At 75.6% G+C, this 48,841-nt stretch carries 30 protein-coding genes, 2 rRNA genes and 1 pseudogene; 18 read left to right on the top strand and 15 right to left on the bottom strand.

Features of this window, described 5'->3' with window-relative positions; all coding sequences use genetic code 11:
• From GA0070558_RS26415 to GA0070558_RS26405, 3 genes are all read left to right on the top strand, one after another.
• Positions 1-166, top strand: a 23S ribosomal RNA gene (locus GA0070558_RS26415); the annotation flags it as partial.
• Between the two features lie 88 nt (positions 167-254).
• A 5S ribosomal RNA gene (rrf, locus tag GA0070558_RS26410) occupies positions 255-371 on the top strand.
• Between the two features lie 292 nt (positions 372-663).
• Positions 664-1,479, top strand: coding sequence for a neocarzinostatin apoprotein domain-containing protein (locus GA0070558_RS26405; protein ID WP_091284548.1), 816 nt, complete (start codon positions 664-666; stop codon positions 1,477-1,479).
• A gap of 9 nt (positions 1,480-1,488) precedes the next feature.
• Here the strand turns inward: GA0070558_RS26405 and GA0070558_RS26400 are convergent, their stop codons facing one another.
• Positions 1,489-2,907 (bottom strand): WD40 repeat domain-containing protein, encoded by a 1,419-nt coding sequence (locus GA0070558_RS26400; RefSeq protein WP_091284546.1) that lies wholly within the window; start codon positions 2,905-2,907, stop codon positions 1,489-1,491.
• A gap of 104 nt (positions 2,908-3,011) precedes the next feature.
• On the bottom strand, positions 3,012-3,632 hold the full coding sequence (locus GA0070558_RS26395) for an L-threonylcarbamoyladenylate synthase (RefSeq protein WP_043969213.1): 621 nt from the start codon (positions 3,630-3,632) through the stop codon (positions 3,012-3,014).
• A gap of 85 nt (positions 3,633-3,717) precedes the next feature.
• Between GA0070558_RS26395 and GA0070558_RS26390 the strand changes: the two genes are divergently transcribed.
• Complete coding sequence (locus GA0070558_RS26390) at positions 3,718-4,119, top strand: hypothetical protein (protein ID WP_077940402.1); 402 nt, start codon at positions 3,718-3,720, stop codon at positions 4,117-4,119.
• A 56-nt stretch (positions 4,120-4,175) separates the two neighbouring features.
• Here the strand turns inward: GA0070558_RS26390 and GA0070558_RS26385 are convergent, their stop codons facing one another.
• From GA0070558_RS26385 to GA0070558_RS26370, 4 genes are read right to left on the bottom strand one after another with little or no spacing between them, the layout of a single operon-like run.
• Positions 4,176-4,418: an acyl carrier protein gene (locus GA0070558_RS26385; protein ID WP_077940401.1), complete on the bottom strand. Its 243-nt coding sequence runs from the start codon at positions 4,416-4,418 to the stop codon at positions 4,176-4,178.
• A complete protein-coding gene (locus tag GA0070558_RS26380; RefSeq protein WP_091284544.1) occupies positions 4,418-7,528 on the bottom strand; it encodes a non-ribosomal peptide synthetase in 3,111 nt (1,036 codons plus the stop codon). Before GA0070558_RS26380 ends, GA0070558_RS26385 begins: the two co-directional genes overlap by 1 nt.
• A gap of 19 nt (positions 7,529-7,547) precedes the next feature.
• A complete protein-coding gene (locus GA0070558_RS26375) occupies positions 7,548-9,053 on the bottom strand; it encodes a class I adenylate-forming enzyme family protein (protein WP_091284542.1) in 1,506 nt (501 codons plus the stop codon).
• Positions 9,050-14,701, bottom strand: a complete 5,652-nt coding sequence (locus tag GA0070558_RS26370; protein ID WP_218107107.1) for a non-ribosomal peptide synthetase/MFS transporter — start codon at positions 14,699-14,701, stop codon at positions 9,050-9,052. Before GA0070558_RS26370 ends, GA0070558_RS26375 begins: the two co-directional genes overlap by 4 nt.
• A 144-nt stretch (positions 14,702-14,845) precedes the next feature.
• Between GA0070558_RS26370 and GA0070558_RS26365 the strand changes: the two genes are divergently transcribed.
• Both GA0070558_RS26365 and GA0070558_RS26360 read left to right on the top strand, forming a co-directional pair.
• Positions 14,846-17,683 (top strand): condensation domain-containing protein, encoded by a 2,838-nt coding sequence (locus GA0070558_RS26365; protein ID WP_091284540.1) that lies wholly within the window; start codon positions 14,846-14,848, stop codon positions 17,681-17,683.
• Positions 17,684-17,843: 160 nt separating this feature from the next.
• Positions 17,844-23,297 carry an ATP-binding protein gene (locus GA0070558_RS26360; RefSeq protein ID WP_091284538.1) on the top strand — a complete coding sequence of 1,818 codons (5,454 nt, stop codon included), beginning with the start codon at positions 17,844-17,846 and terminating at the stop codon, positions 23,295-23,297.
• Positions 23,298-23,421: 124 nt separating this feature from the next.
• On the opposite strand, the gene GA0070558_RS26355 is transcribed toward GA0070558_RS26360, so the two are convergent.
• Genes GA0070558_RS26355 through GA0070558_RS26345 form a run of 3 tightly spaced genes read right to left on the bottom strand, consistent with a single transcriptional unit; the run spans position 23,422 to position 25,832 of the window.
• Positions 23,422-23,886, bottom strand: a complete 465-nt coding sequence (locus tag GA0070558_RS26355) for a hypothetical protein (protein ID WP_052504067.1) — start codon at positions 23,884-23,886, stop codon at positions 23,422-23,424.
• Positions 23,861-24,493, bottom strand: a complete 633-nt coding sequence (locus GA0070558_RS26350; protein WP_091284536.1) for an RNA polymerase sigma factor — start codon at positions 24,491-24,493, stop codon at positions 23,861-23,863. The genes GA0070558_RS26355 and GA0070558_RS26350 overlap by 26 nt, the downstream gene beginning before the upstream one ends.
• A 28-nt stretch (positions 24,494-24,521) precedes the next feature.
• Positions 24,522-25,832, bottom strand: a complete 1,311-nt coding sequence (locus GA0070558_RS26345; RefSeq protein WP_091284534.1) for a S8 family peptidase — start codon at positions 25,830-25,832, stop codon at positions 24,522-24,524.
• Between the two features lie 187 nt (positions 25,833-26,019).
• Between GA0070558_RS26345 and GA0070558_RS26340 the strand changes: the two genes are divergently transcribed.
• Together GA0070558_RS26340 and GA0070558_RS26335 are read left to right on the top strand one after the other, a co-directional pair.
• Positions 26,020-28,629, top strand: a complete 2,610-nt coding sequence (locus GA0070558_RS26340) for a CHAT domain-containing protein (protein WP_091284532.1) — start codon at positions 26,020-26,022, stop codon at positions 28,627-28,629.
• Positions 28,630-28,755: 126 nt separating this feature from the next.
• Complete coding sequence (locus tag GA0070558_RS26335; protein ID WP_091284530.1) at positions 28,756-29,553, top strand: S1 family peptidase; 798 nt, start codon at positions 28,756-28,758, stop codon at positions 29,551-29,553.
• Between the two features lie 61 nt (positions 29,554-29,614).
• Here GA0070558_RS26335 and GA0070558_RS26330 read toward each other — a convergent pair whose 3' ends face one another.
• The gene (locus tag GA0070558_RS26330) at positions 29,615-30,901 is read right to left on the bottom strand and encodes a YncE family protein (RefSeq protein WP_091284528.1); all 1,287 of its coding nucleotides are present in this window, start codon (positions 30,899-30,901) and stop codon (positions 29,615-29,617) included.
• A 180-nt stretch (positions 30,902-31,081) separates the two neighbouring features.
• On the opposite strand from GA0070558_RS26330, the gene GA0070558_RS26325 reads away from it, so the two are divergent.
• Positions 31,082-32,326, top strand: coding sequence for a PucR family transcriptional regulator (locus GA0070558_RS26325; RefSeq protein ID WP_218107106.1), 1,245 nt, complete (start codon positions 31,082-31,084; stop codon positions 32,324-32,326).
• 238 nt (positions 32,327-32,564) lie between these two features.
• Here the strand turns inward: GA0070558_RS26325 and GA0070558_RS26320 are convergent.
• Positions 32,565-33,120: pseudogene (locus GA0070558_RS26320) on the bottom strand (GNAT family N-acetyltransferase).
• Positions 33,117-35,243, bottom strand: a complete 2,127-nt coding sequence (locus GA0070558_RS26315; RefSeq protein WP_091284524.1) for a penicillin acylase family protein — start codon at positions 35,241-35,243, stop codon at positions 33,117-33,119. Before GA0070558_RS26315 ends, GA0070558_RS26320 begins: the two are co-directional and overlap by 4 nt.
• 46 nt (positions 35,244-35,289) lie before the next feature.
• On the opposite strand from GA0070558_RS26315, the gene GA0070558_RS26310 reads away from it, so the two are divergent.
• The 5 genes from GA0070558_RS26310 to GA0070558_RS26290 all read left to right on the top strand — a co-directional run bounded on the left by GA0070558_RS26310 (position 35,290) and on the right by GA0070558_RS26290 (position 41,815).
• On the top strand, positions 35,290-36,000 hold the full coding sequence (locus GA0070558_RS26310; protein ID WP_077940386.1) for a siderophore-interacting protein: 711 nt from the start codon (positions 35,290-35,292) through the stop codon (positions 35,998-36,000).
• Positions 35,997-37,478 carry an MFS transporter gene (locus tag GA0070558_RS26305; RefSeq protein WP_256092135.1) on the top strand — a complete coding sequence of 494 codons (1,482 nt, stop codon included), beginning with the start codon at positions 35,997-35,999 and terminating at the stop codon, positions 37,476-37,478. The genes GA0070558_RS26310 and GA0070558_RS26305 overlap by 4 nt, the downstream gene beginning before the upstream one ends.
• 332 nt (positions 37,479-37,810) lie before the next feature.
• The gene (locus GA0070558_RS26300; protein WP_091284522.1) at positions 37,811-40,024 is read left to right on the top strand and encodes a carbohydrate-binding module family 20 domain-containing protein; all 2,214 of its coding nucleotides are present in this window, start codon (positions 37,811-37,813) and stop codon (positions 40,022-40,024) included.
• A gap of 176 nt (positions 40,025-40,200) precedes the next feature.
• Positions 40,201-40,779 (top strand): GNAT family N-acetyltransferase, encoded by a 579-nt coding sequence (locus GA0070558_RS26295; protein ID WP_091284521.1) that lies wholly within the window; start codon positions 40,201-40,203, stop codon positions 40,777-40,779.
• A 139-nt stretch (positions 40,780-40,918) separates the two neighbouring features.
• Positions 40,919-41,815, top strand: coding sequence for a siderophore-interacting protein (locus GA0070558_RS26290; RefSeq protein ID WP_091284519.1), 897 nt, complete (start codon positions 40,919-40,921; stop codon positions 41,813-41,815).
• 51 nt (positions 41,816-41,866) lie between these two features.
• On the opposite strand, the gene GA0070558_RS26285 is transcribed toward GA0070558_RS26290, so the two are convergent.
• Complete coding sequence (locus GA0070558_RS26285; protein ID WP_256092134.1) at positions 41,867-43,120, bottom strand: hypothetical protein; 1,254 nt, start codon at positions 43,118-43,120, stop codon at positions 41,867-41,869.
• 173 nt (positions 43,121-43,293) lie between these two features.
• A complete protein-coding gene (locus GA0070558_RS26280) occupies positions 43,294-43,743 on the bottom strand; it encodes a septum formation initiator (protein WP_091284517.1) in 450 nt (149 codons plus the stop codon).
• A 101-nt stretch (positions 43,744-43,844) separates the two neighbouring features.
• On the opposite strand from GA0070558_RS26280, the gene GA0070558_RS26275 reads away from it, so the two are divergent.
• The 4 genes from GA0070558_RS26275 (at position 43,845) to GA0070558_RS26260 (ending at position 47,459) form a co-directional block, all read left to right on the top strand.
• Positions 43,845-44,537 (top strand): response regulator transcription factor, encoded by a 693-nt coding sequence (locus GA0070558_RS26275; protein WP_091284516.1) that lies wholly within the window; start codon positions 43,845-43,847, stop codon positions 44,535-44,537.
• The gene (locus tag GA0070558_RS26270; RefSeq protein ID WP_091284514.1) at positions 44,534-45,817 is read left to right on the top strand and encodes a sensor histidine kinase; all 1,284 of its coding nucleotides are present in this window, start codon (positions 44,534-44,536) and stop codon (positions 45,815-45,817) included. The genes GA0070558_RS26275 and GA0070558_RS26270 overlap by 4 nt, the downstream gene beginning before the upstream one ends.
• 100 nt (positions 45,818-45,917) lie before the next feature.
• A complete protein-coding gene (locus tag GA0070558_RS26265) occupies positions 45,918-46,418 on the top strand; it encodes a PepSY domain-containing protein (protein WP_043969191.1) in 501 nt (166 codons plus the stop codon).
• A 432-nt stretch (positions 46,419-46,850) separates the two neighbouring features.
• Positions 46,851-47,459 carry a sigma-70 family RNA polymerase sigma factor gene (locus GA0070558_RS26260; protein ID WP_091284510.1) on the top strand — a complete coding sequence of 203 codons (609 nt, stop codon included), beginning with the start codon at positions 46,851-46,853 and terminating at the stop codon, positions 47,457-47,459.
• 87 nt (positions 47,460-47,546) lie between these two features.
• On the opposite strand, the gene GA0070558_RS26255 is transcribed toward GA0070558_RS26260, so the two are convergent.
• The gene (locus GA0070558_RS26255) at positions 47,547-48,344 is read right to left on the bottom strand and encodes a zf-HC2 domain-containing protein (RefSeq protein ID WP_091284508.1); all 798 of its coding nucleotides are present in this window, start codon (positions 48,342-48,344) and stop codon (positions 47,547-47,549) included.
• Positions 48,345-48,841 lie beyond the last annotated feature (497 nt).

The following is a 48,841-nucleotide window of genomic DNA, read 5'->3' as shown; positions in this document are numbered from 1 at the left end:
ATAACCGCTGAAAGCATCTAAGCGGGAAGCCTGCTTCAAGATGAGGTATCCCACCCTACTTTGTGGGGGTAAGGCCCCCAGCTAGACGACTGGGTTGATAGGCCGGAGATGTAAGCTCGGTAACGGGTTGAGTTGACCGGTACTAATAGGCCGAGGACTTGACTACGAAGCTGCTACGCGTCCACTGTGCAACTCTGAACAAACAGGCACCCATCCCGGTTGGGGTTGTGGGTTGTTTGATATGTTCATAGAGTTACGGCGGTCATGGCGGAGGGGAAACGCCCGGTTACATTCCGAACCCGGAAGCTAAGCCCTCCAGCGCCGATGGTACTGCACTCGGGAGGGTGTGGGAGAGTAGGACGCCGCCGGACATTCTTTCGTTTCAGGGCCACCCCTAACCGGGGTGGCCCTGAAACGCGTCCAGCCCCGGCTGCGAAAGCCTCCGGTGATCAAGAGAAGAGCGTCGGGCAGAAGATCTGCTCTGACACTTTCCTCTTGATCACCGGAGGTGCTGGCGGGGCGTCGCGTCCAGGGCGGCGAGCCGCGGTGCGGCGCTGTCTGACAGCCGACAGCGGCCGGTCCCGTCTCCGGGACTCTCCTCGACTAGGGTCGATTCTGCAACGACGAGTGTCGATAGCCGGCTTGTTGTGGAAGGGGCGCCGCATGAGGTTCCGGTCATGGTTGTCCGCAGTGGTCCTGGCGGTGGGCGTGGTGGCCGTGAGCCCGTCCGCCCCTGCGGCGTCGGCCCAGCTCGACCGCGCGCCGTCGGTCACGGCGCGCCCGTCGACCGGGTTGTCGGCCTCGTCGGTCGTCAGGGTCACGGCGACCGGCCTGCCCAAGAGGACCGAGGTCTCCATCGTCCAGTGCGACAAGGAAACCTACGACTACGACGGCAGCCGCCTCGGCTGCGCGGTCGTGCACACGACGACCACCAGCCGGCTGGGGCGGATCTCCGCGCAGGTGAGCGCCAGCACCAGGGTCTACCGCAGCCGCCCCTACGGCGACGACGAGCCGGTCTACTGCCGCGCGGACATCTGCCGATTCTTCGTCGAATGGGTCGTCGACGATGATTGGCAGTCGGTCGCCACCGCGCCCCTGGAGTTCACCGGCGACCCGGCCACGATCACCGCGACCCCGCACAGTGGCCTGGTCGACGGGCAACTGGTGGAGGTCACCGGCACCGCGAAGGGCTCACCCAGCCGGCACGTGACCATCATTCAGACCGCGTGCTACGACATCATCCAGGACAGCGGCTGCTATGGCGACACACCGCTGGCCACGGTGCCGCTCACCGAGGACGACACGTTCACGGCATCCGTGAACGTCCAGTACTGGCCCAACTGCGCGCCGGATGACTTCATGACGACGTGCGAGCTGCACGTGGTGGTGTACGACGCGCAGGGAAAGCCCGACGGCTCGTTCGGCTCCGGCTGGTCCGGCCCACACAGCGCCTACCTCGGCTTCGCCCCGGTCGCCTAGCGTCGAAGGTCAGGCCAGGGCCTGTAGCGCCGGGCGGAGGCGGATCTGGCCGACTGCGCGGTCGTACCCGGCGAACATCAGGAACGCGTCGTCGGCGCTGCCGACCTGGCACATGGACCGGATCCAGCCCGTCGGCCTCGGGTTCAGCAGCATCTGCAGCACGGGCCCCGCGCCCAGGGAACCCCGGCGCGTCCTCGTCGCCGGATCGATCAGCGAGATCCCCACGCCGTCGCCGGCCGCCGCGACCAGGACCTCCCCGTCCAACTCCACCGGGCAGAGCGCGTACCGGGGTGAGCTGTCGTCGAAGGAACCGAGCGCCTTGCCGGTGACGAGGTCCCACAGGCACACGGTGCCGTCGTTGGCGGCCGAGGCGAGCCAGCCCGCGCCGTCCACGGTGCCGGTGCAGAGGGCGTTGACGCTGCTGGAGTGGGCGGCGATCTGGAGGATCGGCCGTCCGTGGACCGGGTCCCACACCCGGATCCCGCCGTCGGTGTACGCGGCGGCAAGGAGGGCCCTGCCCCCGTCGTCGCGGGCGACGGTGCACAGCGCCTGGACGCCCGCTCGCACTCCGTGCCCGATCGTCCTGACCTGCCGGCCGGCCTCGGGGTCCCAGATCCGGACCCCTCGCTCGCCGCCGCCGGAGGCGAGCAGCGTGCGCTGCGGCGTCTCGACCGCGCAGAGCGCCCGCACCAGGCCGGGGGTGAGCCGGCCGGCCTGTCGACGCACCGCGTCGGGTGTCGGGTCCGGCAGGAAGCCCGCGAGGTCGAGGAGCACGCCGGAGGAGCCCATCACCCGCAGGTCCGCGCCGGTGTGCGGGTCACCGATCCCGACGAGGTGCCCGAGCCCGCCGTACGCGGCCCTGACGGCGCCGTCCACCGTCACCGGCGTCACGGCGGCGTGCCAGGGCCGGGTGAACGCCAGCACGGCGCCGGTGACGAGGGTGCCGCCCGCGACGATGCCGCCCAGCAGCGCGCCCGGCCAGCGCTGCGCCGACTGCACCCCCGGCACCACGGCGACGGCGGCGAGATACCAGAGCGCGGGTACCGCGAACCGCCCCGCGAGGCGGCCCACGGCGAGCATGTCCGGCGGGAACGGCTCCGCGCGGAGCGTGCCGCCCCGCAGCAACGAGAACAGCAGCGACAGCGCCAGCAGCACCGCGCCCACGATGACGACGGGACCGAAGTCGCCGGTGAACGAGGCCACCAGGGCGAACGCGACGGCGGTGGAGAGCACCCCGCGCACCCACGGTGCCAGCCGCGTGAACAGCACCCGGGACAGCCGCAGGGTCAGGGCCGCCCCGGCCGCCGTCACGAGCGCGACCGCCGCCAGCGACCAGAACCCGTCGACCCGCAGGGCGTCCGGTTGTGACCACCGCACCACGACCAGCAGGAGCAGCGTCGCGACGACGGTCAGGAGCAGTCGTACCATCGGATGACCTCGCGGTGCCCGGCCCGGCGCGGCCGGGATCGATGATGTCGAGCGAATGCGGGTCCGATCGTGTCAAGTGGACGCCACGCCGGTGGGGGGCCGGGCTAGGCGAAGCGGGACGGGTCCCCCGCGCCGACGCGCACGATCTCGGGGTCCCCGTCGGAGAAGTCCACCACGGTGGTGGGCTCGGTGCCGCAGTCGCCGGAGTCGACGACCGCGTCGATGGCGTGGTCGAGGCGTTCCTTGATCTCCCAGCCCTGGGTCATCGGCTCGTCGTCGCCGGGCAGCAGCAGGGTGCTCGACAGCAGCGGCTCGCCCAGCTCGGTGAGCAGGGCCTGGGCGACGGTGTGCGCGGGGATGCGGACGCCGACGGTCTTCTTCTTCGGGTGCAGCAGCCGGCGCGGCACCTCCTTCGTGGCGGGCAGGATGAAGGTGTAGCTGCCGGGGGTGGCCGCCTTGACGGCCCGGAAGACGGCGTTGCCGAGGTGCACGAACTGGCCGAGCTGCGCGAAGTCGCGGCAGACCAGGGTGAAGTGGTGGCCGCTGTCGAGGTGGCGGATCTCCCGGATCCGGTCCATGCCGTCCTTGTTGCCGAGCCGGCAGCCCAGGGCGAAGCAGGAGTCCGTGGGGTAGGCGATCAGCCCGTCCCGGCGGATGAGGTCGGCCACCTGGCCGATGGTGCGGGGCTGCGGGTTGTCCGGGTGCACGTCGAGGTACTTCGCCATGGCGGGAAGCTTAGGCCCCCGCCCCGACCTGTCGTCTTCCTGACAGTGTTCAAGAGACGTAAAAGTAGACGGTCATCGTTGTCCCATGGCCGTTCGATCGTTCCGTGGGGGCGGATACGGGGACCTGCTGGGTGCCCCGCCGATGCCCGGCCCCGTGCGGGTCACCGTGCTCGTCTTCGCGGTCCTGACGCTGCTGTTCGCCCTGGCGACGGTGCACCGGCTGCTGGTCGAGGACGGCTCGCTCGGCGCCGCGGTGTTCTTCGCCACCATGGCGGCGGCCTGCGCGCTGGTGGCGGGCACCCTGGCGGCCCGCCGGCCGTGGGCGGCCTACCCGGCGTACGCGCTGTCCGGGCTGTTCGCCGCGGCCTCGCTCGGCCTCTTCGGCGCGATCACGATCGTCGGGCTGGGGCTGCTCGCCTGGGTGCTCTGGTCGCTCAACACGCGGCCCGCGCGGGAGTGGTTGAGCGGGCGTCGCCGGCTGCGGTGACGCCCGACCGGGGTGGCGGTGCCGCGGCCCGGGGGGGCGCCACCGCCACCCGACGGTCAGCCCCGCGCGACGATCGCCACCAGGTCGTCGACCGTGTCCAGCCGCTGGCCGGGCGCGGTCAGCTCCACCTCGACGCCGTACTCCAGCTCGAGGGCGTCGACGAGGCGCAGCAGGCCGAGGGAGTCCACGCCGAGGGCCATCAGCGAGCCGCCGCCGAGCACGTCGACGGCGGACACCTCGCCCCCGGTGGCCTCGCTGACCAGTGCGGCGATCCGCGTACGCGGGTCGGTGGTGCCCATCAGAGTTCCTCTCGGGACTGTCGGACGATCTCGGCGATCTCCGCGATCGTGGGGGTGTCGAAGAAGGCGTCGAGTGGCACCTCGACGCCGAGCCGCTGCTGGATCCGTCCGCTGATCCGGGTGATGGTCAGCGAGTGCCCGCCCAGGTCGAACAGGTCCTCGTGCAGCCCGATGTCGGGGATCTTCAACACGTCCTGCCAGATCTCGCGCAGCGCCTGCACCACCGGGTCGGCGTCGGTCTCCGGCGCGGGGGGCGTCGCCTCCTCGGGGGCGTCGCGGCGCGCCGGCGCGGGCAGCGCGGCGCGGTCGACCTTGCCGTTGGGGCCGACGGGCAGCCCGTCCAGCAGCACCCAGTCGGTGGGCAGGACCGCCGCCGGGAGGCTGAGCGCCAGGTGCCGCCGCAGCTCCGCGGCGTCGACGGCCGAGCCGGCGCGGGGCACGGCGTACGCGACGAGGCGGGCCTCGCCGTCGGGGTCGGCGTGCAGCGTCGCGGTCGCCTCGGCCACCCCCGGGTGCTCCAGCAGGCGGGCGGTGACCTCGCCCAGTTCGAGCCGGTGCCCCCGGACCTTCACCTGGTCGTCGGCGCGGCCGAGGAAGTCGAGGCGGCCGTCCGGCAGCCACCGGCAGCGGTCCCCGGTGCGGTACAGCCGCCCGTCGGCCGCGCCGAACGGGTCCGGCACGAACCGTTCGGCGGTCAGGTCGTCGCGCTCCCGGTAGCCGACGGCGAGCCCCGCCCCGGCCAGGTACAGCTCGCCGGGCACCCCGACGGGCACCGGCCGCAGCGCGGCGTCCAGCACGTACGCCCGTACGTTCGGCAGCGGCCGACCGATGGTCACCGTGTCCGGGTCGGCGGGGACGTCCTCGACGGTGGCGTAGACGGTCGCCTCGGTCGGGCCGTACCCGTTGACGAGCCGGGCGGTGCGGGCCCGCAGCTCGCGGGCGAGGGCGACCGGCAGGGCCTCCCCGCCGGCGACCGCCACCAGCGACCCGGCCGCACCCGCCGCGTCGGCGGTTTCGGCCGCGCCGAGGCCCGCCGCCAGCAGCACCCGCCAGCCCGACGGGGTGGCCTGGGCATGGGTCACCCCGGCGTCGCGGACCAGCCGCAGCACGGCCGCGCCGTCGAGGGCGCTGACCCCCGAGGCGACGACCACCCGGCCGCCGGTGACCAGCGGCAGGAACACCTCCACGGCGGAGATGTCGAACGACGGCGAGGTCAGGTGCAGCCAGCGGTGCGCGGGCCCGGCGTCCAGCAGGTCCCGCAGGCCCAGCAGCAGGTTGGTCAGCGCGCCGTGGCCGACCGCCACGCCCTTGGGCCGCCCGGTCGAGCCGGAGGTGTAGAGCACGTACGCGAGGTCGCCCGTCGTCGGGGCGTCGGCGTCGACGTCGGTGTGCCCGCCGGCGAGCAGGTCGATCTCGTCGAGGGCGAGCACCGGCGGCCCGGCGTCAGGGCCGGCGTCCGGCGCGGCGGCGGTGACCACCAGCGTCGGGGCGGCGTCGGCGAGCACGAGCCGCTGCCGCGCCGGGGGATGGCCCGGGTCGACGGGCAGGTACGCCGCCCGGCAGCGCAGCACCGCCAGCATCGTCACCACCGTCCGCCAGGAGCGGTCCAGCGCCACCGCGACCAGCGAACCCGGGCCGACGCCCCGGCCGCGCAGCAGCGCCGCGAGCCGGCCGGCGGCGGCGTCGAGCCGGGCGTAGCCGAGCCGCACGTCGCCGTCGACGACGGCCACCGCGTCCGGGGCGGCGGCGACCCGGGCGGCGAACAGCTCGGGCACGGTGACGTCGGGGTACGCCCGCGCGGGGCCGGTGCCGACCCGGACGACCCGCTCCCGCTCGTCGGCGGGCAGCACCGGCAGATCGGCGACCGGCCGCTGCGGGTCGGCCACGACGGCGGCGAGCAGCGTGCGCAGGTGGCCGCCGATGCGCTCGACCGCGTCGGTGTCGATGGCGGCCGGGCTGTGCTGGAGGCCGACGTCGACGCCGGTGGGGCCGTCCACGACCTGCACGTGCAGCGCGTTGCGGGCCGCGCCGCCGAACAGGGTCCACTCCACGGCGGCGGCCACCCCGGCGAACGCGGGGTCGTCGCCGCGCCGGCGGTAGCCGACCGACACGGCCGTGAGCGCGGGCGCGGGGCGCAGCCCCGACACGGCGTGGGCCAGCGGCACGTGCCGGAACCGGTACACCTCGCGCAGTCGGGCCCGCACGGCGCGGGCATGCTCGGCGAACGAGCCGGCGGCGGGGTCGTCGGCGGTGACGGGCAGCTCGTTGACGAACAACCCGACCCGGTCGGCCTGCCCCGGGGTGCGGGTGGACAGCGTGACGCCGACGGGCACGCCCCGGTTGCCGTAGCGGTGCAGCAGGGCGTGCACGGCGGCGAGCACCAGCTCGAACCGGGTCACCCCGAGGCTGCCGGCGACCCGGCCCACGCCGTCGACCAGGTCGGCGGGCAGCGCCACGGCCACGACGGCGCCCGGCTCCGCGCCGGTGGGCACCCGGCGCAGGCCCGGCAGGACCACGTCGGCGGCGTCGGGCCGGTGCCGCGCCCAGAACTCGCGGGCGGCCGGTAGGTCGACGGCGACGCGGTCCCGCTCGGCCGCCGCGTCCCCGGCGTACCCGTCCGCGGGGGGCGTGGCCTGCGCCGCCGTCCCGGCGAGCGCGGCGGCGTACGCGTCGGCCAGGTCGCGGGCCAGCACGTCCTTCGACATCCCGTCGAAGGCGAGGTGGTGGACGCAGACCAGCAGCAGGTGCCGGCCGTCGGCGGCGGTCAGCAGCGTGAACCGGGCCAGCGGGCCGACCCGCAGGTCGTGCGGGCGGGCCAGTTCCTCGGCGACCCGGGCGTCGGTCCACTCGCCGAAGGTCACCGAGGCCCGTCCGTCGGCGGGGGCCAGCCCCGGCGTGCCGTCGGCGTCGGTGACGACCCGGGCGCCGAGCACGGGGTGCCGGTCGGCCACGGCGGCGCACGCCTCGACCAGGGCCCGGCGGTCCAGGTCGGCGGCGAACCGGACGCCGAGCGCCATGTGGTACGCCGTGCCGGCGACCCCGGCCTGCTCGGTGAACCAGACGGCGTGCTGCGCGTATGTCGCCTCGGCGGTGCCCACATGCTCTCCCATGGATCGTTATCGGGGTGGATCAGTTGTCGAACAGGCCGGTGAGCTGCCGCTTGAGCACCTTGCCGCCCTCGTTGCGGGGCAGTTCGGCGAGCAGCAGCAGCCGGGCGGGAAGCTGGTAGTCGGCGAGCCGGTCGGCGAGGAAGGCGCGCAGCGCCGGCAGGGTCAGCCCGGCGGCGTCGGCGTGCGGCCGGGCCACCACGGCGGCGGCGACGGCCGAGCCGAGCACCGGGTGCGGCACGCCGACGACGGCCGCCTCGGCGACGAGGGGGTGCTCGTGCAGCGCCGCCTCGACCTCCAGGCTGGAGACCTTGAACGCGCCGGACTTGATGACGTCCTGGTGCCGGTCGGCGAGGTAGAGGTAGCCGTCGGCGTCGATGCGCCCGACGTCGCCCATCCGCACCCACCCGTCGCGGAAGGTGGCCCGGTTGGCGGCGTCGTCGCGGTAGTAGGCGCGGGGGTACGGCGCGCGCAGCCACACGTCGCCGGTGGTGCCGGGCGGCAGCGGGTTGCCGTCGGCGTCGGCGACGCGCAGCTGCCCGCCGACCGGGCGGCCCACCGCGTCCCGGCGCGCCGGATCCCAGATCATCGTGGTCTGGGCGGGGGCCGCCTCGGTGGAGGTGTAGTAGTTGACGATGGTCGCCTCGGGAAAGGCCGCGGCGAGCCGGGCCGCCACGGCCGGCGGCAGCGCCGCCGCGGTCGACCCGATCAGGTGTACGCCGGAGCAGTCCCGGCCGCGCAGCGCCCCCGAGTCGAGCAGCTCGATGGCCATCGACGGGACGACGAACAGCGTCCCCGTGCCCGGGGTCTGCACCAGCCGGGCGAACCGGACCGGCGTGAACGCGGGCAGGGTGAGCGCCCCGGCCTTCGCGGTCAGCGCGTTGAACAGCATCGTCTGCCCGGCGTTGGTGCCGATGGCGAACGCGTGCAGGAACCGCTCCGAGTGGGCCAGCGCCAGCCGGCGCGGGTGGGTCGGCGCGCCGGCGGTCAGGTTGGCGTGGCTGGCGGCGACGCCCTTCGGGCGGCCGGTGGTGCCGGAGGTGTAGAGGATCTGCGCGAGGTCGCCGGGGCGTACCGGCGGGGGGTCGGCCGCGTCGGCGGGGCCGGCGGCCAGGTCGGCGGCCCGCCACACCGGCAGCCCGGCGGGGGCGGGCGGGGCGGCCGTGGCGTCGCCGTGCACGACGGCGGCGGCCCCGCAGTGGGTCAACGCGTGGCCGAGCTGGCCGGCGGCGAGCCGGTCCGACAACGGCACCGCGACCGCACCGGCCCGCAGCACCCCGCAGTACGCCACCGCGAAGCCGGTCCAGTCGCGGGCGCCGAACACCAGCCCGACCCGGTCGCCGGGGCGCACCCCCCGGCCGTGCAGGCCGGCGGCGACGGCCGCCGCACCGGCCGACCAGTCGGCGAAGGTCAGCGCCCGCACCCCGGCCACCTCGACGGCGACCCGGTCGGGGTGCAGGGCGGTGCGCCAGGCCAGCAGCTCCGGGACGGTCCGGGCGGCCGGCGGGGCGGCCGTCGCCGCCGTCACCGTGGCCCGCCCGGGGTGGTGTCCTGGGCCTGCCCCGTGTAGGCGGCGGCGCGGGCCGGGTGCCCGGCGGCGCGAGCCTCGCGTTCGGCGATGCCGACCAGGTCGTCCGGCGGCGCGTCGGGCACCTCGTCGTCGAACCGGGCCAGCACCGGCGTGGCCAGCGCGACGAGGGCGGTCAGCGCGATGCACACCCCGAAGACGACGTACAGCAGGCCGTGGCCCCGGCCGGGGCCGACGCCGATGACCGCGCCGACCGTGCCGGCGAGCGCGCCGCCGGGCAGCAGCAGCGGCTCGGCGACCCGCGCCGCGAACGGGGCGACGAGCCCCCACCCCAGCGGCATCGTCGACCAGGCGATCATCTGGTTGAGCGCGAACACCCGGCCGTGGAAGCGCGGCGGCACCTTCGTCTGGATGATCGTGTTGTAGACGCCGTTGACGACGCCGAGCGCCAGGTACATGCCGAACGCGCCCGCGCCGACCACCAGCGGGTCCGGCCGCAGCCCGGTCAGCACGGCGGCCGCCGCGATGCCGAGGGTGCCCAGCAGCACGGCCCGCATCCGGCGGTGGCTCGGGCCGCCCCAGAGGAGCATCACCAGGCCGCCGACGGCCGCGCCGACGCCGCCGGTCAGCGCGATCCGCGCCACCTGGTCCAGGTCGGCGAAGCCGAGCACCAGCGGGGAGAGCAGGTACAGCGCCGGGAACAGGAACAGGTTCAGGGCGGCGAAGAACGTCAGCATGGCCCGGAACTCGCGGCGGCGCAGCGCGTACCGCAGGCCGGCGACCATCTCCTCGCCGATGCCCTCGCGGCGTTGCAGGGCCAGGGTGCGGGGGAACCTGACGAGCCCCAGCACCCCGACCGCGAACACGTACGACGCCACGTCGATGAGCAGGATGCCGCGCAGCCCGACCGCGTCGAGCAGGGCCACCGCGACCAGCGGGACGGTGAACTGGGTCAGCCCCATCGCCGTCTGGGTGACGCCGTTGGCGTGACCGAGGAAGCGTTTGGGCACCAGCTGCGGCACCGCCGAGACGAACGCGAGGCGTTGGAACGCCAGCGCCACCGACAGCCAGGCGACCAGCGGGTAGAAGTGCCACACCTGCGCCCGGTCGGTCAGCACCAGGGCGGCCAGCACCGCGTTCGCGCCCCCGGCGGCGAGGCCGGCGGCCAGCAGTACCCGCCGCCGGCTGGTCCGGTCGATCACGGCCCCGGCCAGCGGCGCGACCAGCAGCCCCGGCAGCAGGCCGAGCACGGCGAACAGGGCGAACCGGGCCAGCGACCCGGTCTCCAGGTAGATCCACAGGGGGATCGCGAAGTTGGTCAGCGCGGTGCCCATGCCGGAGACCACCTGACCGGCGGCGACCAGACCGAACCGGCGCATGCTCGGCTCCGGGGCGCCGTCCGCGCCGGCCGTCGGCCCCGACGGCTGCGGTGCCCCGGGCGGGCCGGCGGGCTGGCGGGAGATCCCGGCCAACTGCCACGCGGGCTCGCTCGCGACCACGGGGGTGGCCGGGGGCGCTGGCGGGGCCGGCGCGTCGAGCCGCCGGTGCACGGTCGTGACGATCTCCGCCAGCTCGGCGGCCCGGTACTTCAGGAAGTAGTGCCCGGCCTCGTCGACCACGGCGAGGGCGGTGCGGTCGCTGAGGAAGTGCCACTCCCGGAACCGCTCGGCGTGGTAGTCGGTGCTGCGGTCCCGCTCGCCGACCACCGAGATCAGCGGGGCGCGCAGCGGGGTGACCCGCCGATGCATCAGCTCGGTGAAGTACTCCTCGGAGACCCGGGCGTCGTGGCGCATCGCCCGGATCAGGAACGCCACCTCGTCGGGGGCGAGCGAGCCGACCGAGGTGCCCTGCGCCTGCAACCAGGTGCGGTAGATCCGGTCGCTGCGGATCCGCTCGGCCAGCCGCAGCCGCAGCAGCGGACCGAGCAGCCCACCGGCGGGACGGCCGAACGGGAACACCGCGCCGAGGTAGACGGCGTCGAGGTCGCGCCCCCGCGCCTCCAACAGCCGGGCCACCTCCACGGCGAGGGCGCCGCCGGGGCCGCAGTGCCCGTACAGGATCAGCGGGCCCGACACCCGGGCCAGGATCTCCTCGGCGACCCCGGCGGCGACCTGGTCGATCGGCGCAGGGTCGTCGGCGAGGCCGATGTCGTGGCCCGGCATGGCCACCGACAGCAGCCGGTAGCCGGCGGGCAGCGCGTCGGCCAGCGGCTGGTAGACCACGGCGCTGCCGCCGCCGTACGGGACGCAGACGAGCGTGGCCACGCGGTCGGCGGCGGCCACCGGCGGGGTCAGCTCGTGCAGCAGCCCCGCCGGCCCGGTGTCGCCCCCGGCGGCCAGGGCGGCCAGCTCGCGGACGGTCCGGTGCCGGAACAGGTCCATCACGCTGACCGTGCCCGTCGCGCCGCCGGCCACGGCGGGCAGCTCCCGGCGCAGCCGGGCCACCACCTGCGTGGCCAGCAGCGAGTGCCCGCCGAGGTCGAAGAAGTCGTCGGTCGCGCCGACCTCGGCCACCCCCAGCACGGCCTGCCAGATCGCGGCGACCAGCGTCTCCACCGGCCCGGCCGGCGGCACCCGCTCGCCGGCGGGGACCTCGTCGCTCGGCGCGGGCAGCGCCCGCCGGTCCACCTTGCCGTGCTCCTGCAACGGCAGCCGGTCCAACACCACCCACCGGCCGGGCACCATGTGCTCGGGCAGCCGGTCGGCCAGGGCGCGGCGCAGCCGCGCCGGCTCCAGGGCCTGCGCGTCGGGCGTCGGCTCCAGGTAGGCGACGAGGCGATCGTCGCGCAGCAGCACCGCCGCCTGGTGCACGCCGGGGCAGTCGCGCAGCGCGGCATCGACCTCGCCGAGTTCCACCCGGTAGCCGCGGATCTTCACCTGGTGGTCGCGGCGGCCCAGGAACATCAGCTGCCCGTCGGCACGCCACCGGCCCAGGTCACCGGTGCGGTACAGGCGGGCCCCCGGCGGCCCGTACGGGTCGGGCACGAACCGCTCGGCGGTCAGGCCGGGCCGGTGGAGGTAGCCGCGCGCCAGCCGCTCCCCGCCCAGGTACAGCTCGCCGGGCACCCCCACCGGCACCGGCCGCATCCGCTCGTCGAGCAGGTACACCCGGGCGTGGGGCAGCGGCCGGCCGGTCGGCACCGGGCCGGTGGCGGGCCCGTCGGCGGTCACCTCGTAGGTGGCGACGCCGACCGTGGCCTCGGTGGGGCCGTAGTGGTTGAACACCCGGGCCGTGCCGGCGGTGGCGAGCGGGGCGATCCGCTCCAGGTCGGACGCCTCGCCGCCGAGGATCAGCGCGCGGGCGGGCAGCAGGTCGCCGGGCCCGGCGTCGGCGGCTAGCGCCGCCAGGTGCGACGGGGTGATCTTCAGGTAGTCGATGCGGTGCGCGCGCAGCTGCTCGGCCAGTTCGGCGCCGGTGCAGCGGCGCGGCACCAGGTGCACCGTCCCGCCGGTGGCCAGCGCCAGGTAGAAGACGGTGACGGCGAAGTCGAACGACATCGACTGCAGCAGCGCGTACCGGGCGGCCGGGACGACGGCGAACCGGTCGGCCACCCCGTCGAGGTAGCGCAGCACCTGCCGGTGTGCGACGGCCACGCCCTTCGGGACGCCGGTGGACCCGGAGGTGTAGATGACGTACGCCAGGTCGTCGCCGCCGGCTCCGGCCTCCGGGGGCGTGTCGGGCCGGGCGGTGACCTCGGCGGCTATCTCGGCCAGGCAGGCCACCGCGCAACCCGCGGCGTCCGGGTGGGCCCTGGGCGGCGCGGTCGGCTCCACCGGCAGCCGGTCGCGCAGCCCGGCGCTGGTCAGCACCACGGCGGGCCGGGCGTCGGCGAGCATCAGGCCCAGCCGGGCCGGCGGCTGCTCCGGGTCCAGCGGCAGGTACGCCCCGCCGGCCCGCAGCACCCCCAGCAGCGTCACGGCCAGCTCCACCGACTGCTCCAGCAGCACCCCGACCAGGACGTCGGGGCCGACCCCGCGCCCGCGTAGCCAGTGCGCCAGCCGGTTGGCGCGCCGGTCCAGCTCCCGGTAGGTGATCGCGTCGGCGCCGCACACCACGGCCGGCGCGTCGGGGGTCGCGGCGGCGTGCGGGGCGACCAGGTCGGCCAGGGTGGCCGCCGCGCCGGTGACCCCGGGCCCGCCGCCGGGCGCCGGGTCGCCGCCGGGTTCCGGGTCGTCGCCCCCAGGCCGGGCCAGCGCCAGCACCCGGTCGCGCCCCGCGTCGCCGAGCAGGTCCAGGTCGACCACGGGCAGGTCCGGGCGGGCGACCGCCGCGCGCAGCAGGGCGTCGAGGCTCGCGGCCAGCCGGGCGACCGTCTCGGCGTCGAACAGGTCGCTGTTGTAGACGAACATGCCGCGCAGCCCGTCGGCGGTCTCGCTGACGTACAGCGACAGGTCGAACCGGGCCGTGGCGGCGTCCGCGCCGAGGCTCTCGCTGCTCAGCCCCTGCGGCCACCGGCTGCCGCTGCGGGCGTAGTTCTGCAGCGTGAACAGCACCTGGAACACCGGGGCGCGGCTGACGTCGCGGGGCACGTTCAGCTCCCGGACCAGCCGCTCGAAGGGGATCTCCTGGTGGGCCAGGGCGCGGACGACGGTGCCCCGGGTGCGCCGCAGCAGGGCGGCGAAGCTCGGCTCGGCGGGAGCGTCGCCGGCCGGGGAACCCGCGCCCGCCCCGGCGGCGGGCGGGCCCGCCGCCGGGGAGAGGTCGGCGCGCAGCGCCAGGGTGTTGACGAACAGGCCGATCAGGTTCTCCAGCTCCGGCACCACCCGCCCGGCCACCGGGGAGCCGATGGCGAAGTCCCGCTGGCCGCTGTAGCGGAACAGCACCGCCTGCAGGCCGGTGAGCAGCGTCATGTAGAGGGTGGCCCGGTGCGCGCGGCTCAACCGGCGCAGCGCGTCGGTCAGGTCGGCGTCGACGGTGAACCGGTGGGTGCCGCCCGCGTACGACTGGACGGCCGGTCGGGGCCGGTCGGTGGGCAGCTCCAGCGGGGGCACCCCGGCCAGCGCACCGGTCCAGTACGCGAACCCGTCCCCGCTCGCCGGCCCGTCGAGGCGGTCGCGCTGCCAGGCGGCGTAGTCGACGTACCCCGTGCCGGGGGCCGCCGGCGGCGGAGCGCCGTCGCGCAGTGCGGCGTAGCCGGCCGCCACCTCGCCCAGCAGCAGGTCCAGCGACCAGCCGTCGCTGACGATGTGGTGCATGGCCAGGTGCAGGACGTGGTCGTCGTCGGCGAGGCGGATCACCAGCGCCCGCAGCAGGGGAGCGGCGTCGAGGTCGAACGGGGTGCGCAGGGCGGCGGCCACCTGCTCGCGGGCATCGGCCAGCGACGGCGCGTCGGTGACGGTGACCGGCACCCGCACCTCGGGCAGCACCTCCACGACGGGTTCGCCGTCGGCGTTCTCGGTGAACCGCATGCGCAGGCTGTCGTGCCGGGCGGCGGCGCCGTCGAGGGCCGCGCGCAGCAGCTCGACCGTCAGGGGGCCGCGCAGCCGGGTCGTCGACCACACGAGGTACGCGGCGGTGCCGGGGGTCAGCTGTTCGGTGAACCAGATCCGCTCCTGGCCGAATGACAGCGACGGTTTCTCCGCAGAACGGTGGAACGTCGTTTTCGGCGGGGTGTATGTGGCCCGCGTCGGTACGTCAACATTGGTCACGCGGAAGCCTTCTCACACGCCAGGGTCGGTCAGGAGCACGTAGTCTGCATGCTGCAAACAGAGCATCGCGTCGTCTGATCGGTCCACTGTGGAAAATCCGATCGACCGACCCGGCGCGCCCTACCGCCCGTCGTACGGTCGGGAATGCGATTCGCCGATGCCGTCGTGCCCGCCGAGTGGGCGTCCGAGACCCTGCTGCACGCGCCGTTCCGTGGCGTCGGCTCCCCGCCCGCCCCGCTGACCTGGGCGCAGCAGGTGACGTGGCGGGCGGACGCCCGGTACGGCTCCCACCACCGTTTCCTCAGCCTACGCCGCGTCGTGCCGGTCTCGGCGCGGGCCGGTGCGGATCCCGACCGCGCCGTCCGGGCGCTCGGCGCGCTGGTGGGCCGGCACGCCTCGCTGCGCACCCGGGTCCGCGTGGTCGACGGCGAGCCGCGCCAGCAGGAGGCCGCGACCGGCCACCTGCCGGTGCTGGTCGTGCCCGGCGTGGACGACGGCGCGGCCGCCGCCCGGGCCGCCGCCGACCGGCTCGCCGACGTCGCGTTCGACCACGCCGCCGAGTGGCCGGTGCGGGCCGCCGTGGTCACCGTGGACGACCGGGTACGCCAGGTCGTGCTGGTGTTCAGCCACTCGACGGTGGACGCCCACGCCGCCGAGGTGGTGCTGCGGGACCTGCGGCTGCTCCTGCTGCGCGGTCGCCTCGACACCCCGCCCGGCCCCCAGTCGGCGGACGTGGCACGGCTCCAGCACACCGCCGACGTGCGGCGCTCCGCGCGGACGGTGGCGTACTGGCTGCGGGAGTTCGACCGGCTGCCGGCCGCACCGCTGCCCGACGGCGGCCCCGGCCTGACCCCCCGGCTGCGCCGGGGCGTGTTCGTCTCCTCGGCCGTCGACGTGGCGTCCCGGATGATCGCCGCCCGGCACCGGGTCAGCACCTCGGCGGTGCTGCTGGCCGGGGTGGGCGCCCTGGCCGCCGCCCGGTCCGGCCGGGAGGTCTGCGGCGCTTTCCCGATGGCGCACAATCGGTTCCCGGCCGGCTACGCGAATGCCGTGGCCAACCTCGGCCAGATCGGATTCTGCGTGCTCGACCTGACCGGCCGGCCGGCATTTGCGGAGGTGCTCTCCCGCGTGTGGCAGGCGTCGCTGAACGGCCTGCGGCACGCCTATTACGATCCGGCCGCGCTGCGCGCGGCTTTCGCCGCGAGCGGCCGCGACTACGACTCGGCATTCCTGCCCCACTACTATTTCAACGACGTCCGGCTGCCCGTCGGCGGCCCGGCCGCCGCGCCGGAGGCGACCCGGGGCGAGCTGCGGGCCGCCGCGGCGCGCAGCGACTTCTCCTGGACGGCCGGGCTGAGCCGGTCCTCCTGGCACCTGTTGACCCACGTGGTCGACACCCCGGGCGGGGTGGGGCTCACCCTGAGCGCCGACACCCGGCACGTCGCCCTCGACACGGTCGAGGTGTTCCTGCGCGAGTTGGAGGAGTTGCTGGTGGAGGCCGCGTTCGCCGAGGTGCCCTGGCCGTCGCCCGCCCCGGCGGCGCCCCCGCCGGTGCCGCCGCCCGCCGTGCTCCCGGCCGCCGCCGACGAGGAGCTGGCGTACGCGGAGTTCACCGGCGGCCGGGACGCGACCGGCCCGCTCACCTGGGGCCAGCGGGCGATGTGGCGGGCCGTCGAGGTGTTCGAGTCGCCGCGCCACAGCGTGCTCAACCTGCGCCGCACGCTGGCCGTGTCCCGGCGCGCCGACGTCGACGTGGCGCGGGCCGTGCGGGCCGTCGCGGCGCTGGTGCGGCGGCACGAGTCGCTGCGCACCCGGGTCCGCTCGGTCGACGGCGAGCTGTACCAGTCGGCCACTGGCGCGGGTCGGCTGCCCGTGCTGGTGCACCCGGTGGCGTCGGCCGCGGTGGATCCGGACGGCCGGGCCGCCGCCTCGGCGCTGGCCGCGCGGCTGGGCGACCCCCGCTTCGACCACGCCGCCGAGTGGCCGATGCGGGCCGCGGTGGTCACCGTGGACGACCGGGTACGCCAGGTCGTGCTGGTCTTCAGCCACTCCACGGTGGACTTCCACGCCGCCGAGACGGTGCTGCGCGACCTGCGGATGCTCGTGCTGCGGGGGTCCGTGCCCACCCCGGCGGGCCCGCAGTCGCTCGACGTCGCCGAGCGGGAGGGCGACGGCGAACGCCGCCGGGGCGACCGGGCGGTGGCGTACTGGACGCGGCACTTCCCCGACCTCACCGTGGGCCTGTTCGACCCGGTCGGCCCGGGCCTGACCCCCCGCTACCGCCGGGGATCGCTGGTCTCGCCGGCCGTGCGCCACGCGGCGCGGATCGTCGCCGCCCGGCACGGGGTCAGCGACGCCACGGTCCTGCTCGCGGCCACGGCCGCCGTGCTCGCCGCCGACGGCGGCGGCGACGTCTGCGGCGTGTTCACGATGGTCAACAACCGCTTCCAGCCCGAGTACGACGGGGCGATCAGCAAGCTCAACCAGATCGGGCTCTGCCGGATCGACCTGGCCGACCGGCCCGCCTTCGCCGAGCTGCTCACCCGGGCCGGCACGGCGTCGCTGGACGCCTACCGGCACGCCTACTACGACCCCCGGGAGCTGGAACGCGCGTTCGCCGCGCGGGGCCTCGACTACCACACCGCCCTGGCCCCGTTCTGCTACCTCAACGACATCCGGCTGCCGCACGACGCCGGCGTCGACCCCGCCGGCTGCGACGAGGCGACCCTGCGGGCGGCGGCGGAGCGCAGCGCGTTCCGCTGGGTGGAGGAGCTGGAGGCGTTCAGCTGGCGCTGTCGCCTCCAGGTCCTCGACGCCCCCGGCGCGGTCGAGCTGTCCGTGACCGTGGACACCCGCTATCTGCCGCCGCAGCGGGCCGAGGCGTTCCTGCGCGCCGTGGAGGCCCTGCTCGTCGAGGCGGCCTTCCGGGCCGTCCCGTGGCCGTGGTCGCCGCCTGCCCTGCCCGGCGAGTGCCCTGGTTAGGCGTGTGCGGCCAACGGTCTTTGGTGGTTTCCTACAACGTCGGCCGCGCAGCCTGCGCTGTCTGCGACATGGCGCAGCCGCCCCGTAGACGGAAGGGTGAACACTGCCGGGGTCGCAGTGTCGCGTGCGCCCGTCGTCGGTCTACAGGAGGGCTGGGTCGGTGTTCAGTCGTGTCGCCATCGTCAACCGTGGAGAGGCCGCGATGCGGCTCATCCACGCCGTCCGGGACCTGGCCGCCGAGACCGGGACACGGATCGAGACCGTCGCCCTGCACACCGACGTCGACCGCGCGGCCACCTTCGTCCGCGAGGCCGACCTGTCGTACGACCTGGGCCCCGCCTCGGCGCGGCCGTACCTCGACCTGAAGACCCTGGAGCGTGCCCTGGTGGAGACCGGGGCCGACGCCGCGTGGGTCGGCTGGGGCTTCGTCGCGGAGGACCCGGCGTTCGCGGAGCTGTGCGAGCGGGTCGGCGTCACCTTCGTCGGGCCGAGCGCGGACGCCATGCGCAAGCTCGGCGACAAGATCGGCGCGAAGCTGATCGCCGAGGAGGTCGGCGTGCCGGTCGCGCCGTGGAGCCGGGGCGCGGTCGAGACCCTCGACGACGCCCTGGCCGCCGCGGAGCGGATCGGCTACCCGCTGATGCTCAAGGCCACGGCGGGCGGCGGCGGGCGCGGCATCCGGGTGGTCACCAGCTCCGCCGAGCTGGCCGACGCCTACGAGCGCACCAGCCAGGAGGCGGCGCGCGCGTTCGGCAGCGGCGTCGTGTTCCTGGAGCGCCTCGTCACCGGCGCCCGGCACGTCGAGGTGCAGGTGATCGCCGACGGCGCCACCGCGTGGGCGCTGGGCGTGCGCGACTGTTCCGTGCAGCGGCGCAACCAGAAGGTCATCGAGGAGTCGGCCTCGCCGGTGCTCAGCCCCGAGCAGGCCGCCGAGCTCAAGGCGTCGGCCGAGCGCCTCGCCGTCGCGGTCGGCTACCGGGGCGCCGCCACCGTCGAGTTCCTCTACCACCCCGGCGACCGGCTCTTCGCGTTCCTGGAGGTCAACACCCGGCTGCAGGTCGAGCACCCGATCACCGAGGTGACCTGCGGGTTCGACCTGGTCAAGGCGCAGCTGCACGTGGCCTCCGGCGGCCGGCTCGACGGCGCGCCGCCGGTCGAGCGCGGGCACGCCATCGAGGCCCGGCTCAACGCCGAGGACCCGGACCGCGACTTCGCCCCCTCCCCGGGCCGCATCGCCCGGCTCGACCTGCCCGCCGGGCCCGGCATCCGGGTCGACACCGGGGTCAGCGCGGGCGACACCATCCCCGCCGACTTCGACTCCATGATCGCCAAGATCATCGCGTACGGCCGCGACCGCCACGAGGCGCTCGGCCGGCTGCGCCGCGCCATGGCGGAGACCACCGTGATCATCGAGGGCGGCGCGACGAACAAGAGCTTCGTGCTCGACCTGCTCGACCAGCCCGAGGTGATCGACGCCAGCGCCGACACCGGCTGGATCGACCGCGTCCGGGGCGAGGGCCGGCTCGTGACGCACCGGCACTCCGCCGTCGCGCTGGCCGCCGCCGCCATCGAGGCGTACGAGGAGGAGGAGCGCGCCGAGCGGCAGCGGCTGCTGTCGACGGCGTTCGGCGGGCGCCCGCAGGTGCAGCACGCCAGCGGCCGGCCGTTGGACCTGAAGCTGCGCGGCGTCGGCTACCGGGTCCGGGTGGCCCGCGTCGGCGCGCACCGGTTCCGCGTCGGCATCGAGGCCGGCGACGGCGTGCGCACCGCCGACGTCGAGCTCGACCGCTTCGACCGGCACACCGGGCAGATCGCCGTCAACGGCACGCGCTACCGCCTGCTCACCGGCACCCACGGGCCGGTGCACCTGGTCGAGGTCGACGGGGTGACCCACCGGGTCAGCCGCGACGAGGGCGGCGTCGTCCGCTCGCCCGCCCCCGCGCTGGTCGTCGCCACGCCGCTGGAGGTCGGCGCGGAGGTCGAGGCGGGCGCGCCGGTGCTCGTGCTGGAGAGCATGAAGATGGAGACGGTGCTGCGCGCGCCGTTCCGGGCGCGGCTCAAGGAGTGCGCCGTGTCCGTCGGCAGCCAGGTGGAGACCGGCGCGCCGCTGCTGCGGCTGGAGCCCCTCGCCGACGACGACGCCGCCGAGGACACCTCGTCCGGTCCGGCCGTCGAGCTGGACCTGCCCGCCGCCGCCGCGACCATCCCGGCGCGCGAGCGCGCCACGCGCGGCCAGGAGGACCTGCGCAGCCTGCTGCTGGGCTTCGACGTCGACCCGCACGACGACCGCCGGGTGCTCGACGACTACCTGGTCGCGCGCCGGGCCGCCGCCGAGGAGGGCTACCGGCCGCTGGCCGAGGAGTTCGGGCTCGTCGACGTGTTCGCCGACCTCGCCGAGCTCAGCCGCAACCGGCCGGCCGGCGAGGACGGCGACGGCCACGTCTTCAGCGCCCGCGAGTACTTCCACACCTATCTGCAGTGCCTCGACGTCGAGCGCGCCGGCCTGCCGGAGACGTTCCAGGCCAAGCTCGCCAAGGCCCTCGGGCACTACGGCGTCACCGAGCTGGAGCGCACGCCCGCCCTCGAGGCCGCCGTGTTCCGGATCTTCCTCGCCCAGCAGCGCGCCGCCGCCGACGCCACGGTCGTCGCGACGCTGCTGCGCGAGTGGCTGCGCGAGCCCCCGCCGGACGACGTGCTGCGCGAGCCCGCCGGCCTCGCGCTGGAGCGGCTGGTGGCCGCCACGCAGGTCCGCTTCCCCGTCGTCGCCGACCTCGCGCGCGGGGTGGTCTTCGCCTGGCTGGGCCAGCCGCTGCTGCGCCGCAACCGCGCCCGCGTCTACGCCGCCGTGCGCCGGCACCTGCGTCACCTCGACGCCCACCCCGACGCGCCGGACCGCGCCGAGCGCGTCGCCGAGATGGTCCGCAGCACCGAGCCGCTGGTGCGGCTGCTCGGCCAGCGGCTGGTCCGCGACCACCTCGACAACGCGGTGATGCTGGAGGTGCTGACCCGCCGCTACTACGGCAACAAGGGTCTCACCGGCGTACGCACCAGCTCCGTCGCCGGCTGCACGTTCGTGGTCGCCGACCGGGCCGACTCGCGGGTGGTCTCCGCCGCGGTGCGGTTCGAGGCGCTGGGCGACGCGCTGCGCGGGCTGGCGGAGCTGGCCGGCGGCGAGGAGGCCGTCGACGCCGACGTCTACCTCGCCTGGGAACGGCAGCCGGAGGACTCCGACGCGATGGCGGCGGCGCTGCACGAGGTCATCGGTGCCTACCCGCTGCCCGCCCAGGTCCGTCGGATCACCGCCACCGTCGCCGGCCGCAGCGGCGCGGTGATGCACCACCACTTCACGTTCCGCCCGTCGACCACCGGGATGGCCGAGGAGCGGCTGGTCCGCTTCCTGCACCCGTACATCGCCCAGCGGATGCAGCTGGAGCGGCTGCGCAAGTTCGACCTCACCCGGCTGCCGTCCTCCGACGAGGAGGTCTACCTCTTCCGGTGCGTGGCGCGGGAGAACCCGTCCGACGAGCGCCTCGTCGCGTTCGCGCAGGTGCGTGACCTGACCGAGCTGCGCGAGCACGACGGCCGACTGGTGTCGCTGCCGACGGCCGAGGACACCGTCGCCACCTGCCTGGACTCGATCCGGCGCGCGCAGTCGCGGCGGCCGTCGAGCAGGCGCGTCAACACCAACCGGATCGTGGTCTACGTCTGGCCGCCGAGCGACATCACCCGCGCCGAGCTGGAGATGATCGCCGGGCGGGTGCTGCCGACGACCGCCGGCGCCGGGCTGGAGGAGATCCTGTTCATCGCGCGGCAGCGCGACCGGGACACCGGCGAGCTGACCAAGATCGCCGTGCGGGTCTCCTTCGACGCCACCGGCGCCGCCGAGCTGACCGTCGGCGAGCCGTCGGACGAGCCGGTCGAGCCGCTCGACGACTACCGGCAGAAGGTGCTGCGGGCGGCCAGCCGCAACACGGTCTACCCGTACGAGCTGACCGGCCTGCTCGGCGAGTTCGTCGAGCACGACCTCGACGAGCGGCACGCGCTGGTGCCGGTCGACCGGCCCCGGGGCCGCAACCGCGCGGCGCTCGTCGCGGGCGTGGTCACCACCCGCACGACGCGCTACCCGGAGGGTGTCACCCGGGTCGTGCTGCTCGGCGACCCGACGAAGTCGCTCGGCGCGCTGTCGGAGCCGGAGTGCCGGCGGGTGATCGCCGCGCTGGACCTGGCCGAGTCGATGCGCGTCCCGCTGGAGTGGTACGCGCTGTCCTCCGGCGCGCGGATCTCCATGGAGTCCGGCACGGAGAACATGGACTGGGTGGCCGCGGCGCTCAAGCGGATCGTCGAGTTCACCCAGGACGGCGGCGAGATCAACATCGTGGTCGCGGGCATCAACGTCGGCGCGCAGCCGTACTGGAACGCCGAGGCGACGATGCTCATGCACACCAAGGGCGTCCTGGTGATGACGCCGGACTCGGCGATGGTGCTCACCGGCAAGCAGTCGCTCGACTTCTCCGGCGGCGTCTCTGCGGAGGACAACTTCGGCATCGGCGGCTACGACCGGGTGATGGGCCCGAACGGGCAGGCGCAGTACTGGGCGCCGAACCTGACCGCCGCGCGGGACGTGCTGATGGCGCACTACGACCACACGTACGTCGCCCCCGGCGAGTCCGGGCCGCGCCGGGCGACCACGACCGACCCGGCCGACCGTGACGTCTCGGACTTCCCGCACGTCATGGCGGGCAGCGACTTCGCCACGGTCGGCGAGATCTTCTCCGCCCAGGCCAACCCCGACCGCAAGAAGCCGTTCGACATCCGCAGCGTCATGCGGGCCCTGTCCGACCAGGACCACCCGGTGCTGGAGCGCTGGGCGGGGATGGCCGACGCGGAGACCGCGGTGGTGCAGGACGTGCACCTGGGCGGCATGCCGGTGTGCCTGCTCGGCATCGAGTCGCGGTCGGTGCCCCGGCGCGGCTTCCCGCCCACCGACGGCCCGGACACCTACACGGCGGGCACGCTGTTCCCGCGCTCGTCGAAGAAGGCCGCGCGGGCGATCAACGCGGCCAGCGGCAACCGGCCCCTCGTGGTGCTGGCGAACCTGTCCGGCTTCGACGGCTCGCCGGAGTCGATGCGCAAGCTCCAGCTGGAGTACGGCGCGGAGATCGGCCGGGCGATCGTCAACTTCCGCGGGCCGATCGTGTTCTGCGTGATCTCCCGCTACCACGGCGGCGCGTTCGTCGTCTTCTCCAAGGCGCTGAACCCGAACATGACCGTGCTGGCGCTGGAGGGCTCGTTCGCGTCGGTGCTCGGCGGCGCGCCCGCCGCGGCAGTGGTCTTCTCCGGCGACGTCAACGCCCGCACCGCCGCCGACCCGCGGGTGCGGGACCTGGAGGCCCGCGTCGCGGCGGCCTCCGGCACCGAGCGGGCCGCCCTGACCGCCGAGCTGGACGAGCTGCGCTCGTCGGTGCGGGCGGAGAAGCTGGGCGAGGTCGCCGCCGAGTTCGACCGGGTGCACAACATCCAGCGCGCGGTCGAGGTCGGCTCCGTCGACGCCGTCATCCGCGCGGCCGAGCTGCGGCCCCGGATCATCGAGGCCATCGAGTCCGGCCTGCGCTGAGCAGAGCCCCGGCCGGCCGGTGCCCTCGGGCGTCGGCCGGCCGGAGCCCACCAGCCGGTGGCTCCTTCTCCCTATCGCTGACCCGCGGCCTCGGTGGGCCCTGCTCCCCGCTGCGCCACGGGCGTCAGCCCAGGCTGACCCAGTCGGTGGCGACGGCGTACCCGTCGGCGCGGGCCGACAGCCGGACCGGGCCCGTCGGGGGAGCGCCCAGCGAGAAGAAGCCCACCTCGTCGACCGGCGACTCGTCGTAGGGGCCGGTGGCCGTGCGGGCGGTGACCCGGCCGCCCCGGGGCGGGGAGAGCTGGCCGACGATGCCGGCCTCGGTCACCTCGATCTCCAGCACCACCTGCCCGCTGCGGAACGACAACGTGCGCGCGGAGCCGCCCGAGCGAGTCAGCCCGGCCGGCTCGGCGTCGCACGCCGAGTCGAACATCAGCTCGGCGACCGCCAGCTCGGCGTCGACCGTCCGCCAGGCGAACGCCGCCCGCGCCGCGGTCAGGAACTCCTCCGGGACCGGCCCGGTGTCCCACAGCGCGGCGCCCAGCTCCACGGTCAGGGCGTCGTCATCGGCCGGCGGCCACGGCGCCATCACGTTCACCCCCGCTCGTCTCCAGGCCACGGCGCACCCCGACGAACGGGGCGAGCGCCGGGCAGGCGCGCAGCTTGCGCAGGCAGCGCGCCTGGGTCGGGCCGATGCTACCCACCGGCATGCCCAGCCGTTCGCCGATCTCCCGGTAGCTGACCGGCGGGTCGGCCGTCAGCAGCGCCAGCAGGTGCTGGCAGCGGGGCGGGAGCTGCGCGAAGCCCTCCCGCAGCGCCTGCCGCCGTTCGGCCCGCAGCAGCTCCTCGTCGGGCGTCACCGCGTCCACCAGCGACCCGTGCCGGGCATCGAGCGCGTCGTCGTACGGGTCGACGGGCCGTATGCGGCGGTCGAGGCGGGACAGCCGGTAGCACTCGCGCCGGGTCGTGGTCGCCAGCCAGGCCGCCAGCGCCTCCGGGTCGCGCAGCTGGTCGAGCCGCTCCACCAGGCGCAGCCACACGGTCTGGTTGACGTCGGCGGCGTCGGCGCGGCTCATCCCGTGGGCCCGGATCACCGCCACCACCAGCGGCGTGTAGCGGCGCACCAGTTCCGCCCAGGCCGCCTCGTCCCCACCGGAGGCCGCCGCCACCAGGCGCGTCGCCGTCACGTCGGTCACCGCGCCTCCCCGTGGCCCGTCGCGCGGCTCATGCGACGAGCACCCCGTAGTCGGGATGCCAGCGGGGGTTGGCCAGCAGCGCGAGGCGCGCCGCGTCGGCGCTCAGGCCACCGGCGGTCATCATCGCGGCGAGCCTACCGGACACGTGGCCCGTGGCGAAGGAGCTGCCGGCCCACGTCGCGAAGCCGTGGAACACCTGGGTCGGCCGTCCCGGCAGCGGCAGCTGGCCCTCGACGTACGTGCTGTCGCGCTCGCCGAGGGCGCAGGCGTCGACCCACGGGCCGAAGCCGCTGTAGGACGCCGGCACGAGGACCCCGCCGTCGCGGGACACCGCGGCCACGGCGAGCACCCGTTCCAGGGCGGCCGGCCAGGCGGGACGGCTGCTGCCGGCGTTGCCGGCGGCGGCCACCACGGCGGTCTGCGCCGGCAGCGCGGCCACGGCGTTGACCAGCGGCAGCGGGGGCACGTCGTCCTGGGTGAAGCCGCCGAGGGACAGGTTGACCACGGTCACCTGCGACCCGAGGCGGGACATGGCGGCCACCAGCATCGCCTCGTCGCCGACGCCGGTGGGGTTCAACGCCTGCTCGGGGTCCACCCGTACCCCCGGCGCGGCCTGCCGGACGACCCCGGCGACGAAGGTGCCGTGCCCGCCCTGCGGGGCCAGCGTGGTGCCGGAGACGTACAGCGCGTCCAGGTCGTCGGCCTCCGGCAGGTAGCTGCCGCCGAGCCACTGGGGATGCCAGGCGCCGGCCTGCTGCCAGATTCCCGTGTCGCAGACCCCGACGGTGACGCCGGCGCCCTCGCCGAGGCGGGCCGGGTCCGGCGGCGGCAGCGCCGCTGCGGCCCGGGGCGGGCTGCCGGGGCTGCCCATGATGTTGCCCAGGCCCAGCAGGACGTGATGCGGCTGCACCCGGGGGACCTGCTGGCCGGGCCACTGCTTCGGGTCGCGCAGCGCCGTCACCACCGCCGGGACGTCGGTTTCCCTGGCGAACAGCAGCCGGGTGACGCCGGCGAAGCCGGCCCCGACGCTCACCTGGTGCCCGCGCGAGCGCAGCCAGGACAGGACCCGTTGGGCGTCGGCGTTGGCGGCGAGCAGTTGCCGGGGACGGTAGAGGAACTCCCGGCCCGGCGTGGTGTAGCGCCGCACGTCGGGGTCGGCGGCCAGTGCGGCGGCGAAGGCCTTCTGGTACGCGTCGTCGTCGGTGCTCTCGGCCGTGGCGGCGGCCGGTCGCAGCACGTCGCCGAGCGGCACCGCCGCGGCGCACGCGGCCAGGGTGAGCAGCCCGCGCCGGGACAGTCGACCGGCGGGCGGTGGCGTGCGGGGGCGGTCAGGAAGCACCGGTCCTCCAGGCGGTCGCGACGTGCGCGGTCGGCGGTGTCCCGGTGCGACAGCACGTCGGGGCGCTGTCGATTCTTCCAAAGCATAGTTGAAAGTCAATTGGAGGAATGGCCGGTCCAATGCCGGCAATTTCCACTGTCGGACCCCGGATTGACGGTGGCCGGGTTCATCGGGAACGCTGTCTGTCATGGCCGACAGCGCCGGTTCCGCCGGCGCGGCCCAGTCCGCGCTCGACGCCGTGCAGCGCTATCCCCGCGAGGCGATCGCGATCGCGCAGCGGGTGCTCGCCGCCGGTCGCGCCGTCGCCGGTGACGAGCGGTCCACCGCCGAACGGGCGATCGGCCTGGCCCTGCGGGAGCTCAACGACCTGCCCGGGGCGCTGCGGCACCTGCGCCGGGCGGAACGGGCCGCCACGACGCCCCGGGCGCGGGCCCTGGCCCGGATGAGCCTCGGCTACGTGCTGGCCAACGCCGGTCGCACCGCCGCGGCCCTGCGGGCGGTGACGGCCGCCCTGCCGCAGCTCACCGGCGCCGACGCCGGGCACGCCCGGTTGCAGCGGGGCGTGGTGCTGCACTACCGGGGCCGCTACGACGAGGCGGTGCGCGACTACTCCCTCGCCGTCGACATCGCCCAGCGCGAGGGCGACCGGCTGCTGGAGGCGAGGGCCCGCAACAACCGGGGCCTGCTCAACGCCCACCGGGGCGCGCGGGGCCGCGGCGGCGATCTCGCCCGGTCGGCGGCCATCTTCGAGGGGCTGGGGCTGGACCTCGCCGCCGCCGACGCCCGCTGGAACCTGGGCATCGCGGCCGGCCAGCGCGGCGACACGGTGGGGGCGCTGCGCTGCTTCGCCGAGGTCGAACGAGAATACCGGCGGCTCGCCGTGCCCCGGCCGGCGCTGCTGCTGGACCGCTTCGAGCTGCTGCTGTCGGTGCCCCTGCTCGACGAGGCGGTCGAGGTCGCCGCCGTGGCCGTGCGGGAGCTGAACCGCCGGGGCATGGCCTCCGACCTCGCCGAGGCGCTGCTGGCCCGGGCCAGGGCGGCGCTGCTCGCCGGCGACCTGGACACCGCCACCGGCACGGCAGCCCAGGCGCGGGCCCGGTTCCGCCGCCAGGGCCGCCGCATCTGGGCCGCCTTCGCCCGGCACGTGGAGCTGCGTGCCGAGTTTCGCCGGGGCACCCGCTCGGCGGCCCTGTTGACGGCGTTGGTGCGTACCGCCGGTCAGCTCGACGCGACCGGGTGGCCCGGCCCCGCGTTGACGACGCGGATCGATGCCGGCCGGCTGGCCGCCGCGCTGGGCCGCACCGACCGTGCGGCGGCCCTGCTGGACGCGGCGGCCCGCGCCCGCCGGTGGGGCACCGCGCCCGGCCGCGCCCAGGGGTGGTACGCCCTGGCGCTGTCGCACCGGCTCGCCGGGGACGACCGGGCGGCGGCGCGGGCGCTGCGCCGTGGGCTGGCCGTGCTGGACAGCCACCGGGCCTCGCTCGGCGCCACCGAGCTGCGGGCGCACAGCGGGGCGTACGGGCAGGAGCTGGCCGCCGAGGGCCTCGACATCGCGGTCTGCTCGGGCGCCCCGGCGCGGGTGCTGGCCTGGGCGGAGCGGTGGCGGGCCAGCGCGGTGCGCACCCGGGCGGCGCTGCCGCCGGCCGACCCGGACCTGTTTGCCGCGCTCACCGAGCTGCGGCTGGTCAGCAGCCTGCTGGAGGACACCCTGCTGGCTGGCCGGCCGGCGCACGCGCTGCGGGGCCGGCAGGCCCGGCTGGAGCAGCACATCCGCGACCTGTCCCGGCGGGTGCCCGGCGGGGGGGCCGTGGCGTCGCCGCCCGGCGTGTCGACGCTGGCCGGGCGGCTCGGCCCGCGCGTGCTGGTCGAGCTGGTGGCGCACGGGGAGCGGCTGCGGGCGGTGCTGGTCCGCGACGGGCGGGCGACCCTGCACGACCTCGGCCCGCTCGCCGAGGCGGCGAACCGGGCCCGGCTGCTCCGGTTCGGCCTGCGTCGGCTGGTCACCACCGGCGACTCGGCCGGCGTGCGGGCCGGCGTGGCGCACGCGGCGGCGGCGTTGGACCGGCAGCTGTTCGACCCGTTGCGCCGGCACCTGGGCGACCGCCCCCTGGTCGTCGTCCCGATCGGGGCCCTGCACGCCGTGCCGTGGTCGGGCCTGCCCAGCTGCGCCGGCCGGCCCGTCACCGTCGCCCCCTCGGCCACGGCCTGGCTGGTCGCGGACCGCAGGGACGCGCCGGACGGGCCGCCGGTGCTGGCGGCGGGTCCGCGCCTGCCGGCCGCGCAGACCGAGGTACGCCAGCTCGCCGGCGTGCTGCCGGGCGCGCGGGTGTTCACCGGGGCGGACGCCACCGCCGGCGCGCTGACCGCCGCGCTGGACGGTGCGGCGCTGGCCCACATCGCCGCGCACGGCACGTTCCGGGCCGACAACCCGCTCTTCTCCCGCCTGGAGCTGGCCGACGGGCCGCTGCTGGCGTACGAGCTGGAGCGGCTGCCCCGGCCGCCCGGCTGCGTCGTGCTGTCCGCGTGCGACTCGGGGCTGTCCGGGGTGCGCCCCGGCGACGAGGTCATGGGCTTCACGGCGGTGCTGCTGGCCCGGGGCGCCCGCTGCCTGGTGGCCACCGTGCTGCCGGTGCCGGCCGAGCCCACCACCGCGCTGATGCTCGACCTGCACCGCAGGATGCGCCAGGGTGCGCGGCCGGCGCGCGCCCTGGCCGACGCCCAGGCCGCGTTCGTGGCGACGGGCGACGGCGCCGGCCTGGCCACGGCGGCGGCCTTCGTCTGCTTCGGTGCCGGCTGAGTGCCGCGATAGCGCCGTCGTATGACCAGGTGAGGATGACTGGTAATCGACGTCGCTGAATATGATTCGCGTCATCCGAAGGCGGCGCGTCACCCCCGGGGCGCCGCAGATGATGCGGAGGAACACATGGTTCGCTGGCGCACCCTCACCGGCCTGTTGGCCACCGCGCTCGCCGCGGTGACCGCGGGCAGCCTCACCCTCGCCGCACCCGCCGCCGCCGCGGGCGACGCCACGGTCACCCCGAACGTCGTCGGCGGCACGCCCGCCGCCCAGGGCGAGTTCCCCTTCATGGTGCGGCTCTCCATGGGCTGCGGCGGCTCGCTCTACAGCCCCACCCTGGTCCTCACCGCCGCGCACTGCGTCGGCCGCACCGGCGCCAACACCAGCATCACCGCCACGCTCGGCGTGGTCGACCTCCAGTCGGCCAGCCGGATCACCGTCCGGTCCAACTACGTCTACCGCGCGCCCGGCTACAACGGCAACGGCAAGGACTGGGCGCTGATCCGCCTGGCCACCCCGGTCACCGGCCTGGCCACCCTGCCCATCGCCACCACCGGCGCGTACGACAGCGGCACCTTCACCGTCGCCGGCTGGGGCGCGGCGCGCGAGGGCGGCGCGCAGCAGCGCTACCTGCTCAAGGCCACCGTGCCGTTCGTCAGCGACTCCGTCTGCAACGCCAACTACGGCGGCGACATCATCCCGGCCGAGGAGATCTGCGCCGGCTACGCCTCCGGCGGCACCGACACCTGCCAGGGCGACTCGGGCGGCCCCATGTTCCGCCGCGACGCCGCCAACGCCTGGATCCAGGTCGGCATCGTCAGCTGGGGCAACGGCTGCGCCCGCCCCAACTACCCGGGCGTCTACACGCAGGTGAGCTACTTCGCCTCCGCGATCGCCTCGGCCGCCACCAGCCTCGGCGGCTGACCACGGGCAGACGGGCGCGGCCCGGCCGGATCACCGGCCGGGCCGCACCCGCGCGGGAGGACTACCGGGCAGCCGGCGGGGTCCAGCCGGCGGGGAGGTGCCCGATCCGCACCCGCTGGGGGTGGTCGCCGACGGGGACGCTGACCACCTTCTGGCCCGTGGCGAAGCTGATCGCGGTGACCTGGTCGGCGCCCGACTCCGAGATGACGCAGTCGCGGCCGTCGCCGCTCACCGTCGCCCAGTACGGCTTACTGGCCGTGACCAGCGGACCCGGGGCGAGGGTGGACCGGTCGACGATCGTGGTGTAGTCGTCCATCGTCCCGGCGACGCAGAGCTTCGCCCCGTCCGGGCTGATCGACATGCCGTGGTGCCGCGAGTCGTTGACCCACTTCGTGCGGTCCTCCGTGGTGTTCGGGTTCTTCGGCAGCGTGGCGACCCGGGTGACCCGGTCGCCGGCCACGTCGTACTCGACGAAGCCGTTGAAGAACGACACCTGGAAGTAGAGCTTGCTCTCGTCGGGGGTGAAGACCGCCGGCCGGACGGCGTCGGAGAGGTCGCTGCGGCCGTACGCGTCGAGCCGGGGCCGCATGTCGATCTCCTTGACCTTCGCGAAGGTGGTCGCGTCGGCAATGGTGATTTTCCGGTCGCCCTTGGTCCAGTCCTGCGACGGGGCGTCGAGCGAGCTGTTGACGTCCCCGATGGACATGTTCCAGATGTGCCGGCCGCCGCCGGTGAAGATGTTCTCGTGCGGGGTGTCGCCGGTGCCGAACGAGCCGACCTGCTTGCCCGTGTTGATGTCGAGCACGTGCACGGTGTCCGAGGTCGACGCCGAGACCGCGACACGGGTGCCGTCGGGGGAGACGGCCATGTGGTCGGAGCGGAACCCGGAGACGGGGAACCGCCAGCGCACCGCGCCGGTGCGCAGGTCGATCGAGACGACGTCGGCGAAGCTGGGCCGGGACGCCACCAGCGCCGTCCCGTCCGGCGTGGTGTACATGTCGTCGACGAGCTGGTCGTGCCCCTCGCCGGGGCCCTGCTGGATGCCCAGGTAGAAGGCGAGCTTGATCGGGTTGAGGTAGATCTCCCAGAGCCGCTGCTGCTTGTCGGGCACGACGTTGACCCGGCCGAGGCGGGCGTAGTCGCCCCGGGAGTGGATGACGTCGACGGTGCCCTCCCAGTTGTTGCCGACGAACATCACCTCCTCCAGGGCGGCGGCGCCCACCGGCGCGGCGGGGGCGGCGACGGCCGGGGCCGGCGCGACGGTGGCCACGACGGCGAGGGCGGCGGCGAGGGCGCCGTACCTGCGGGCGCGGCGGACGGGCGGGGACGACGGTGCTGCTGCGGGCATGGGCTGCTCCTGCCGGTGGGGCGACCGATGGTGGCGTTCCGCGGTGCGCTGGTGCGGTGTTACTTTGCGGTAACAGAAGGAAACCAACCGAAGCCGGACTCCCGGTAGGGCACGGGGGCCAAAACCCGGCCGGGTCGTTGTGGACGGCCCACAGTGGCCGGGGCGGAGGGAAGCGGGCCGATGAGGATGCCGGAGCGGGCCGGGGCCCTCGGCGCGCTGCTGCGCGAGCTGGCGACCGACCGGCGGGTCGTGGACGAGATGGTCGAGGCGGCCCGGGAACACTCGCCCGAGGTGGCCCGGCTGCCGACGGCCGAGAACCGCCGGCACGTGGCGGCCCTGCTGACCGCCGGGCTGGCGTCGTTCGAACGGCTGGCGGAGCCGAGCGAGCGGGACTTCGCCGAGGCCCGACGCCTCGGCGCCGACCGGGCCGCGCAGGGCGTCTCCGTCGCCGGCCTGCTGCGCGGGGTGCAGGCCGGCCGGCAGCGCGTGGTCGAGATCGCGCTCGACCGCGGCCGGGCCGCCGGGATACCCGACACCGCGCTGCTGGACGCCCTGCTGGAGCTCGGCCGGTACGCCAGCGCGCTGGAGCGCGCCCTGGTCGACGGCCATCACACGGCGGAGCTGGAGCTGGCCCGCACCCGCCGCGACGCCCGCAACCGGCTGCTGCGCCGGCTGCTGCTCGACGAGGCGGGCGACGGGCACCCCGGGGACGATCTCGGGCTGCGCCCCGACGACCTGACCGCCTTCGGGCTGCGCCCCGACGGCCGCTACCACTGCGTGGTCACCGAGCTGACCGACCCGGCCCGCATCGCGGCGGTGGAGCGGCAGCTCTGCGGCGGCGGCGCGCTGTTCGGCACCGTCGACGACCGGCTCGCCGGCCTGTGCGTACGGCTGCCGCCCGCCGACCTCGCCGACGCGGCCGGGCTCGTGGTGGCCGCCCCGGCGCGGCCCCTGGCGCAGGCCCCGGCCCTGCACCGGCTCTGCGTGGCCGCCCTGCGCGCCGCGTCCCGGGCCGGGCTGCGTGGCCTGCACCGGGTGGTCGACCTCGCCGGGGAGACCGCGCTGGCCGCCCAGCCGGCCCTGGCCGACCTGGTCAGCGGGGAGCTGCTGGCCGCCCTCGACCCGGCCGACGAGTTCCACCGGCAGCTCGCCTCGACCGCACTGCCCTACCTCGACCACGGCCAGCGGCTGGACCGCACGGCCGAGGCCCTGCACCTGCACCCGAACACCGTGCGCTACCGGCTGCGCCGGGTGCAGGAGCTGACCGCGATGCCGCCGACCCTCGCCGAGCCGGGCGGCCGGTGGCCGGTGCCGCAGACGGTGCGCTGGTGGTGGGCGCTGCGCACCTGGCTCGACGGCGACCCGCTGCGCGATCCGGCCGCCGGCCGTCCCGGGCTCGCCCAGCCGCACCGCCCGGCGAGGTGACTCCACCCCACGCATAGGGAGCTGAGTCGAATACGACATCACCGCGCCCCGCCCCGGCTGGCCCGCCCCGGCTTGGCCTGCGCCGGCACCGGGCCGGCCCGGACGGTGAGCGGCGGTGATGTCGTGGATGACTCAGCTCCCTATGCGCCGGCCCTGCGGCATCGTTCGCCGCCCGCCGCCCGCCGCCCGCCGCCCGCCGCCCGCCGCCCGCCGCCCGGCCGATCCGGCCCGCGGGTCGTCAGCCGGGCAGTGGGGCGGGGAAGAGCGCCTCGAAGCGGTCCCGGGTCAGGAACGCCAGCCGGGCCCGCTTGTCCGGCATGTCGATTTCGTCGTCGAACGTGAAGCCGGAGCGTTCGAGGCGGCGCAGCGCCAGTTCGTTGCGCACGTCCGGCTCGACCACGACCCGCTGCCGGGCCGGGTCGCGGAACAGGAACCGCACCAGCGCCGGCCCCACCGCGCCGGTGAAGTCGCGCGGCGGGCGTCGGCCGGGGGCCAGCAGCAGGTGCATGCCGACGTCGCCGGGCCGCACCGGGTAGCGCTCGCCGACCGGGTCGGCCTCGGGCTGGTAGGTCTGGAACAGACCGACCGGCGCGCCGTCGAGCAGGATCAGGTACGCGTGGTGCGTCGCCAGCCCGTCGACGAAGGCGTAGACCTCGCGGACCTCGTCGACGGTGGCCCCAGTAGACGGCCCGGGGCTGGGTGACCCAGCCGTGCAGCAGCTCGGCGTGGGCCTGCGGGTCGACCGTGGCGAGGGCCAGCTCGCCGAGGCCGGGCAGGGTCTCCAGGGGTGTCACGCGTTCCTCTTCTCGGGGTCGGGGCGCGGTTCGTCGGGTTCGGGGGTGAGCAGCCGCCAGTCGGTCACGACCGGGATCAGCTCGCCGCTGGCCCACCGCGGCAACTGGTCGGCGAAGTGCGGGTCGCCGGGGCGGCCGGACGCGCCGAACGGCACCACCCACCGGCTCTCCGCCCGGTCGGTCAGGTCCCACACGTACCGGGCGACCGGGCCGCGCCAGCAGGCGTCGGACAGGCCGGGGACGCTGCTGGTGGCGAGCACGCAGTCGCTGTCGCCGCCCAGCGTGACGCGGGCGCGCATCGCGTCCACCGCCGCGTCGACCTCGGGGCTGACCGGCAGGTGCACGGGGTGCAGGGTGTGCCGTTGCCCCCAGGTGCCGGGCGGGTCGCCGTGGGCCACCTCCTCCAGCGCGGCGGCGGCCACGGGGTCGACGTCGACGCCGAGGCGGGGCAGCCCGGCCACGACGGCGTCGAGGGCGTACCCGATCCGACCGAGGGGGTTCGTCCACGGCCCGAACAGTTCGTCGTACGCGCCGGGGGAGCGCAGCGGGCGCAGCGCCGGGTGCTCGTGCAGCCCCCGGGCCAGGGCCGCCCGCCAGGCGGCGTACGCGGCGGCGTCGGCGCTGTCGGCGGCCATCCGCCCGTCCCAGGCGGCAAGCCGGTCCCGCAGGTCGCGGGCCGGACCGGTGAGCGCGTCGGGGTCGAGCCGGCCGAGGACGCCGCGCAGCACGCCCGCGTCGAGCCGGGTGTCCATGTGCACGGCCGCCGGTTCGGCGCCCTCGGCGAGCAGGGCGCGGATGCGGCGGGCCCGGTGCGGCGGGGCGAAGTCGCGGCCCAGCGCCGCCACGTCGGGCCGGCGGTCGTTGGCGCAGGCCGTGGGCCCGGTGACCGCCGTGCGGGGCAGCGGCGCGTACTCGCTGCTCCAGCGGTAGCGCGGCTCCCAGGCGGGCACCGGTTCCTGGCGGCACCGGTCGTCGCGCACCGGCACCAGGCCGGCGACGAGCTGGGTGACCGCGCCCGACCGGTCGGCGACGAGCACGCTGTTGACCGGCTCCACCCAGGCCTGCAGCGCGGTGGCGACGTCGTCGACGGTCCGCGACCGCAGCAGCGGCAGCAGCGCGTCGAAGCCGAGCCGCTGCGCGACACGGCTGGGCGTGCGCAGGCTGAGCGCCTCGCCGGTGTGCCGGTCGTGGTCGATTACCGGCCCCCGGGCCGTCTCGATCACTTCGACGGTTTCTGGCTCGCCGTCGCGTACCCCGATGGTCTCGACCCGGCGGCGGGCCGGCGCCCAGCCGTCGGCCTCGCGGACCCAGACCAGGTCGCCCTCGCGGCGCAGCCGCTCGCGGTAGAGGTCCTGGTAGTCGGCCATCGCGTTGGTCACGGCCCAGGCCACGTCGCCGGCGTGGCCGAAGTGGGGCAGGCCCGGCACGCCGGGGAACGCGAAGCCGAGCACGTCGAACTCGGGGCAGGCGAGGCGCACCTGGTGGTAGACACCGGGCAGTTCGAGGATGCGGTGCGGGTCGCCGGCGACGACCGGGCCACGGCCGGTGGCCGGGTCGGCGGGCGTCACCCAGGCGTTGCTGCCCGAGCCGCCGGGGGGTTCGGCGTCGAACAGGGCGGTGGCCGCAGGCCCGAGCGTGGCGGCGACGTGGGCGCGCCACAGCTTGGTGGGGAAGGTCGAGAACAACACGTGCTGCACCAGGAAGACCCCCAGCGGCGACCAGGGCCGCCACCGGCCGGGGGCGCAGCCGGCCGCCGCGAACTCCGGCGCCGCGGCGGCCCCCTCGGCCAGCCCGTCGTTGACCCCCTGGGCGTACGCGGCGACCCAGCGCCGGGTGGCCGGGTCGAGCCGCGCGTAGCAGCTGCGGGCGGTGTCGTCGAGGCGGGCGCGGCGGGCGAAGCGGTCCCAGCCGACCTCGGCCGGGCCGAGGTGCTCGGCGAGCCGCCCCTCGGAGCGCCACCGCTCCACCTCGACCTGCCAGGCCCGGTCCAGCGCGGCGGCCCGCCCCTGCAGGCGGGCGAGGTCGTCCACGGTCTCGGCCCACAGGTGCGGCACGCCCCAGGCGTCGCGGTGGATGCCGGCAGCCCGCGTCGGCGGTGCGGCCGACTCCCGTAACAGCGTCATTTAGGTTACCCGCCCCTAACTTAGGCTGACCTTACTGGAGGGGTGCGTGAAACGGAACTGGGAAGCCCTGGTGCTCCGCGCGATGGGCGGCCGGACCTTCCGGCTCACGGTGCGGGGGACCGAGTCGGTGGGCGGGCGGTACCAGCGCCTGCACCTCGACGACGGCGGCCTGCTCGCCGAGTGCGGCGTCCACCCCACCATGTGGATCCGGCTGTGGTTCGACGACGACGGTCGGCCCCACCAGCGCGCCTACACCCTCGTCGACCCCGACCCGGCGGCCGGGCGGTTCAGCCTGGAGTTCGCCCTGCACGACGGGTGCGCGGCCCGCTGGGCGGCCGCCGCCCGCGTCGGGGACACCATCGACGCCACCGTGCAGGGCAGCGCGTTCCGGCTGCCCGACCCCGCCCCGCGCCACCTCTACCTGGTCGGCGACGCCGCGTCGCTGCCGGCGGTCAACAGCCTGCTCGACGCCGCTCCCGACCTGCCGGCGACGGTCTGGGTCGAGTACGCCCACGACGACGAGAAGGCGCTGCCGTCCCGGGCCCGCCCCTGCCACGAGGTGGTCTGGGTGCCGCGCCGCGACGGAGGGCGGCACCTGGTCGACACCGTCCGGACGGCCCTGCCCGGCGCCGCCGACGCCCACTACTGGGTGGCCTGCGAGGCGGCCAGCACCCGCGACATCACCCGGCACCTGCGTCGCACCCTGGGAGTCGGCCGGCACCAGCTCACCGCGCTGGCCTACTGGAGCGCCCGGTGACGGCGACGCTGGGCACCCTCGCCCGCCCGCTGCGCACCCGGTGGCTGATCCTCGCGGTGCTCTGCCTCGCCCAGGTCACCGTGGTGCTCGACAACACCGTGCTCACCGTGGCGGTGCCCGTGCTCACCGCCGAACTGGGGGCCAGCACCGCCGACGTGCAGTGGACCATCAACGCGTACGCGCTGGTGCAGTCCGGGCTGCTGATCACCGCCGGTGGGGCCGTCGACCGGTACGGCCGCCGCCGCATGCTGCTCGCCGGCCTCGTCCTGTTCGGACTGGGTTCGCTGCTGGCCGCGCTCGCCGGGTCCACCGGCCAGCTCGTCGCCGCCCGGGCCGGGATGGGCGTCGGCGGGGCCCTGCTGGTCACCTCCACCCTGGCGGTGGCGATGCAGGTCTTCGACGCCACCGAGCGCCCCCGGGCCATCGGCGTGTGGGCGGCGGCGAGCGCGCTGGGCTTCGCGGCCGGGCCGCCCGTCGGCGGCGCCATCCTCGCGCACTTCCCGTGGGAGGCGATCTTCCTGGTCAACATCCCGATCGTGCTGCTCTGCCTGGCGGCGGGCGCGGCCCTGGTGCCGGAGTCCCGGGACCCGGCCGGCGGGCGGTTCGACGTGGGCGGGGTGGCGCTGTCCACCGCCGGCCTCACCGCGGTGGTGTACGCGATCATCGCCGGCCCGGAGCAGGGCTGGCTCTCCGTGCCGGTGCTCGGCGCGGCCGTGGGCGGCGCGCTGCTGCTCGTCGGCTTCGTCCGGTGGGAGCTGCGGGTTGCCCATCCCATGCTGGACATGGACCTGTTCCGCAACCGGCGCTTCGTCGGCGCGATCTCCGGCGTCGTCCTGATCACCTTCGGCGCCACCGGGGCCCTGTTCCTGCTCACCCAGCACCTCCAGTTCGTCCGGGGCTACCCCGCCTGGGAGGCCGGGTTGCGGATGGTGCCGTTCGCGCTGTCCATCGTCGTGCTCAACCTCGCCGGGGTGGCCGCGCGGCTGATCCACCGGCTGGGCACGGCCGCCGCCATCGCCGTCGGCATGACGCTGCTCGCCGGGGGCCTGCTGCTGGTCACCCACGCCCCGTCCGACGGCTACGCCGTGCTGCTGGCCGGGCTGCTCACGATGGGCACCGGCTGCGCCCTGGCCAACCCGGCGATCGTGGAGGCGGTGATGAGCGCGACCCCGCCGGAGAAGGCCGGGGCGGGCGCCGGGGTGGACGGCACGATGACGGAGGTCGGCAGCAGCCTCGGCGTCGCCGTGCTGGGGGCGGTGCTCAACGCCCGGTTCGCCGCGTTGCTGCCCGCCGCGCTGGCGGGTGCTGGCTCGTTCCCCGCCGCGCTCGCCGCCGCCGCGACGGACGCCGAGCGCGGTCAGGTCACCGACGCCTTCCGGGCCGCGTCGGAGGCCGGGCAGACCGTCGGGGCCGTTGCCGTCCTCGCCGGTGGGCTGCTCGCCGCGTGGCTGCTGCGCCGGGCGCAGCGCGCCGGCTGAGGAGGGACGTCGCGGCGACGGCGAACTGAAAGCAGCTGGAAACTCTTGCGGAGAAAGCTACGTCGGGCCGGGCGGCGCGTCAATGGCGTCCCAGTTTTCGAAGCGCGCTGGGTGCTCGCGCGGTGACTCGCCGCAGTGGAGTGTCCCGGGCTGGCCTGCGACTTTCCGGGGGAGTGTGACCGTTCACGTGGCGGCGGTGTTGCCGATGGGTTTCAAGAATCTTGCCGCAAGGTCTTGCAATCCCTTTCAGGTATGCCGCATCGTTTCGCTACCCGGACGGCCGTCCACACGCGTCAGTGCCTCTTCGACCCCGGAAGAAGGTTCCCCCTGTCATGGAATCCGTAGGGCCACACCCCCGTGGCCGCGCCGGTCGCCTGCTGCTCGCCGCCGCGATCGTCGCGGCCGGCGCGACACCGGCGATCGTCGCTGCCGCCACCACCGCCACCCCCGCCCGTGCCGCCGTCGCCCTCAACGACAGCGAGGTCACGGCGAACCTGTGGGAGTGGAACTGGAACTCCGTCTCCGCTGCCTGCACCAACCACCTCGGCCCCGCCGGCTACGGCGCGGTCCAGGTCGCGCCGCCCCAGGAGTCGGTCAGCCTGCCCAACAGCGCCGACGGCGTGCACCCCTGGTACGAGGTGTACCAGCCGGTGTCGTACAAGCTGGAGAGCCGCTTCGGCAACCGCGCGCAGTTCGCGGCCATGGTCACCGCCTGCCACAACGCCGGCGTGCGCGTGTACGTCGACGCGGTCGTCAACCACATGGCCGGCGCGAACAACCCGGAGTCCGTCGTCGGCTACGCCGGCACCGACTTCTCCGGCCCCGGCTACAGCTTCCCCGCGGTGCCCTACGGCACCGGCGACTTCCACCGGCCGGGCGACAACTGCCCGACCAACGGCACCATCAACGACTGGAACAACGAGGCCCAGGTCACCAGCTGCGAGCTGCTGTCCCTGACGGACCTGTACACCGAGAAGGACAGCGTCCGCACCAAGATCGCCGCCTTCCTCAACGACATGATCGGCCTCGGCGTCGACGGGTTCCGGGTGGACGCCGTCAAGCACGTCAAGAAGGAGGACTTCGCGGCGATCCTCGGCAAGCTGAACAACACCGTCGCCGAGAACAAGCGCCCGTACGTCGCCCAGGAGATCTTCGACGGCGCGAGCAACGACGCCCTCAAGGCGCGGGCCTTCATCGGCAACGGCGACGTGCTCGACTTCGCGTACGCCAAGGGCCTGAGGTCCGCCTTCCAGGGCTCGATCTCCACGCTCGCCAACGTCGGCAGCTGGAACCTCGACGCGCCCAGCGCCAACGTCTTCGCCATGGTCACCAACCACGACCTGGAGCGTGACGGGGTCGTGCTGTCCTACAAGAACGGCAGCGACTACACCCTGGCCAACTACTTCGCCCTGGCCTACCCGCACGGCAAGCCGTCGGTCTACGACAGCTTCTCCTGGTCCAACCGCAACCAGTCCCCGCCGGCCGACGGCAACGGCTACGTCACCGACACCGTCTGCGGCGGCTCCTGGAACTGCCTGACCCAGTCCACCGGCATCAAGGGCATGGTCGGCTGGGCCAACGCCGCGCGGTCGGTCAAGACCGTCTCGGACTTCACGGCGGTGAACAGCAACGTCATCGGCTTCCACCGCGGCGACCGCGCCTGGATCGGCATCAACGACTCCGGCAGCGCCGCGACCGCCACGTTCACCACCGGCCTCGCCGACGGCCAGTACTGCGACGTCGTCTCCGGCCCCGCCACCGCGTCCGGCTGCGCCGGCGCCACGGTGACCGTCTCCGGCGGCCGGGCGTCGGTGACGATCCCGGCCAACAACGCGGTCGCGATCCACGTGGGCGCCCGCCCCGGCGCGACCCCGTCGCCGACGGCCAGCCCCACGGTGTCCCCGACCGCGTCGCCGACGGCCACCCCGACCAGCAACCCGACTGACAAGATCGCCACGACCTTCACCGTCGGTGCGACCCCGGCCGCCGGCCAGGACGTCTACGTGGTCGGCAGCGTCGCCGAGCTGGGCTCGTGGGCCCCGGCCAGCGCCGTCAAGCTGACCGCGCAGGGCGGCGGCACCTACCGGGCCGTGGTCGACCTGCCCCGGTCCACGGCGGTGGAGTACAAGTTCGTCAAGAAGACCGCCGCCGGCGCGGTCACCTGGGAGTCCGGTGCGAACCGGACGTTCACCACCCCCGCCAGCGGCACCTACGCGGTCACCGAGACGTTCCGCGGCGACACCGTCACGAGCGGGCAGATCGCCACCTCGTTCAACGCCACCGTCACGACCAGCTACGGCCAGAACGTCTACGTCGTCGGCAACGTCGCGGCCCTCGGCGGGTGGAACCCGGCCAACGCCGTGGCGCTCTCCTCGGCCACCTACCCGGTCTGGCGGGCGACGGTCGACCTGCCCCCGAACACCGCCGTCGAGTACAAGTACGTGAAGAAGAACCCCGACGGCACCGTGACCTGGGAGTCCGGTGCGAACCGGACGTTCACCACCCCGGCCGGCGGCACCCGGACCAACACCGACACCTGGAGGTAGCCGCCGCGCACGCGGCGACGCGGGTGGCCGGCCCCGACACCGACGGGGGCCGGCCACCCGTCCGCGTACGTGCCCCGGGTGTCGCGGGTGGACGGGCGACGTGCGCGGCCGTCGATGGGGTGGCTAAGCTGCCCTGACCTGACCGTCCGTCACGGTGTCGTCTACCGAGGAGTCACATGGCGACCGCATCGACCACCTGCCGGCGACACGTCGAGGGGTTCGGCGAGGTGCTCATCCGCCCCGTCGAGCCGGCCTGCGACGTCGACGTGCTCCACGACTGGGTCACCCGGGAGCGATCGCGGTTCTGGGGCATGCGTGAGGCCAGCCGCGAGCGGGTGCGCGAGATCTACGAGTACCTCGACTCGCTCGCCACCCACCACGCCTACCTCGTGCACCGCGACGGCCGGCCGGCGGCGCTGTTCCAGACGTACGAGCCGGCGGCCGACCCGGTCGGCGAGTGCTACGACGTGCGCCCGGGCGACTTCGGCGTCCACCTGCTGATCGGCCCGCCGGACGGCGGCGTCGAGCCCGGCTTCACCGGAGCGGTCCTCGACGCGTTCCTCGCCTTCGTGCTGGCCGACCCGGGCCGGCTGCGCATCGTCGCCGAGCCGGACGCGCGCAACGACAAGGCGGTCGCCCGGCTGGTCCGCGCCGGGTTCGTGCCCGGGCCGCAGATCGACCTGCCGGAGAAGCGGGCCCAGCTGCTCTTCCTGGACCGGTCGGTCTTCCTCGACCGGGTGGCCGCCCGGGGCTGAGCCGGCGGCCGGTCGCCCGGTGGAGGGACGGCCGCCCACCCCCGCGCGTGACTGTGTAAGGGTAGGCTAACCTGACCGGTGTCCGATGATCGACGCCGGGTGCCGTGGGACGGGACCCCGCCGGAGCCCGAGAGGCGCCATGACCCAGACCCTGCCCATCGCGCCGTGGCGGCTGTTCGACGTCGAGGTCCGCGCCGTGCGGCGGCTCAGCCCGTCGTTCGTCCGCGTCACCTTCACCGGCGCCGACCTCGACCGGTTCGCCGACAACGGCTACGACCAGCGGATCAAGCTGGCGCTGCCGCTGCCCGGGCAGGCCGGGGTGAACCTCCCCGAGGGCCCCGACTGGTACGCCCGCTATCGGGCCCTGCCCGAGCACCTGCGCAACCCGGTCCGCACGTACACCGTCCGGGCCGCCCGCCCGGACCTGGCCGAGGTGGACGTCGACCTCGTCCTGCACGGCGACGGCGGCCCCGCCACCCGGTGGGCCCGCCGGGTGTGCCCCGGCGACCGGGCGGCCCTGCTCGGCCCCGACGCCGGCTTCGACGGCGAGCACGGCGGCATCGAGTTCCGGCCGCCGCCGGCGGGCCGGCTGCTGCTGGCCGGCGACGAGACCGCCGTGCCGGCGATCACCGCCATCCTGGAGCGGCTCCCGGCCGACGCCCGGGGACAGGCGCTGCTGGAGGTGCCCGAGCCCGCCGACACGCTCGGCGTCGCCGCGCCGCCCGGCATGCGGGTCACCTGGCTGCCCCGCGCCGGCGGGCGGCACGGCAGCCGCCTCGTGCCCGCCGTCGCGGCGGCCGACCTGCTCTGCGGCCCCACGCCGGCCGCCGGCCCGGTCGCCGACGTCGACGTCGACCGGGAACTGCTCTGGGAGGTGCCGACCCCGGCGACGCCGGTGCCGCTGTACGCGTGGCTCGCGGGGGAGGCCGGCGTCATCCGTACGCTGCGCCGGCACCTGGTGGCGGAGCGGGGGCTGGACCGGCGGGCGGTGGCCTTCATGGGGTACTGGCGGCTGGGCCGGGCCGACCCCGCCTGAGCCGCCGCCGGTGCGTCTGCGCCCGGCGGCGGCCCGGTGCGGCCCGCTCGCTCAGCAGCGGCTGATCGACGAGTTGTTCAGCGTGACGTTGCTGATGGTCAGGTTGTCCACGCACGGGTTCTCCACGATCCGGCTGTTGACCAGCGTGAAGTCGCGCAGCGTGATGTCACGGGTGCCGGGGAACTCGGCGCGCTCGGCGAGCCGCACCTCCCCGCCGCCGCTGATCGTGCCGCCGCCGGAGGCGATGTTCACGCCGTAGCAGTTCTCGATCAGGATGGCGTTGTTGCCGGTGTTGGCGATGTCGACCCGGTCGATCGTCGCCCCGCCGGACTCGGAGACGCAGAAGATCCCCCGGCCGCCGCCGCGGGCGCGCACCGTGCCCACCCGGACGTTGGTCGGATAGCTGTCGCCGACGCGGCCGTTGCGGTTGGCCATCCGGAACGCCGCGTACCCGGTGCCGGTGCCGGCGTTCTCCGCGTCGACGGTGGTGACGGTGGCGTTGATGGTCTGGTTGAGCAGCAGCCCCGACTCGCCGACGTTGCGGGCGGTGACGGTGCCGACGGTCAGGCCGTCGACGCCGTAGGTCTCGACGGCATGCGAGCTGGCCCCGGAGACGTAGACGTTGTCGATGCGTACGTTGCGCGTCCACTGGCTGGTGTCGCCGCGGTTGTCGATGCGCACACCCAGCCCGGCGGTCAGCCGCATGTCGATCTGCCCGAGGACCACGTTGGTGACGTTGCGCAGGAAGATCCCGTACAGCGGGCTGCCCGTGACGGTGAGGTGCTGCACCTCCACCTGTGTGGTCCCCCGGGAGTAGATGGGCGCCTGGTCGCCGGAGCCGGTGCCGGTCACGTTGATCGTGCCGCACACGTCGATGGTGGTGTAGCTGGGCAGCGAGATCCGGGAGCCGGCGCTCATCGAGCCGGAGCCGCGCACCACGACCCGCTGCTTGCTGGTGCGCCCGGCGGTCAGGCTGTTCACGGCGGCCTGCACGGCGGCGCGCATGTCGGTGCCGGTGTGAATCGTGCTGCCGCCGTTGCGGACCGTCCAGGTGCCGCCGCCGAGCACCGCCTCGGCCTGGAACGAGCCCGACCCGCAGTCGGCGGCGGCACCGACCCGGACGAGCTGCCACTGCGGGTTGGCCCCGCCCAGGTCCTGGTAATGCGAGATCATGCCCCCGTCGGCGGCGGCGGAGGCGGCCTGCGGGGCGACCGCCACGGCCGCGCCGACCAGGGCGAGCGCGGTGGCGACCGGCAGGCCGAACCGCCGGGCGCGGGGGCGTCGACGGGGGACGGGGAGTCTCATCGGTGCTCCTTGGGTGCGGTGGCGTCGGACCGGCCGCGCCCGGAAGTCGGTGGGCCGGCGGGACGGATCGGCAAGCGCCATCCGGGCAGCGACCATCATCGATGGTTTCGTTCGCCTTCCGCCGTGTCAAGGCGTCGCCCGTCGCGTCGCCCACCGGCTGCCCGTCGCCGTGGTCAGTCGTCCGCGACCGCCACCGGCTCGCCGCCCACGCACCGCACCTTCAGCTCGTGCTCCCCGCCCGGCCCGACGAAGGTGACCTCGACGTCGTCGTCCGGCCCCCGGTCGACGTCGGCGACCCGGTGGTCCTGCGCGGGAGCCCAGGAGACCAGGCGTACCCCGCCCGGCCCGCACTCGGCCACGGCCGTGCCGCCGGCGGTCGCGAAGGCCCGCCGGGCACCGGTGCCGGCCGGCCCCGTGGGCTCGCCGACGCCGGGGGAGGCGGCGCCGGAAGCCGTGGGCGCCGGCGTGGCCAGCGCCCGCTCGACCTCCTCCTGGCTGCGCACCCCGCCCGGGGTGCCGGTGATGCTCTCCCCGACCAGCCGGATGGCGGCCACCCCGACCAGCGTGGCGAGCACGGCGGTGGCCAGCCACCCCGCGACCGCGAGTAACGAACGACGACGCATTCTCCGACTATCCCCGATCGAGGGTTGACCGTGGCATGGGACGACGCTAAGGGAGGGTTAAGAGCCGGGCCGCCGCCGGCCGGTCCGGCTAGCCTCGTCGTGTGCCCCGCCTGCTGCTGATCGAGGACGACCTGACCATCCGCACGCCGCTGGTGCGGGCGCTGCGGGACCGGGGCCACGCCGTGGCCGCCGCGTCGACCGCGATGGACGGGCTGCGCGACGCCCTGGACAACCGGCCGGACCTGGTCGTGCTCGACCTGGGCCTGCCCGACCTGGACGGGCGGGAGCTGCTGCGGATGCTGCGGGCGGTCAGCGCGGTGCCCGTCATCGTGGCCACCGCCCGCGACGACGAAACCGAGATCGTCCGGGTCCTCGACGCGGGCGCCGACGACTACGTCGTGAAGCCGTTCACCGCCGCCCAGCTCGACGCGCGGGTCCGCGCGGTGCTGCGGCGCGGCGCGGGCGCCGGGGCGGACGATCCCACGCTCGTGGTGGGCGGCCTGCGCGTCGACCCGCGCGCCCGTCAGGTGACCCTCGACGGCGTCGCGGTCGAGCTGACCCCGCGCGAGTTCGACCTGCTGCACCACCTCGCCGCCCGCCCCGGCGAGGTGGTCACCAAGCGGGAGCTGCTCACCGAGGTCTGGCAGATCCCCTACGGCGGCGCGGACAAGACCGTCGACGTGCACCTGTCGTGGCTGCGCCGCAAGCTGGGCGAGAACGCCCAGCAGCCCCGCTACCTGCACACCGTGCGGGGCGTGGGCGTGCGGCTGGAGCCGCCGGGCGGCGCGGCGTGAGGGCCCGCCTGGCGCTGCTGGCCGCCGCCGTCAGTGTGCTCACCCTCGTGGCGTTCCTCGTGCCGCTGGCGCTGCTGGTGCGCGCCGTCGCCGAGGACCGGGCCACCGTCCGGGCCACGGCCGACGCGCAGAGCCTGGTGCCCGTGGTGGGCACCGCCGACGCCGAGACCATCCGGCTGACCGTCGAGCAGCTCGCCGCCGAGTCCGGCCGCCCGGTCAGCGTCTACCTGCCCGGCGACACCGTGCTCGGCACACCCGTCCCGCGTACCCCCGCGGTGGCCCTGGCCGAACGCGGGCAGAGCCTCACCGCGGAGTCCGACGCGGGACGCGAGGTGGTGATCGCCGTGCAGGGTCGGCCGGACGGCACCGGGGTGATCCGCACGGTCGTGCCCCGCGCCGAGCTGACGGCCGGGGTGACCCGGGCCTGGCTCGTGCTGGCCCTGCTCGGCGTGCTGCTGGTGCTGGTGGGGCTGGCCGTGGCCGACCGGCTGGCCCGCACCCTGGTCCGGCCGATCACCGAGCTGTCGGCGGTGTCGCACCGGCTCGCCAACGCCGAGCTGGACGCGCGGGTCACCCCCGCCGGACCGGCCGAGCTGCGCGAGGTGGCCGGCGCGCTCAACCACCTGGCCGGCCGCATCCAGGTGCTCCTGGCGCAGGAACGCGAGCAGGTGGCCGACCTGTCCCACCGGCTGCGCACCCCGCTCACGGCCCTGCGGTTGGAGGCCGAGTCGCTGCCCGATCCGCAGGACGCGGCCCGGATCGCCGCCGCGGCGGACGCGTTGGAGCGGGCGGTGACCGGCCTGATCCGCCAGGCCCGCCGCGACCGGTCACCGGCCGCCGCCCCGGCGGGCTGCGACGCGGCGGCCGTGGTTGCCGACCGGGTGGCGTTCTGGTCGGTGCTGGCCGAGGACACCGGACGGGAGGTCCACCGTGACCTGGCCGGCGGGCCGCTGCCGGTCGGGGTGCCCGCCGACGAGCTGGCCGCCGCGGTCGACGCGCTGCTCGGCAACGTCTTCGCGCACACCCCCGACGGCACCGCGTTCACCGTCCGGCTCGCCCGGCGGGACGGGCGGGTGCTGCTCGCGGTGGCCGACTCCGGCCCCGGCATGCCCGCCGCCACCGTGGCCCGGGGCGCGAGCCCGGCCGGGTCGACCGGTCTCGGCCTGGACATCGCCCGCCGGGCGGCGGAGGCCGCCGGGGGCCGGCTGGAGCTGCGCACCGCCCGCGGCGGCGGGGCGGAGGTGCGGCTCTGGCTCGGCCCGCCGCCGTCGGGCTCCTAGCGCCGGCACGGCCTTAACCGGGCCTTAGCGTCGGTGCAGCGCGCCGCTATCCCGCCGGGACCGATCCTTCTAGGCAGGAACACGAGGAAAGGTGCCCGAGATGAAGCGCAACTCCCTGATCATGGCGTCCCTGGGCGGCGCGGCGATGCTGGCGGCGGCCGGGGTGGCCGTCGGCGTCACCGCCGCCGACGACCGGGTGGCTCGCACCACCCTGACCGCCGCCACCGCCGCCCCGGCGGCCACCACCCCGGACGACGGCGCGAGCGGCACCCCGACCGGCGCTCCCACGGCCACCGGCGTGCCGTCGGCCACCGGTGCCCCGGCGGACACCGGCGCCCCGGCCGGCAAGGTCGACCAGCAGCGGGCCGGCGAGATCGCCCTCGCGCGGGCCGGCGGCGGGCGGATCGTCGAGATCGAGGCCGACGACGAGAACGGCCGGGCGGTGTGGAGCATCGAGATCGTCGACGGGCAGACCGAACACGAGATCGACGTCGACCGCAACGACGGCACCGTGGTCGAGGCCGAGAAGGAGCCGGTGGACGGCGACGATCACCACGACGCGGACGACCGCGACGACGATGACGACCGCGACGACGACTGAGCCGGACGGCGGGCCGAACGCCCGTACGTCACCGTGAGACACGAGCGGGCCGCCCCCGATGGGGGGCGGCCCGCTCGTCCGCGTCGGGCGGCGCCCACGCATCCCTGCCCCCAGCTCCGTGATCAAGAGGTTTGCGTCACCGTCGAGATCAACCCTGACGCTTTTCTCTTGATCACCGAGGCGGGCGGGGTGGGCGGGGAATGAATGGGTGGGAACTTTTTGGGGGTGGGGGCCGACAAACCGGGGTGCGGCGCTTCCGGGCGGCGTATCGAGATCGGCCCTTCGCCCCGGCGGAGGGTGCCAACCGCCGGAGCTGGGCCGGGAGACAGACCACGTGAACCGAGCAGCGTCGCGGACCGTACCGGTCCAGGTGAGCGCCCGACGGCACCGCCCGTCGCGGCCGACGATCGGCACCGGCGCGGACGGCCGCCGGTGAGCGGCCCCGGTGGCGGCGCGGGGTGGGCAGCCGGCGCGGGGGCCGACGACGAGCAGGTGACCCGCTGGGCCCGACTGGCCGGCGCGGGCGACCAGCCGGCGGCCGCCGCGTTCGTGCGGGCCCTGCAGGGCCCGGTGTGGCGGTTCCTGGCCCACCTCGCCGGGCCCGGGGAGGCCGACGACCTCACCCAGGAGACGTTCCTGCGCGCGCTGCGCAGCCTGCCCGGCTTCGCCGGCCGGTCCTCGGCCCGCACCTGGGTGTTCAGCATCGCCCGCCGCGTCGCCGTCGACCACGTCCGCACGGCGGTGACCCGCCCGCGCACGGCGGCGTTGCCGGACTGGCAGGCGGCGGCGGAGGGCGCGGGCATGGCCGAGCCGGGCACGGACGACGGGGTCGTCCTGCGCCAGCTGATCGCCGGTCTGGCCCCGGAGCGCCGGGAGGCGTTCGTCGCCACCCAGGTCGCCGGCCTGTCGTACGCCGAGGCGGCGCAGGTGTGCGGCTGCCCCGTCGGCACGATCCGCTCCCGGGTGGCGCGGGCGCGGGAGGACCTCGTGGCGGCCTGGCACGCCGACAGCCGGCCGACCCGGTCGAGGCGGGCCGGCTGAGCCCACCCGGCGCCCGCCCCGCGGGTCGGTGGGCTGCCCCCGCGTCCGGTCCAGACGCCCTCGGGGGTCGCGGGAACCGGTGCCCGCTCAGGCGGCCTGCCGGTCGTCCCGCCCGTCGGCCGCCGCGGCGGGGCGGGCGTGGGCCCGCGCCGAGTACGGGTGCGGGGGCAGCAGCCGCAGCGCCGGCGCCGACGGTTCGGGCGCGTCCAGCTCGACGCGCCAGCGGGATCCCGACGACCGGCCCTGTCGGGGCGCGGGCCCACCCGGCCGCAGGCCGGGGCGCGACAGCAGCGCGGTGAGCACCCAGCCGAACACCAGGATCGCGTGGCTGACCAGCCGCGACACGGCGACCTGGCCGGTCACCAGGTCGTTCACCGACAGCAGCACCAGGGTCGCCACGAAGGCGCTGAGCATCGGCAGCACGCCGGCCGGCGGGAACCGCCGTACCGCCACGAACAGGAATCCGGCGCCGACGGCGACGTTCCAGGCCGCCGACTCGTGCCACAGGTGCTGCCCGGTGGCGTGCGCGTGGGCGACGGTGGTGCCCCGGCCCACCTGCACCAGCCCCAACACCACCTGCACCGCCCCCACCAGCCCCAGCGTGGCCCGCAGCCCGGCGACCAGCCGCTCCCGCCACCGTCGCGCCGACCACCGCCGCCGCGTCGGCGGCGCGGCGGCGACGGCGGCGAGCACCGTGTCGGCCAGGTCGGGCGTCGCCGTCACCACCCGGGTACGCGCCCGGCGGGTCACCGCCGCGGCCGTCTCGAACCACGCCCGGCAGTCACCGCACGTGACCAGGTGCCCCTCGGCCGCGACCCGCTCGGTCGGGGTCTCCTCCCCGTCCAACTGGGCCGACAGCATCTCCCGCCACCGCTCGCACCGCATGTACCGATAGTCGCTCGGCGGCGCGGCGTGGTTCCCGCGCGATCCGGTGGGCGTCGGGACGAGCTCCGACGGCGAGGCGTCCCGCAGTGGATCTCGGCGACCCGGCCGAGCGCTCGGCGGCCCGGCCGGCGTCTTCGGCTACGGTGGGCGCATGGGTTGCTTCGCCGCGATGGACGTCCGCGCCGCCGCATAGCGGCGGTATCGCGGTTGCCCGTGACCGCGGCCTCGTCGCCCGCCCCGTCGGGGTCAGGGCCGGGCGTACCGCCGGATCGGTGTCCCGCCGGCAGCCCGCGCGTCTCGGCGGGCTGCCGGATCGTCCCGCGTGATCCGGGGAGCAGACCCATGTCGCAGCAGTCTCGTCCACCGCACCCGGCCACCTTCGCCGGCCCGCCCGGGGCATCCCGCACCGGAACCGACAGGCTCGCCGCAGCCGCAGCCGCAGCCGCAGCCGCAGCCGCAGCCGCAGCCGCAGCCGCAGCCGCAGCCGCACCCGCCGC

The organism is Micromonospora haikouensis, from assembly GCF_900091595.1.
GTDB lineage: Bacteria > Actinomycetota > Actinomycetes > Mycobacteriales > Micromonosporaceae > Micromonospora > Micromonospora haikouensis.
The sequence above is the reverse complement of the archived record's forward strand: the minus strand, read 5'-3'. Positions and strand labels throughout refer to the sequence as shown.

Bases quoted from the DNA above. Each gene is read 5' to 3' on its own strand.
- GA0070558_RS26405 (WP_091284548.1), top strand. From the start codon at position 664: ATGAGGTTCCGGTCATGGTTGTCCGCAGTGGTCCTGGCGGTGGGCGTG.
- GA0070558_RS26400 (WP_091284546.1), bottom strand. From the start codon at position 2,907: ATGGTACGACTGCTCCTGACCGTCGTCGCGACGCTGCTCCTGCTGGTC.
- GA0070558_RS26395 (WP_043969213.1), bottom strand. From the start codon at position 3,632: ATGGCGAAGTACCTCGACGTGCACCCGGACAACCCGCAGCCCCGCACC.
- GA0070558_RS26390 (WP_077940402.1), top strand. From the start codon at position 3,718: ATGGCCGTTCGATCGTTCCGTGGGGGCGGATACGGGGACCTGCTGGGT.
- GA0070558_RS26385 (WP_077940401.1), bottom strand. From the start codon at position 4,418: ATGGGCACCACCGACCCGCGTACGCGGATCGCCGCACTGGTCAGCGAG.
- GA0070558_RS26380 (WP_091284544.1), bottom strand. From the start codon at position 7,528: ATGGGAGAGCATGTGGGCACCGCCGAGGCGACATACGCGCAGCACGCC.
- GA0070558_RS26365 (WP_091284540.1), top strand. From the start codon at position 14,846: ATGCGATTCGCCGATGCCGTCGTGCCCGCCGAGTGGGCGTCCGAGACC.
- GA0070558_RS26355 (WP_052504067.1), bottom strand. From the start codon at position 23,886: ATGGCGCCGTGGCCGCCGGCCGATGACGACGCCCTGACCGTGGAGCTG.
- GA0070558_RS26340 (WP_091284532.1), top strand. From the start codon at position 26,020: ATGGCCGACAGCGCCGGTTCCGCCGGCGCGGCCCAGTCCGCGCTCGAC.
- GA0070558_RS26335 (WP_091284530.1), top strand. From the start codon at position 28,756: ATGGTTCGCTGGCGCACCCTCACCGGCCTGTTGGCCACCGCGCTCGCC.
- GA0070558_RS26330 (WP_091284528.1), bottom strand. From the start codon at position 30,901: ATGCCCGCAGCAGCACCGTCGTCCCCGCCCGTCCGCCGCGCCCGCAGG.
- GA0070558_RS26325 (WP_218107106.1), top strand. From the start codon at position 31,082: ATGAGGATGCCGGAGCGGGCCGGGGCCCTCGGCGCGCTGCTGCGCGAG.
- GA0070558_RS26315 (WP_091284524.1), bottom strand. From the start codon at position 35,243: ATGACGCTGTTACGGGAGTCGGCCGCACCGCCGACGCGGGCTGCCGGC.
- GA0070558_RS26300 (WP_091284522.1), top strand. From the start codon at position 37,811: ATGGAATCCGTAGGGCCACACCCCCGTGGCCGCGCCGGTCGCCTGCTG.
- GA0070558_RS26295 (WP_091284521.1), top strand. From the start codon at position 40,201: ATGGCGACCGCATCGACCACCTGCCGGCGACACGTCGAGGGGTTCGGC.
- GA0070558_RS26290 (WP_091284519.1), top strand. From the start codon at position 40,919: ATGACCCAGACCCTGCCCATCGCGCCGTGGCGGCTGTTCGACGTCGAG.
- GA0070558_RS26285 (WP_256092134.1), bottom strand. From the start codon at position 43,120: ATGAGACTCCCCGTCCCCCGTCGACGCCCCCGCGCCCGGCGGTTCGGC.
- GA0070558_RS26280 (WP_091284517.1), bottom strand. From the start codon at position 43,743: ATGCGTCGTCGTTCGTTACTCGCGGTCGCGGGGTGGCTGGCCACCGCC.
- GA0070558_RS26265 (WP_043969191.1), top strand. From the start codon at position 45,918: ATGAAGCGCAACTCCCTGATCATGGCGTCCCTGGGCGGCGCGGCGATG.
- GA0070558_RS26255 (WP_091284508.1), bottom strand. From the start codon at position 48,344: ATGCGGTGCGAGCGGTGGCGGGAGATGCTGTCGGCCCAGTTGGACGGG.